Genomic DNA, 57,671 nt, shown 5'->3' on the forward strand with positions numbered 1-57,671 from the left:
ATGAGTATGTTCGTTAATCATAATGTGCCCTCAAACAAGATTTGAAGATCTGATCATGACATTGAGATTTAGTTCAAAAAAATCCCCGCTAATTTCTTAGCAGGGATTTGTGTATAAGAGACAGCTAACAAGCGGCATTTTTTATTTTAATAAACTTACCCGCGAGGAATAAAACCAAGCGCATCGTATACCGATTTCAATGTTTTCTCAGCACGTACACTTGCTTTTTCAGCACCTGACTTCATTATGCCATCAAGTAGGTTTTGATCTTCTCTGATCTCTTTAAAGCGTGCTTGAATTGGCTCAATCATATTTACAACTGCATCTGCTGTATCTTTCTTTAAATGGCCATACATTTTATCTTCATACTCAGGAACTAGGTCTTCAATTGAGCGCTTAGTTGCAACACTCAATAAAGTAAGCAAGTTTGATACGCCAGGCTTTTCTGTGCGATCAAAATAAATACGTGCTTGTTCATCTGAATCAGTTACTGCTTTTTTAAGCTTTTTCACAATTTGCTTAGGCTCATCTAATAACATGATGTAACCATTTGGGTTTTCGTCAGACTTAGACATTTTTTTAAGTGGATCTTGCAAGCTCATTACGCGTGCACCAAACTCAGGGATGTACGGCTCTGGTAATTTAAATACGTCGCCATATAAATTATTAAAGCGTGTGGCTATATCGCGAGTCAGCTCTAAGTGTTGCTTTTGATCATCCCCTACTGGTACTTGATCAGCTTGGTATAATAAAATATCTGCAGCTTGCAATACCGGATATGAAAATAAGCCCACGTTTACGTTATTTGCGTGCTTAGATGACTTGTCTTTAAACTGAGTCATTCGATTAAGCTCACCCATTTGCGCGTAACAATTTAATACCCACGCTAATTGTGCATGCTCAGGTACTTGCGATTGTACAAATAACGCAGATTTTTCAGGATCAATGCCACATGCCGCATAAAGAGCAATACCATCTAACACTCGAGAGCGCAGTAATTCAGGCTCTTGGCGAACCGTAATAGCGTGTAAGTCTACTAACATAAAGAAACTTTCGTGGTCTTCCTGTAACTTTAGCCACTGGTTAATAGCGCCAACATAGTTGCCTATTGTCATACCACCGGTTGGCTGAATGCCGCTTAAAACTACTGGTTTACTCATGATTTTCCTTTATTTTGCTTAATGAATAATATTTAACGCTGCGTTAGAACAGGTATTATATCTAAGAAGTTATCGCATAGGTACTGCGGATTATAATCCTCAAGATTTTCACCTTGGTTATAGCCATAACTAAGTGCAATTACGTCTATATTAGCGGCTTTAGCTGCAAGTATATCGCTTTTAGAATCACCTATCATTATTGCTTTATTAGGCTCCGCATTTAGTTTTTTGCAGGCAAATAGCAATGGTTCTGGCGATGGTTTTTTTGCCATGTCGTCACCGCATACAACCACATCAAAATGACTCGTTAGTGCCAATTTTTCGAGTAGTTTCTCTGTAAAAATTCGAGACTTATTAGTGATTAATGCTTTAGGCATACCGCGAAGTGCTGCAAGCCCTGTTTCTACATGTTGGTACAAAACACTATACTCACCAACTTGCTGTTCATAATACTTATAGAACTGTAATATTGCTTTGCCACTAAGTGACTCATCTAAATTTTCACTCACTTGCATATCGCCACTCAAAGCGCGTTTTACAAGGACTTCAACCCCATTACCAATCCAACTTTCAACCAAGCGTTGACTAACAATAGGAAAAGCAAAATCGCTCAAGGTTAAATTAATAGCGATATACAAGTCGTAAACGCTATCAACCAAAGTACCATCTAAATCAAATAAGGCGACATCGTACTTCATTACTTAACACTTCCAAGCTGCTCACGCATTTGATCAATCACTACTTTGTAATCAGGTTGATTAAAAATAGCTGAGCCTGCAACAAACATATCAGCACCCGCTCGAGCCGCTGCTGCAATATTATCGACTTTAATACCACCATCAACCTCTAAGCGAATATCTCGGCCTGATTCAATAATACGCTGTTTTGCTTGGCGTAATTTTTCAATCGTATGAGGGATAAAGCTTTGCCCGCCAAACCCAGGATTTACCGACATTAGTAAAATAGTATCTAGCTTATCAATAACATGGTCTAAATAACTTAGGCTTGTTGCTGGGTTAAACACTAAGCCTGCTTTACAGCCGTGATCTTTAATTAACTGTATTGTACGATCGACGTGCTCACTGGCTTCAGGATGAAAAGTAATAATAGAAGCACCAGCCTCAGCAAATAAAGGTATTATGCTATCTACAGGCTTAACCATTAAATGTACGTCGATTGGTGCTGTAATACCGTAATCTCTTAGTGCTTTACACACCATAGGACCAATTGTGAGATTAGGTACATAGTGATTATCCATTACATCAAAGTGAACCACATCAGCACCCGCTTCGAGAACTTTATCAACATCTTCGCCTAGCTTTGCAAAATCAGCAGACAAAATAGAAGGGGCTATTAAATATTTTTGCTCTGGGTTAAACATGATTAACTCCATCAATAAATAGTGTATTGCGTTAATGTAACTTAATTGAAGATGTTACCCAAGTAATATGGTGTAATAGCCCCCATTTTAGGTAACTTTAAGTTTGATATTTAACCAATATTTGCTATGATTAAAAAAGTAACAAATTATTGGATTTCATCATGCGTGCTTTTAAAATTGGGATATTAATTGCGTCGGCATTACTGCTTATCGGGGCGTTTAGCTTTGGTTCAAGCTCTGAGCAAGAATTAAGCTCAGTGAGTAATTGTCATAATACACAAGTGGTAAGTGCTCAAAACACTTTAACTGCGTGTATTAAAGCTGAAGAAGAGTCATCATGGTTTTCGTGGTTAACTGGCGATAGCCGTAGTGCTCAGTTTCATTACCTTGATTTACTGGAACTACTTACTAGTTCTGAAGATTCTAAAAACGCTCCTTCTTTAAAACCTTTATTTTAAATAATGCTACAATTTTTTAGCGCGTTGCAAAGTGTGCTAGCTGCATTTTTTGGTGTTCAGTCTGAAAATAAACGCCAAGTCGATTTTAAACAACACTCCCCTTTATCCATCATTTTAATTGCGATTGTACTATTTGTTGCTTTTGTTATCGCAATTTACGCAGTGGTTGCTTGGGTGCTAAATACATAGCCATCAACTCGTCAACTTTATTTCTAGAGCCACCTTTGGGGCTAATAGTGCGCTTTACTTGAATTTGTTCAAGCGATGCTTGGCTATAAATTTTACGCGTCCACACGGTATCGTGGTTTGAAATAAGCACAGGCGTGTTATTTTCAAATGCGGCTTGTTCTGCCAAATTAGCTAAGTTAGCCTGATCATCTAAATTAAAACCCCCTTTAGCGTATGACGTAAAAGAAGCGGTTTTACTTAATGGCACATAAGGTGGGTCGCAATAAATAACAGCATTGTTAGGCACTAACTTAAAAACGTCATCGTAATCTAAACAAGTGAACGTTGCTTTTTGTGCTTTTTCAGCAAAAAAATACATTTCTTTTTCAGGAAAGTAAGGCTTTTTATACTTACCAAAAGGCACATTAAAAATGCCTTTTAAATTATACCTACACAGTCCGTTGTAACCATGGCGGTTCATGTATAAAAACAAGATTGAACGTTCGTATACATCACGGCTTTGATTAAACTGCACACGATATTCGTAATACGCATCTGCGTGATTATTCAAATCAACAAATAGCTTTTTAGCGTCACTAATAAGCTCATCTGGAGAGCTTTTAAGCTCTTTATATAAGTTAATTAAGTCTGCATTGATATCGTTGAGGATATAGTGCTTAAAGTCACTATTTAAAAACACAGAGCCTGCACCAACAAAAGGTTCAACCAAAGTATCAGCATGCTTGCTAGCTTGGTTTAATCGCGCATTAATGTTTTCAACTAGGCTGTATTTTCCGCCGGCCCATTTAAGGAAGGCTCTACTTTTTTGCTGCATTGGCTCTTTACTTCAATCTGGTGTTGCGCGATTTTACACTAAAGCAGTGTGTTTTACTGATCAACGACTGCTATTTCTTGCTTTATTTTACTAATTTTTTTATAGAAAGGTTTATTTTTTCTAACCCCAGGGGGTAAAGTATCCATTGCTGATTTTGCCTCGTTTATACTCTCAAAGCTGCCAAATGTAACAACCCACCATATTTGATTATTTCGCTTCGTTTGGTAAGTGTGTGCTTGCTGCTGTAGATTGAATTGAGCAATGAAATTATCGCGAACTTCCTGCTGAGTTACCGCTAATAATTGAATAACACTATTTGTATCTGCTTGCTGCATGTACCAAATATTATCTTGGCTGATCTGAGTTTGCTCTGCTGTATTTACTTTCTCTACTTTTAGAGCTTTAGATACAACGTCACCTGCTTCACTGCTTTTGTTTTTAACGCTATTATCAATAGCATTATCTAATACCTTAACGGTATTTGCAGGTTCGGTAAGACTTTGCATGATAGCAGGCACATCATTAATGTGTACGCTCTCAGGCTCAATATCTGGCTCAACTCCTTCAGGGTCATTTAAGGTAACTACTGAGTCATTTTGCTTTATAACCGGCTCACTTACTTCCTCTACAGATATTGCTGTATTTAGGACTTGTGTTTCTTCCTGCTGATAATATTGTTGCCACCACTGCGTCATATCAGACTTATAAAGCAGACCAATAATTAAAAGCATAATTAACAACATCAAAATCAATAAGTGCAATCGCCAAGATACTTTATCTTTAACGATAATATCGGCTATGTGCTCACTAGGTTGCCAAGCAAGCAATAAACTGGGGTTACCATGAGCCTCGGCTAAAAAAGTACTAAAGACAGGGTCTTCATCATAAGGTAAATCAGTAAAGTACCACTGCAATAACATCTTGCTTTCTCGAAGCGTCAGTGGCTCCAAGTAAATTTCGACAGCATCATTTAAAGCAAGTTTAGACTGTGATGCAATTATGATATACAACGTATTAGGGCTATTTTTAGAAAGCAGCTCAAGCTCAATTAGTATCTCTTCAGATAATTGCCTACCGCCATCAAGCACCCATAAACAAGGTCCGCACTGCTGTTGCTCAAGCAGCTGGTAATAGTTTTCAGGTAAACTTAAATTATGATCAACTAAAGGGGAATTAAAGCTTTGCTCTAATAAATCGCTCATTAGCTGAGCGTCAGTCATTTGTGCACTTACTTGCACAAACGCTTTATTAAAGTCATTGTATTTATCTGTAATGAAAGTTTCGAGCATATAACTTTTACCTAGCCCCGATGTGCCAAGTAAAACTATTAAATTTTGTCCGTACTCAAATTGCAGTGCGATTCTATCCACCAAAGCCGCACGGCTTGGTAAAATTTGTGACTGCATTTACTGCTCGATTAAGTCTCTAACTTGGTCATCAGAGACATCATCAACTAATGCACACTGGCCAAATTGGGTAGGTAGAATAAAGCGTATAGTGCCTCTTTTATTCTTTTTGTCTTTACGCATATGCGTTAGGAACTGCTCGCTAGTCATTTGCTTCGGAATTTCTGTTGGTAAATTATATAGCTCAAGCAACTTAATAATTCGATCAACTTCACTTGCGCTTAAATCTTGGCGTGTCTTGGCAAGTTTAGCTGCTAATACCATGCCTGTTGCAACAGCTTCGCCATGTAACCAAACGCCGTAGCCCATTTCTGCCTCAATTGCATGGGCAAATGTATGACCTAAGTTTAATAAAGCACGTAAACCATGCTCTTTTTCATCTTGCGCAACTATAAGTGCTTTTATTTCACAACATCTAAAAATAATATGCTGTAAGCATGTTTCATCTAGTTGCTGCAAATTAGCTACGTTTCGCTCTAAGTATGCAAATAATTCGGTATCGTAAATCAGACCATACTTAATTACTTCAGCCATACCTGCTGCAAACTCTCTTGCTGGTAGGGTGTGTAATGTTTGTGTATCAATAAAAACCGCTTGAGGCTGATAAAATGCCCCTATCATATTTTTACCTAAAGGATGATTTACTGCCGTTTTACCACCTACCGATGAGTCAACCTGTGAAAGCACTGTCGTTGGTATTTGAATAAACGGTACGCCGCGCTGATAACACGCCGCTACAAAACCAGTTAGATCACCTATAACACCGCCACCTAACGCAATTAAGCACGTATCTCGGCCACAGTTATTTTGGAGTAAAAATGCTGATATTTTTTCAAACCATTCAAGTGATTTATATTGTTCACCGTCAGGAATAATAAAAGATAGCGGATTTTGATCTGCTAATGAGTCAAGTAACCCTTGTAAATATAAAGGCGCTATTGTGTCATTAGTAATGATGATAGGCCGACAATCACCAATGTGGTGAACCAGGCGGCCATTATCTTGAAGTGCAGATTGCCCAATATAAATAGGATAACTTCGCTCGTCCAAATTAACTGTTAATTTAAGCATGCTTAGTTATTTCCTTATTATTGGTTTTTAAAAATCTAATTTCTCGATGATTTGGTTAGCAACAACTTTAGCGCTTTGCTCATCGGTACGTACAACAAAATCGGCAACTTCTTTGTATAGGGGCTCGCGTTCTTCAGCTAAGCGCTCTAGTACGTTACGAGGTGCTTCTTCAGTTTGCAGTAATGGGCGACGCTTGTCGCGTTGCGTGCGTGCAACTTGCTTTTCTATAGGTGTCTCTAGGTATACAACGATACCTCGAGCCGAAAGCTTGTTTCGAACTTCTTTGCTCATTACTGAACCACCACCGGTAGCAAGTACAATACCTTGCATCTCGGTTAAATCGCCAATAACAGACTCTTCTCGAAGTCTAAAGCCTTCTTCACCTTCAAGATCGAATACCCATGCAATATCTGCACCTGTGCGGCGTTCGATTTCTTGATCAGAATCAACAAATTCAAGGTGTAATTGGTCAGCGATGTGACGACCAATCGTGCTTTTGCCAGCCCCCATGGGGCCAACTAGAAATATATTACGTTTCTCAGCCATATCTTTTAGTACAAACAAACTCTAAAATTTGAAATAAAACCCCGCCTAACGACCTGGCCCCAAAATTAAGGAGGGGATTATCTCAGTAATTGCAGGGGTATTTCAAGTCAATTAGAATAAAAAGCCATATAACGAGCAATTAATCTAAATAATCACCCGTTGGTTAACATAAAACCACTGTATTTTAATCAATTTGTATTTTCGGTGTCACGAAAATAAGTAATTCACGCTTTTCATTAAACTCACTTGTGGTTTTAAATAGTCTTCCTACGTAAGGAATGTCACCTAAAATTGGCACTTTACTCGTAGTATTAATGATTTGCTGTTGGAAAATACCACCGAGTACTACGGTTTGGCCATTCTCGACTAACACTTGTGTTTGAATTTCTTGAGTATCAATAGACACCGCTTCACCAGTACCTGTTTGTACAGTATCACCACGTGTATCTTGAGTAATAATTAAATCTAGAATTACTTTATTATCAGGTGTGATATGAGGTGTAACTTCTAAGCTCAGTACCGCTTTTTTAAAGCTTACGGTAGTAGCACCGCTTGAAGCTGACTCAGTATAAGGAATTTCAGTACCTTGCTCTATTCGGGCTTTTTGCTGATTAGCCGCTATTATACGTGGACTAGCAATAATCTCGCCTTTATTCTCTTCCTCAAGCGCACTTAGTTCTAAATCAATCAGCGTACCGTTAGCCAGTTTTGCTATGTGTAAGCCAATGCTAGCCGCAGGGTTAGTGATAGGTAAATTTACATTTAATCGGTCTGAAATACTTGGTGCATTTGAAGTAGATGTCGCATTATAAATACCCTCTGCGCCTTCAAGAGAGCCTGAAATACCAACACTACTGCCTTGGTCACTAAAGCCCCAACGTACGCCTAAGTCTTCGGTAACGTTATCGCGTACCGTTACCATTCGAGATTCTATTACAACCTGCTGCACTGGAATATCGAGCGTTTCAATCATGCGACGAATATTTTCTATACTCTTAACAGTATCTTTTACTAACAAAGTATTTGTACGTTGATCAACAGATACACTACCACGGGCAGTTATAATACTGTTTGTATCTGTTTTTAATAAGTCAGCAAAATTTTCGGCTTTAGCATAGTTTAATCGGATGTATTCACTATATAGAGGCTCTAAGTCTTCAACTTGCTGTTTAGCTTTTAAATCTTTGGCTTCACGTGCTGCAAGTTCTTCTGCAGGCGCTACCATTAATATAGAGCCATCCATGCGCTTATCTAGCCCTTTAATACGTAGTACTACGTCAAGCGCTTGATCCCACGGTACACCATCTAGGCGCAGCGTTATATTGCCCGTTACTGAATCACTGGTTACTAAGTTAAAGTCGTTGTAACCCGCGATAATTTGCAGTGCTGCACGCACAGAGATATCTTGAAAATTTAAGGTCATAGGGCGACCTTGATACTCAACCCCACCATCTAAGTACGCATTTTGCGTTTCATCTTTTTCTACTGTCAACGTTAAAATATTATCTATTTGCTGATACGTAAATGTGAACTGAGCATTAGGTTCGATAACAACACGACTTAAACCATCTTCTTTAAAAGTCTCGATATTACTGACAACAGTTCCAAAATCTAATACATCTAATTCATAAAGTAGATCGTCTAAAATATCGGTGTGATGAAAGTCAGCGTAAATTTTCCCGCCACTTTCATGGACTTCAATTGCAGCTTGAGTGTCTTGTAAAAATACAAGTACTTTTGCTTCACCCTTCTCACCACGTCTAAAATCAATTGACTGGATACGGTTAATGTAATTTCCACTTACATCACCTGAATCCATCACTACATCTTCATTTTCAGTTTCTGTAAGAGGGTTATCAGAGACACGTATCGATACTAAATTGTTATGAACTTCAGTCTCATAAATTTTTAATCTATCTAAGTTTACCGTTACCTTTAAACCACTGTTAGTTAAAACATTAGTAACACTGCTAATTCCAGCTTGATTAACTTCAACATCATTTAAACCAACCTCTAACTCTGCAGTATCAAAAAACATTTCGATTCGGGCTGGGCTATTAAACACTTGAACTTTTGGTTCAAAGGTTAACTCTTCATCAAAAACAAGCTGTAATTCAGTTTCGCCTTTAAGCAATGGATTATAACGAACATCATAAAGCAATGGCCCAGCTATGGCTGAGTTTACAGTGACTAAAGCAACAGCAGCCAGTAATGTCCGTGAAATACTATGAAGCCAAAGTACATCCTTATGCATCCTATTTTTACCTTTTTTATTATTAATTTGCGCCATCTGTTGCCGCCTCTAACATTTCTAATTTCGTCAGGCGCTCTTTCCAACAGCCAGACCCATCAGGGATTAATTCCACTAATTCTATATAGTCGTTGCTTACTCTTTTTACTTTGCCATCATAACTTCCAAGATAATTCCCTACCGTTACGCGGTGCAAAGTGTCATCTGTTGCTGTAATTAATGCCCATATTTGTCCACTAGAGCCAATTGTGCCTTTCATTGCTAAATTATCTAGCGGGTATTTCTCTAACGGTTCGCGGCGACGCTCTTGATCTGGGTGCAAACAGTTTTTTACTTGCGTTAGTTTATTTTGAATAATCTCAGGTTGAGGCGCTACAAACGGGCTGCGTAGCTGACCAGCACTGTACTCAAATATTTCAAACTTTGTCAGTTCAGGAATCGTCTCAACCTTTGGTGTGGTGCTTGCTTTTACCTGATCAATAAATTCTTTTTGCTCAGAAGTGTCATCATTACAACCAGCTAAAACAAATGCTATAGCTAAAGGTACTAAGCGAAGGAGTTTCATTTTTTAACCCCTTCTTCATAACGATATGTTTTTGCAACAACACTGAATGTTAACTGTTTATCGCCCGATGATAAAATAGAAAAGTCATGTAAGCTTACAATTCGGGGTAACTGTGCCACTTTACCTACAAACTCACCAAACTCATGGTAGCTACCTATTACTTCGATTTTAATAGGCAGCTCGGTATAAAATTCTTTTTCAACTTCTGGCAGCCAACCTATTTTTAAAAAAGTCAGACCACTCGTTGTCCCAACATATGATAAATCATCAAGTAAACCAGGAGTTTCGTTTGAAGTGGGTAGACGCTTTAATAGCTGTGAAAACTTATCTTCCATTTCAATCATTTGTTGTCGATAAACATCTATTCTACTAGCTACTGCGTACTTAGTACGATAAGTAGTGCGTAACTCGACCTCTTTCGCAACTGCACCATGGTAACTGTCAATTTCATCAGAAACTAATAGGCTATAACTAAAAAACAATACAAGGCCCGCAACAAATGTGCAGCAAATTGCTTTAACGACAATTGGCCAATCGCCAATATTATCGAGCTCTATTTCATTCCAATCAATTTCACTCAGTGCTTTAAAATCAAGGCTCATCGCTAACCTCACCAATTTTATCAAATGGTTTTACATAAAATTCCATATTAAAATCACTAAGTAAACGCGAAGATTGATCGCCTGCAACAATGCCCTGCATTGAAGGATTCTCTAGTAAATATGAGCTTTGTACTTGGCGGAGCATTGTTGATAGACGATTATTAGATTCACTACGTCCTAAAACATGTATTTGGCCGCCTTTGCGCTCCAGTTTTGTTAAATAAACACCACCTGGCACTATTTTGGCAACTTCATCCATTATTTGCGTACCCAAATTACGGCTGCTTTGCAATTCTTCAATGAGCCTCATACGCTGTTGTAAATTTTCCTTTCTTTTATCTAAGCTTCGTATTTCACTTATTTTTTTATCTAGCATGCTAATTTCTGAGCTTAAATAATTATTCTTTAAGTTTTGACCGTCTTTTAAAGCGCTATAAAAAGAGCTTAATAAATACATACTTGCAAAACAAAGTATAACGACACCAACAAGTATAGTTACAAATTTCTTTTTCGATTCTTCGCGTTGTGATTCACGCCAAGGCAGTAGATTTATATGTGGCATGTTGAAAAACTCCTTAATGCCAACCCTGTTGCAATTGCAAACTGCGTTTTGTGACGCTGCATTATATTACGATCTACCTTTGGGGAAATTTCCATATTTACAAAAGGCTCTGCAACAACTGAGTGGATACCGAGTTCTTCAATAAGCAATCGGTCGATACCTTTTATCATCGATGTACCGCCCGTTAATACAATATAATCTATTTGCTCTTTACCGCTGGTTGTTAAAAACATTTGCACAGCTCTGCGAACTTGTTGAAGTAACGAAGTTTGAAAAGGGGCTAATACTTCAAAGGTATAGTTTGGCGGTAAATCACCTGATGTTTTGCCTATTTCGGCTTCATCAAAGCCTTTATTATAATAAGCAACAATACTATTTGTATATTGATCGCCACCAAAAACTTGGTCACGGGTATAAATGGTTTCCCCAGCTTGCACAACACTCACAAGCATTAAAACTGCGCCAATATCGACCACAGCCACACACTTATTAAATGCATCGCTAGGTAATTGTTGATAGTAAACGTCCATAGCACGGCTCAATGCGTAGCTTTCTACATCTACTATTTTGGCTTCTAAATTTGCGGCTTCTAAAGCGCCCACCCGTGCTTCAACACTCTCAGTACGAGCAGCCGAAAGCAAAACATTCATTTTGCTAGGATCGGCCTCATTCGTCGAAAGCTTCTCAAAATCGAGGCTCACTTCATCAAGTGGGTAAGGGATTAAACTATCAGCTTCAATTTCAATTTGCGATTCAAGTTCAGCATCTGTTAACGATACATCCATGAAGATCACTTTTGTAATAACTGTTTGGCCAGAAACAGCCACTGCAGCAGATTTTAACGACTTCGGTAATTTTTTTCTTAATTTTGTAATAACGTTACCAATCGCTTCAATATCTTGGATTGTGCGCTCACTCATCGCACCTTTTGGCATCGGCTCAATTGCAAGTGCTTCTAGTCGAAATCCAGTTTCAATTTCACGTAAAAGCACCGCTTTAATAGAGTGCGATCCAATATCAATTCCTACCATCATCGGGGACGGTTTTTGAAATAGTTGACTTAGCATGTTTCAACTTGGCCTTTGTTTTAATAATAAACAAGTTATAATTTTTATCTGAAAAAATATTATTCATTTTTTAATCAATATATACTAGCAGTCAAAACTCGCAATTGGGAGTCCATTTAGGGAAATATAAGTGATTTTATTAAAACGAACTTTACAATTTTTTATCATTTGTGTGTTAATTGGTCTGATCACTTTGGTCAGTCTTTATTACTACGTTAAACCTGATATCCCCAGTGTGCAAGTTTTAAAAGACGTGCAATTACAAACTCCTATGCAAGTATTCACAAAAGATGGGCTTTTAATCAATCAATTTGGTGAAAAGCGTCGTATTCCAGTGACTATTGATGAAATTCCTCAAACACTCATTAATGCATTTTTAGCGACAGAAGATAATCGATTTTACGATCATATAGGCATAGATCCTATAGGTATTGTACGTTCGGCTATTGTTCTTATATCTACCGGCGAGAAAAAACAAGGCGCAAGTACTATTACTATGCAGCTTGCTCGTAATTTCTTTTTAACTCGCGAAAAAGCATATATTCGTAAAGTTAAAGAAATATTTATAGCGCTACATATTGAAGGTGTATTAACAAAAGACGAAATTTTAGAGCTTTACCTTAATAAAATAGAATTAGGTAATCGCGCTTTTGGTATTGGTGCTGCAGCACAAGTTTATTACGGTAAGGAGTTAAAAGATTTAACACTTGCACAAATGGCGATGATTGCAGGTTTACCGAAGGCCCCTTCAGCTTTAAACCCAATTCGTAACCCAACGCGTGCAAAAGCACGCCGAAATGTTGTTTTAGGGCGTTTATTAACTGAAAATTATATTACTCAAGAAGAATATAACGAAGCAACGAGCCAACCTATCACCGCTTATTTTCATGGTGCTGAAATAAATTTATACGCCCCGTATATTTCTGAAATGGTGCGCGCTGAAATGGTCTCGCGTTATGGAATAGATAAAGCTTACAACTCAGGTTTTAAAATTTTCACCTCGGTAGAGTCTAAAGTTCAAAAAGCAGCGCAAAACGCACTTGTAAATAACTTACATAATTACGATATGCGCCATGGTTTTAGAGGACCAACAGATGTTTTATGGGACCCTGAAACACAACCTGCTTTAACTGAGCAACAAATACTCAATAAATTACAAAGCGTAAATGAGTTGGGTACTTTGAAAGCAGCAGCCGTGCTTAGTGTTAATGATAAAACAGCGTCGGTATTACTTAAAAGTGGCGAGCGCACAACTCTTACTTGGGATAACTTAAAATGGGCGCGTAAATATATTACTCGTTACCGCCAAAGTTTTGCTCCAAAAGCAGCTACAGATATTTTAACGCCAGGAATGCAAATATGGGTGCGTAAAAATGAAGATGACAGCTACTTACTAAGCCAAATACCAGAAGCATCAAGTGCTATTGTGTCACTCGACCCACAAGATGGCAGAATTAAAGCTATTGTAGGTGGTTACAGCTTTGAGCAAAGTCAATATAACCGAGCGGTACAAGCAAAGCGTCAAGTAGGTTCTAATATAAAACCTTTTATATATTCAGCAGCACTTGAAAAAGGTTACACGCTTGCGTCTATATTAAACGATGCTCCTATAAACCAATGGGATAAAAGCCAAGGCGTAGCATGGCGTCCCAAAAACAGTCCTGCTGTATATAATGGTCCGATAAGAATTCGCCGTGCTTTAGCACAATCTAAAAACGTTATTTCGGTGCGCTTACTACGCGGCGTTGGATTACAACGTACAGCTGATCATTTATTAAAGTTTGGCTTTAAAGATTCAGACATTAATCGCAGTGAATCACTAGCACTGGGTAGTGCTTCCATTACTCCACTTGAACTTGCTCGTGGCATGAGCGCATTTGCCAATGGTGGCCACTTAATTGAACCTTACTTTATTTCAGAAATTCAAGATGCTTACGGTAATGTATTGTTCAAAGCAAACCCTGCCCTTTCCTGTGACCAAGAGTCTTTACCAACACATAATGAATTCTCACTTCATAATAGTAGTGATGAAGTGAAGCCAACAAAAAAATGTGCACCGAGAATTATTTCTAAGCAGAATGCTTTTTTAATTGCTGATGCAATGCACAGTGGTATTTGGGGCGGCGGTAGTTGGGCCCATAAAACGGGTTGGAGTGGTACAGGTTGGCGCGCACAAGCTTTAGAACGTCGTGATCTTTCGGGTAAAACAGGCACAACTAACGATTCTGTAGACACCTGGTTTAGTGGCTTTAACAGTAAAGTAATGACTTCTGTGTGGGTGGGCTTTGATAACCCAGGTAACGCTCTTGGCCGTTCTACGTACAATAACAACTTAGATAGCAGCCAAATATCTGGTGCTGAATCGGGGGCTAAAACAGCGCAGCCTGCATGGATTGAATTTATGAAAGCCGCACTTGAGGGAACACCTGAAGCGCCAATTGAGCCACCTGAGGGGCTTGTTTCGATTCGTATTGATTTAGCCACTGGTTTGCTAAGCCACAAAAATGACTACACCAGCCGCTTTGAATACTTCGAAAAAGGCACTGCACCGACAAAGTATGTGCTATCTCAGCCAAACGATATATTTGAAGAAGACACAAAAACCGAAGAAGAGCTATTTTAATAATACCTCTGTAATACAAAAAAACGGCAGCTTATTTAAGCTGCCGTTTTAATTTAAATAATGGCTTATTTTAAGTTTTGAACAAGCCAATATAAGTCAGAGTGTACACCCGCAGCGGTTACTTCTTTCCCAGCCCCAGGCCCCTGAATCACAAGCGCGTTATCACTATACCATTTGCTATTAATTACAAAAATATTATCGCCAGGTGTAAGGTTTGCTAACACATCTCCATTGGTCACATACGTAATTCCTACTTTAGCGATAACTTCAGTTTTTGTTATATCTAATAGGCCTGTGTATCTCAGTACTGAGTTATTAGCTTTTGCTGTATCAGCATGCTCTTCAATGAACGCATCTAGCTGGGCTTTATTGCTTAGAAAGTCTTCCCAGCTTCCTAGCGCAAGATCGCCGGGCATTAATGCCGATAAGCTAATATCATCAAGCTCAAGCTCTATACCTAACTCTCGGGCTAAAATAAGTAACTTACGCTGCATATCTCGTCCAGATAAATCCTCGCGAGGGTCAGGCTCTGTGAACCCCATTTTCTGAGCTTCTAATACCAACTCAGAAAAAGCAGTGGTACCATCATACTTACTACATAACCACGAAAGCGTACCCGAGAACACGCCTTCAATACGCGTAATTTTATCACCACTATTTTGCAAATCAGCCAAAGCAAAATTGATAGGCAAGCCTGCACCTACACTTGTATTATATCGCCAATGTAAATTACGTTCGCCAAGGTTACTACGAAGTGCTTTATACCAAGAAGTCGGTGCTGTACCTGCATATTTGTTAGCACTAATTAAATGACAATCTCGGTCTACAAAATCTGTATATAAAAAGCTAAACTGCTCACTTGCAGTAATATCAATTAAAACTTTATGTTCGTAGTCAAGCTCGCTTATCGCATTAAGTAAATCCGCAGTTTCATAGCTATTCGCCTCATGCTGCCATTGAGTTTTCCATTGCGATATATTTATGCCACTTGCATTAAATAACATATGTTTAGAGCGAACCAGCGCTACCAATTTAATACTAAAGTCGCCTGATAAACGCTCAAATTGTGCCGATAACTGCTCAATAAAAGCATCGCCTACATTGCCAAGGCCCGCAACTATAACGGCTATTTCTTGGCCTTTATTGATTAGCTTATCGTGTAAGACGCTTTGTATATCGCTATCTATAAATTGGTCTGTTAGTAATAAAACATAACCATTATCTTGATGCACAAAACGCGGTTTTATAGTCTGCTCAGCTAATACCTCTAAAGCTTGCAGTTTTAGTACGCTAACGTCTTGCTCAGGGGCAACAATTGCACAGCCATTTAAATTTGACTCACTAATATTAGCTCTACCAGCAAAGTAATTAATAACTTGATATGTTTGTGCAGCCGGTACTACTAAATACACTTCACCATTATGGTTAAAATGATGAAGGCTATGCTGAATAAGCTGACTAACGCTTGCGACCTCACCTTCACTTAATCCTTCAACCATTAACAAATCAACATTTTGCAGCGTGGTTATAAAGCGCTTTTTCTTTGCTGAACCTTCTTTTACTATATCTGTTGGGCTTGCTTGCACATCAAAACTACTACGAACAGCTAGCTTAATATCGCTGTTTTTAAGTGGCGATAGTGTTTTTGCATGTAATACAGGGTTACCCAAACGAGCTAATAAATTAGCTTGTCCGCGACAAATTTTGCCGTACTTAATCGCCTTTTTTACCTTTCGAGGATCAGTGCTAAACACACCCTGTGTATCGGTCCAAATACATACCTGCTTAGCATCACAGTAATTTGCAAGTAGTGTTGCACTATAATCGCTACCGTTGCGTCCAAGTGTTACGGTCTCACCTTTCGTATCAGCGGCAATAAACCCAGTAACAACATTTATCTTATTAGGTAAAATTGACTGTCGACATTGCTGCGCATTTTGCGCATGCATTAATTCACCATCGTTTAAGGTAAAAAGACTACGGGCATCTTGAGCACACGCCTCAATATTTAGCTGCTGTAAATAAGTAGCGAGTAAACGTGCTGACCACAGTTCTCCGTGCGCAAGTAACGCAGCCTCTTTTAGCTGCTCAGCTTGAGCAAGTTCTGCAATATTACTAAGCTCGGTATTTAGTGTTCTAAGTGCGCAGCGCTTTAAATCAGCTTGTAATAACTGCTCAATTAAATCGCTTTGATGGTTATTTAACTGCAGTAAAATATCAGCGACAGCTTGCGTGTCTTGCAGCTGATAACTTTGCCACAACGACACAAGTGTATCTGTAGTTTTACCTGCAGCAGACACCACAACACAGTCGCCCGGCTGAGTATGCCCAATAATTATTTTAGCTACGCTTTGATAGCGCTCACTAGAGCTTAAGCTTGAACCACCAAATTTATGTACACAATTGACCATATTTATACCAATTCGCTTAATTAAGTTGTCTATTTTGAGGTAAGAAAACCGTATCGATAACAAGGCAAAAATTTCGTTATTTAGTTGTTCTATATTAGGAATTTTTAACGATGTTATCGTGCGGTTTAATCCCTCAAATTGATTAGGTATTATTGCGGATTGGTATTAATTACCAAAGCGCTGGACGGGCTGCACTTAATTTAACGTTTCCACCAGAAGTGCCAGCACCTTTGCCTACACGGCCAACATTTTTATTTTGCCCTGGTTTTACAAGTTCAAATACTCGTTCAAAGTCAGCTATTAAATCGTGTATATCTTCAATCCCAACCGAAATACGAATAAGCGTATCGCCCACACCCGCTTCTAAACGTGCCTTTGCCTCCATGCCTGCGTGCGTCATAGTTGCGGGGTGACAAATTAAACTCTCTACGCCACCTAGTGACTCAGCTAAACTAAACGTTTTAAGACTAGTTAAAAATGCTGCAGCGTCGTTTATATCGCCTTTAATATCAAAACTAACCATGCCACCAAAGCCAAGTTGTTGTGCTTTAGCAAGCTCATGTTGAGGATGTGACTCAAGTCCTGGATAGTAAACTTGGCTTACAAAATTGGAGCTTTCAAGGTACTTAGCTATTGCTAGCGCATTTTCTTGGTGCTGCCTTAAGCGCACATTTAAAGTACGTAGACCACGAAGCGTTAAATAACTATCAAAAGGGGCGCCCGTAATACCAATATTATTTGCCCACCAAGCAAGCTCATCACCAAGCGCTTGTGTTGCAGCAATAACAGCGCCGCCCACTACATCTGAGTGCCCGTTAATATATTTAGTAGTTGAATGCACCACAATATCTACACCAAACTTAATAGGGTTTTGTAAGGCAGGAGACAAAAACGTGTTATCTGCGGCAACCAATGCACCGCATTGCTTAGCAACATCGGTAACCGCTTTAATATCGGTTAAACGAAGTACTGGGTTACTTGGAGTCTCTATCCAAATAAGCTTAGGTTTAATTACTAAAATTTGTTGAAGGCTTTCTTCTTTTGTTAAATCTAATACTTCAAGCTTCAATAGTCCGCGTTTTTGTAACGATGTAAATAAACGATAGCTACCACCATAACAATCATGTGGAATTACTAACGTGTCGTCACTGTTAAGTAGCTGAGTAGCTAAATGCACGGCTGCCATACCAGTGGCCGTAATTATGCCGCGAGCGCCGCCTTCAAGCTTAGCAAGCGTCTCTGCTAAAATATCACGATTAGGGTTACCACTGCGGCCATAATCATACTCACGCTTGGTATCAAAGTCGGCAAACGAATAAGTCGTTGATAAATAAATTGGCGGCACCACTGCACCATGATGTTTATCAGCATCAACGCCGTTACGTACAGCAATGGTCGCTTTGTTTTTTTCGCTCATATTCGTCACCTGATTAATTTGGATGTTTAGACGTCTAAAAGAGTAAGTTATCCGTTTTAATAAGTCAAAGTATTTTAAAGCTCTAGATGGCTAAAGTTAGGAAAGGCGTTCGCTAGTACCACATTTTAGCTCACAAAAGTGAGCTTATTTTTACATCCCAAATAGGCTTATTAAGATAGATCGGTATCTATTATTTGACTATCTTTTTTAAATCGATAGAATTTCACGCATATTTACACGCTTTTTATACCGTGTGAGAAATTAATAATCTGAGGCAACGATACATCTTATGGCTAAATGGAATGGTGAGTATATTCACCCATACGCAGAACACGGGAAAAAATCAGAGCAAGTTAAAAAGATCACCGTTTCGATCCCGCTAAATGTATTAAAAGTTTTAACGGATGAGCGTACGCGTCGTCAAATCAACAACCTTCGCCATGCAACAAATAGTGAATTGCTATGTGAGGCGTTTTTGCATGCATTTACTGGCCAACCTTTACCAAATGACGATGACCTACGTAAAGACAACGCAGAAAAAGTACCAGAAGAAGTTAAAAAGATAATGCAAGAAATGGGTTTAGAAGTGCCTATTTTAAACGAAGAATAAATCGTTACCTTTTTAATCAAAAAACCTCAGCATTGCTGAGGTTTTTTTGTTTAAGCGTTATATATTACGCCATATAATTTTCAGGCAAGTCAATTTGCGCAACACCCGACTCTACCGCAGCAAGTGCTACAGCTTTAGCTATACGCGGTAGTAAACGCGGATCCATTGGTTTTGGAATAATGTACTGCGCACCAAACTCTAGCTTATCTACGCCTGCCGCTTTTAAAACTTCTGCAGGTACAGGCTCTTTGGCAATACTACGAATAGCCTCAACTGCAGCAATTTTCATTTCATCGTTAATCGCGCTTGCACGTACATCAAGTGCACCACGGAAAATAAACGGGAAACATAAAACATTGTTAACCTGGTTAGGGTAATCAGAGCGCCCTGTTGCCATAATTAAATCGTTGCGTGCGCCGTGAGCAAGTGCAGGATCGATCTCTGGATCTGGGTTTGAACATGCAAACACGACCGGTTTTTCTGCCATTAGTTTTAAATCTTCGGCAGCTAACAAGTTAGGACCCGAAACACCAACAAACACATCAGCATCTGCAATTACATCTTGCAATGTGCGTTTATCGGTATTGTTAGCAAAAAGCTGTTTATATTCATTTAAATCATCGCGACGAGTATGAATAACACCTTTGCGGTCAAGCATATAAATGTGTTCACGCAGTGCACCACACTTAATTAACAGTTCCATACACGCAACTGCAGCAGCGCCTGCACCTAAACATACAATTATTGCATCTTCAATTGATTTACCTTGTACTTCTAGTGCATTTAACATGCCGGCAGCCGTAACAATGGCGGTACCGTGTTGATCGTCATGAAAAACAGGAATGCTACAACGCTCTATTAATGCTTTTTCAATTTCAAAACACTCTGGTGCTTTAATATCTTCAAGGTTAATACCACCGAATGTGTCAGCAATATTGGCAACCGTGTTAATAAAGTCTTCTGTTGTTTTGTGCTTTACTTCAATATCAATAGAATCAAGCCCTGCAAAACGCTTAAACAATAACGCCTTGCCTTCCATTACTGGTTTAGACGCTAGAGGACCTAAATTACCCAAGCCCAAAATTGCAGTACCATTAGTGATAACCGCAACCATGTTACCTTTACCGGTATATTTATATGCATTTGCAGGATCTGCGGCAATTTCACGTACAGGCTCAGCGACACCTGGGCTATAAGCTAGGGCTAAGTCTTGAACTGTTTCAGCTGGTTTTGTTAGCTCAATGCTAATTTTACCAGGTACGGGATGTGAGTGATAATGTAGTGCTTGTTCACGAAAGTCAGACATAACGCGATGGTATCCTGCAATTTAAGTTAAAGTGAGAGGTGGAGTCTTGGGGTACGATACCCTTATTATTTTTAAATTCCAAGCAATATCAGGTCTATCCTGTTATATGCTATATCCTTTAATTTTAAGAGGTTTTTCAGTAACTTTGCAGGATTATATAAACATTTGATAAATAAAAATTCACCAAAAAAGTAAGTTTTGAGGTGTGTTTATGTCTATTAAAATATTAAAAAAATGTATGTTTAACACATCATCATAAACTTAAAATAACAGCCTACTACACTACTTTAAAAACAGATAAGCCCACGTTAGCTACTTTTATCAACCTAGTTAAAATTTGTACTATTTAAAATATAGAGAATATCTATCCATTTGTCTGTAAAGGTTTATGCATATTCAGAATAAGAATAGGAAATAGTTATGCAAGGTGTGATGTAGCTCGAGCAAGCTAAATAAGATAAGAAGTAGTAAATTTTAGACACAAAAAAAGCACCCTAAGGTACTTTTTTTAACTAAACAGCAATAATTACTTCTTGCTGCTAAGTGCACCGAAGCGCTTGTTGAAGCGATCAACACGGCCGCCAGTGTCTAAAATCTTTTGCTTACCAGTGTAAAACGGGTGACACGCAGAACATACGTCTAAGTGAATGTCTTTACAAAGAGTTGAGCTAGTTTCGAATTTGTTTCCGCATGAACATGTTGCAGAAATTACTTCGTACTTAGGGTGAATACCTTCTTTCATAGGAACCTCTAGTTAAGGCCGCATCGCTCTCCAAACCCGAAGTCTGGCACCATACGTCGTTAAAACAAATTTGTTGGTGGCGGATTTTATCCAACAACCTTCCCCTGCACAAGTATTTATTTATCTTTTCGCTAAAAAAGTGAACAATCTCTTTATCAAGTACTATTGCTAGTAGGTTTTTAGCGGTATTTTTAGTACATTACAGCATTAATTTTACGGGTTGAGTTGTTATGAGTTTTGTTGAAGTTGCTATTAAAGTCCCGCTTCCACGCACCTTTGATTATAAAATAGAAGAGCAGCTCAGTGGCTTATCAACCCCAATACTTCCGGGCATGCGGGTTTTAGTGCCTTTTGGTAATCAAAAAAAAGTGGCTGTTGTTCTGGGCATTAAAAACAGTACCGACGTCCCTTTAAATAAAATTAAGAATATTATAGAGGTAATAGACGACACCCCTATTTTAAGTGCCCAACATTTAGAACTCCTTAGCTTTACTGCCCGCTATTATTGCTACCCCTTAGGCGAAACTATTCATATAGCGCTACCGAGTGTACTTCGCCAAGGTGAATCGCCAGATAAAACCAGTATTAATATGGTTGCCCTGACAGAAAAAGGTGCAAAAGTACCGTCATTAAAAGCTAAAACACAGCTCAATTTATTAAAGCAGTTATCGCAATCGGGGAAATCATCGTTAACCGAATTAAAAGCTCTTGGCTTTAGTAAAAAAACAATCGATAGCCTAATAGATAAAGAACTCATAACACAAACTATTGAGCACGATAACCAATGGCAAAGTGTTGCTCCAACTGTCGGTAGTAAACCAGTACTTAATAAAGAACAAGCTGTTGCCTGTACGGCAATAAATCAAAGTAGTGGATTTAGCAGCTTTTTATTAGAAGGCGTAACTGGCAGTGGTAAAACAGAAGTGTATTTACAGTGCCTAGAAGAAGTACTCAAACGTGGCGAGCAAGCATTAGTATTAGTGCCAGAAATAGGCTTAACGCCACAAACTGTAAACCGTTTTCGTCGCCGCTTTCCTGATACACCCATTATGCTTTGGCATTCAGCCCTTACCGACAACGAGCGATTGCAAACATGGCGTTTTTGCGAAAAAGGCAGTTGTGCAATAGTTATAGGCACACGTTCGAGTATTTTTCTGCCATTTTTAAAACTCGGTATGATAGTTGTCGATGAAGAGCACGATTCATCATTTAAGCAACAAGATACCCTTCGTTACCATGCTCGTGATTTGGCCGCATACAGAGCTTTTCAGCATAAAATACCACTTATATTAGGCAGTGCTACACCCGCACTTGAAACACTTCACAAAGCAATTAATAACAAATATCAGCTACTAAGTTTAACCGAGCGCGCGCAAACTGCGACAGATAACCAATTTAAGTTACTCGATATGAAAGGCCAACCCGACCAAGCAGGTATTGCACATGCAAGCCTTGCAACTATGCGCCAACACTTAAATCGCGGTAAACAGGTTATGGTTTTTTTAAATCGCCGAGGTTTTTCACCCACTCTTATTTGCCATGAATGTGGCTGGCTAAGTGAATGTAAACGCTGCAGTACCAGCGCCACATTTCATAAAGCGATTGGGCAAATGATTTGTCATCACTGTGGCGATCAATACCCTGTTCCTCACCAATGTCCTGATTGTGGAAGTACGCAAATATTTCCAAATGGCAAAGGTACAGAGCAAATTGAAGAGTTTTTATCGACCGAGTTTCCAGATACACCCGTCACTCGCATAGACCGCGATTCAACTCGCCGTAAAGGCAGCCTTGAAAAAGCACTAGATGAAATAAACCTAGGCGGTGCACGCATTTTAGTAGGCACACAAATGCTTGCCAAAGGCCATCACTTTGCAGATGTAAGCCTTGTTATAATTTTAGACGTAGATAGCGGTTTATACTCATGCGACTTTAGGGCAACAGAGCATTTAGCACAGTTAGTTACTCAAGTCGCGGGGCGAGCTGGGCGTTCAGGGGAGCCTGGGCAAGTATTATTACAAACACACTTTCCAGAACACCCGCTTTTACAAGACTTAGTTAATAATGGTTACCAAGACTTTGCTCGCTTTGCACTGAGTGAACGCGATGATGCAGACTTACCACCCATTACAAATATGGCTATTGTCCGTGCACAAGGACACAGCATTAAGCTAGTCGTCGATTTTTTGACGGATTTGGTTCCTGTGAATGGGGTATCTGGTATACAATTGCTCGGTCCGATCCCTGCTCCACTTGAAAAAGTCGCAGGTATGTATCGTTTTCAATTACATATTCAAGCGCAAGATCGTCGCATATTACATCAGTACCTTGCGCAAATGGTTGATTATTTAAGTTCAAGTAAACTTGCACAAAAAGTACGCTGGAGCTTAGACGTAGACCCTATAGACATGATTTAGGTTAAGGCCAAAATAACACCATGGCACAGCACGATTATATTAACAAAAAGCCTGCAGGCAGAAACAGTAAAAAAAACGCACCCGCTAAAAAACCATTTCCTATTCTTTTAGCTGTCATAGCCATCTTACTCGTCGGTGGTTTTGCTTATACATTATGGTTTATTAAAAGTAATGCAGATCCAAAACTTGTCGAAAAACAAGCAAACCCCACTGCGCCCGCAAAAGTAGAAGTGGTTATTCCACGCACACCAGAGTTTATTAAAGAAATTAGAAACCACGAGATTCAAGTTGAAGTGAAAGAACTTGAGCAAAAAGGCCCTTACGTTATGCAGTGTGGTTCGTTTAAAACCCACGCACAAGCGGAATCGCTAAAAGCAAAAATAGCATTTGCAGGCCTCATTTCTGAAATAAAACAGGCTGAAGGCAGCAATGGTACTTGGTATAAAGTGCGCTTAGGCCCATATAAAACCAAACGCCAAGCCGAAAGTGATAAAAACAAACTTAAACGTGTAAAAATAGTCGGCTGCGGAATTTGGGGCTGGACTTGAAAATAAACCATTCACCCATATAACCTCTTCATAATCGTTTTTTACGAGTTGCCTCTGCAGCTCGATGATGAGGAATAACATGACTACTATCGTAAGTGTACGCCGTGGCGACAAGGTTGTAATTGGCGGCGATGGCCAAGTGTCTCTTGGTAATACCGTAATGAAGGGCAACGCCCGTAAAGTTCGACGTCTTTATAATGGCAAAGTAATCGCTGGTTTTGCCGGCGGTACTGCTGATGCCTTCACTCTTTTCGAACGCTTTGAAAGCAAATTAGAAATGCACCAAGGAAACCTGACTAAAGCCGCAGTAGAAATGGCTAAAGATTGGCGCAGCGACCGTGCACTTCGAAAACTCGAAGCGCTGCTCGCTGTTGCAGACGAAACAGCCTCTTTAATTATTACCGGTAATGGCGATGTGGTTCAACCTGAAAACGACCTAATTGCAATTGGCAGTGGTGGTAACTTTGCACAATCAGCTGCAACCGCCCTTTTAGAAAATACAGATTTAAGCGCTCGTGAAATAGTAGAGAAAAGCTTAACTATTGCAGGCAACATCTGCGTATTTACTAATAACTTCCAAACAATCGAAGAATTATAATAGGAACTATCATGTCTGATATGACCCCAAGAGAAATTGTTCACGAGCTAGATCAGCACATTATAGGTCAGGCTAAAGCAAAAAAAGCAGTGGCTATCGCACTTCGTAACCGCTGGCGCCGCATGCAACTCAAAGAAGATTTACGCAGCGAAGTAACACCAAAAAACATTTTAATGATTGGTCCAACCGGTGTAGGTAAAACAGAAATTGCCCGCCGATTAGCAAAACTTGCTAACGCACCCTTTATTAAAGTAGAAGCGACTAAGTTCACTGAAGTTGGCTATGTTGGTAAAGAAGTTGAGACTATCATCCGCGATTTAGTCGATGTATCAATTAAAATGACTCGCGAACAGCAGACTAAGAAATTTAAACATCGCGCCGAAGAAGCAGCAGAAGAGCGCATTTTAGATGCCCTTTTACCACCAGCGAAAGATCAATACGGCGAAACGCAGCGTGATGATAACTCATCAACTCGCCAAACGTTCCGTAAAAAGCTACGTGAAGGTCAGCTAGATGATAAAGAAATTGAAATCGATTTAGCACAAGCACAACCAAACGTAGAAATTATGGCGCCTCCTGGTATGGAAGATATGACCAACCAGCTACAAAGCATGTTTCAAAACATGGGCGGCGATAAGCGCACTAAGCGTAAACTAAAAATCAAAGAAGCCTTCAAACTATTAACGGAAGAAGAAGCCGCTAAATTAGTAAATCCTGAAGAGCTAAAAGAGCAAGCTATTTTTGCAGTAGAGCAAAACGGTATTGTGTTTATTGATGAAATAGACAAAATTTGTAAGCGCGGCGATTCTTCAGGTCCAGATGTGAGCCGAGAAGGTGTTCAGCGCGACTTACTACCGCTAATTGAAGGTTCAACTGTAAATACTAAGCACGGAATGGTTAAAACAGACCATATGCTGTTTATTGCCTCTGGTGCGTTTCAGATGGCAAAGCCATCAGATATGATCCCAGAGCTACAGGGCCGCTTACCGATTCGAGTAGAACTTGAAGCACTTACTGCAGATGACTTTAAACGCATCCTTACAGAGCCTCATGCATCGCTTACCGAGCAACAACGAGAGCTGCTTAAAACTGAGCAGGTATCGATTGAGTTTAGCGACGATGCAATTGAGCGTATTGCCAAAGCAGCTTGGCAAGTTAACGAGAAAACCGAAAACATCGGTGCTCGTCGTCTACACACTGTAATGGAAAGATTGATGGAAGAAATTTCATACGATGCTTCTGAAAAAGCAGGCTCGTCATTAGTAATCGACGCCGCTTATGTTGAAAAACACTTAGGTGCACTTGTTGAAGATGAAGACTTAAGCCGCTTTATTCTATAAAACGAATATAAACGTTATACTAAAAGCCTCCAAATTGGGGGCTTTTTAATGGGATATATTAAATGAAACACGTAACAAAAGTGCATTACCACAGTGTGAGTAAAAATCTAGATGTTTACTTTGATGATGACAGTAAAGCTGTATTTAGCTGTGAGTTTTTACGTGTACACTCCCCTTCAGCTGAAGTGCAGGGCCATGGCTCTGGCCCAATGAAGCTAGTACTTAATAAGCAAGCTGTAGGAATAAAAAGTATTGTACCTGTTGGGCATTACGCACTTCGTCTAGATTTTGACGATGGCCATAACAGCGGACTATTTAGCTGGCGCTACTTTGAAAAACTACAACAGCAACAAGATATATTGTGGAGTGAATATTTAGCGCGGGTAACTGAACACGAAAAAAGTAAAGATAGCGTGCCTATAAAATTTGTTCCTTAAACTTTATAGGCCCGTTCTATTAAGCGTTATTAAACCTTAAATTTATCAATTGCAGTGAACAGAACGCGAGCCTGCTCAGAGACCTCTTCACTTGTTTGCGCATTGTTAGCGGCATGTTCAGTTGCGTCTTGTGCAATATCGCGAATTCTTACTACATTTTTATTAACCTCTGATGCCACTTGGCTTTGCTCATCAATAGCAACCGCTATTTGAGAGCTCATTTCCATTATTGTTTGTACATCTTCAGTAATTGCGCCTAATAGCTCACCTGCTTTAATTGCTTGCGAGGCACTTTCATCACCTTGAGAGCGACATTTGTGCATAATACTCACCACTTCTTGAGTACGCTGCTGTAAGGTACTTATAATACCTTCAATCTCACTTGTAGACTCTTGAGTACGCTTTGCTAATGAACGAACCTCATCTGCAACAACAGCAAAACCACGACCATACTCACCAGCACGGGCCGCTTCTATTGCCGCATTAAGTGCAAGTAAATTTGTTTGATCTGCAATCCCTCGAATTACATCAAGCACTGAACCAATTGTTTCACCATCTTTTTCAAGTTGCGACACTACATTTGATGCATTCCCCAGCGAATCAGATAGGGCCCTAATGTGCTTAACGGTAGAATCTACTTCACTACGCCCTTGTTGTGCACTTAAATTTGTTGACTCTGCTTTTTTCGCAGCCGCCTCAGTATTCTGTGAAATATCCTGAATCGTCGCCTGCATTTCGGTGGCTGCCGTTGCAACCATGTCGGCTTCATGTAGTTGCTCTTGCATACCAGAGCTTGTTGCTGCGGTACTTTGTGATAAATGCTCTGTTGCTACATTAAGCGTGTTTAAAGCACCATTAACTTCGTTAATTAAGTTCTTAAAATCGCCTATTAAGCTATTAAAGTCGACCGTCATGGTGGTAATTTCGTCTTTACCAGTTTGCTCTATCATCACGCTCAAATCATTATTACGACGAATATCGTTAATGGTGTGATAAACCCGCTCAATAGGTACAATAATGGAGTGGCTTGTAAAATAAACGAGTGCTAATACAATCACACCTGCAATCACAAATACCAAAATAGCTAAAAATTGAGCCTGCTCTACACTTTGCTCTACTTGTAACTTAGTGTCTTTAACGATTTTAGAAACAATGGCGTCGCTTTTATCTACACTGTCACGCATTACTCCAAGTGCGCCTGACTCAAGATCTAGCCCTAGCTTAGTTTGCGCCTGCACAAGTGTTTGAAATTCGCTTTGGTATATATCAATCAAAGGATTAATTTGTGCTTTATAGTCGCTTGGCAGCTGTGCTGCAGCTACCTGCTGCTTAAATGTATTAATTCCCTCATTAAAACGCCCTAGGTACTTAATATCAAATCTCAGCATGAAATCTTTTTCTGAGCGTCTTAGTTGCAGCATTGACGACAGCAGCTGGTAATTTTGCTGCTCTTTTAATAGTTGCTCAACTTCATGAACCGAGCTTCTAAGCTTGCCATATAACCCGTCGGTCGGGGTTAAACCAATCTCTTTTTGAAGCTTAACAACAGTTTCAAAATCATTATTATAGCTATTTATTAGTTGCTCAAAGCGCTGGACCTGCTCCTGTGCGATACTTTGGTTAGCCATTAACTGTTGTAACTTTTTTACTTTATCACTTAACTGCTCAAAATCCGTTTCAAATGCAGTTAACGCGTCTTCTTGTTTATAAAACAAAAAGTTTTTTTCATGTTTACGCAATGCTAATGCATGTACGTTGAGCTCTTCTGCTAATTGAATAGTCTTGTTTAAGCTCAAGGTTGTACGTGATTCAAAAATAATCACGCATAAAAGGACCACCATTGCTAAACCAACAACGACTGCGTTTAGTTGTAAACGTCGTTTAATTGTTAAGTTTTGTAAAAAATTCATCGCTAACGCCTTTTTTAAATATGCATTTGTATTATAGCTAATAGATCAACAGCGACTAATTAATTTAACTTTTTATTATTGGTAATTCTAAACAGTTTAAATGTGATGGCTATAAGGCGACACTATCCCACAAACCTTTATGTAACGATTGTGTGTTATTCCATTGTTGTTTAACCAACCAATCAATTAAAGGCGCGGGATCGCTGGGGTAATTTATTTGCTTGTTTTGCGGCGCGCTATTCCAATCATCAAGGGCTTGTGGGTTTAAATAGTTCATAACATGCGCCATGCCCATGGCAAATAAAGTTTGTGCATTTGCTGCTTGCTCAAACTGACCATCTAAAGGCTTTAATAGTAACTTTTTACCTAACTTAAGCGCTTCACTGGCAAGCTCAAATCCCGCATTACCAATAACGCCACTTGTGTTTGCTAAGTCGTTTAAAAAGCCAGAACGTGAAGGGGCTCGTAAATGTATATGTCCAAAAGACTGATTGCTGGCATTTGGGTGATAGCAATAAAATTCTTTTTCGGGAAAGTCTTTTAAATAATCAACAACGCTATCTAAGTTTTCGAAAGGTAAATATACCAATACCTTGTTCATTACTGCTACAGGGTTGTCGTGATTATGATGAGCAATAAAAGGCGGTATTATATTATTTGCAAATGGTTGCCAGTGCACGCCTAAGTAGGTAGTCGCGGGTGCATAATGCTTGATAAGTGATTTTCTCAGTACGCCACGACCAAACATAGGTACGTTATCTGACAAAAATGCTGCTTGGTGACTAATGCCAATAACGGGTATACCTGCCCGTTTTGCAGCCCATGCTGTAACAGGCTCAAAGTCGTTAAGTACAAAATCGTACTGTTTTATCTCAAGCGATTTTATATCACTCACCAACTTACAAATTCGCATGTTTTTAAGTGTTTTTAAATTTTTAACTTGCCCATTTTCAGTGCTAAACGACAAACCACGATACGCTTTATAATCTGAGAATTCGTGCATATCAAAGTAATCTTTATTTGCGCGCCCTGAAAACACATAATCAACATCAATACCGAGCTTATTAAAGCAGCTTGCCATAACCCGAGCGCGCGTTATATGACCATTACCGGTACCTTGTACTCCATACAATATTTTCATGCAGGCACCACGAGTGCTAACGCAAATAAACCACAAAAACTACCAATCGTTGCGCCTATTATAATATCAGCAGGAAAGTGCACACCCAATACCACACGAGACATAGCAACGCCGGTAGCCCAACTAAATAGTAGTAATGCATATTCTGGGAAAAAATGGCTTAATATAATTGCCACTAAAAAAGCAGCGGCACTGTGACCCGATGGTAAACTAAATTTATCGCTTGGTACTATATAGGCATTTGTTACTAAGCAGTCGCATGGACGGATCCGAGCAAATCTATTTTTAGCTAGTAGGTAAATAGGTCTTTCTATAGCAAAACCAATTAATATAGTGACAGGCAATAATTGGTGCTGCTCATTATTACTAAGCCACCACACTGCTAAGCATATTAATATATAAAGCCCACCATCACCGCTTTTAGACAAACCAAAGGCCATTGTTTTAAACCACCTCGGTGAATTGCAATTAAACAAAGTTAAAAATAATTGCTCATCTATCTGAGTTACCTTTTTAAGCATATTATTATTCATCACCATCCCTCATCGCATAACATATGAACACCGATTTAGCTTATGTGTTGTAAATAACAATTGAGTGACGCTTTTAATACACTATTATTGCGATTAATGATTTAGCGCTTGTTTTGCCTAAATTTACTGCGATTAAGTCGTTGTTATTGCTTATAAGGAGGGTATACTGAGATATAAATTAATGTACCTTTTGAGGATAAAATAATGGATTACAGCACTTCTGATTTATGCGACCACTTTGCTGACGTGGTTGACGTGCTAGAGCCTATGTTCATCAACTTTGGTGGTCGACACAGCTTTGGTGGCCGCATTAAAACGGTTAAATGTTTTGAAAATAATGAACTCATCCGCGAATTACTTTCTCAAGATGGTACAGACCTAGTACTTCTTATTGATGGTGGCGGCTCAACTCGTCGCGCACTAATCGACATTGAACTGGCTGAGCTAGCACTTGAAAACAACTGGAATGGTATTGTTGTTTACGGCGCAGTACGCCACGTTGATGAGCTTGAAGAGCTTGATTTAGGCATTCAAGCAATTGCTTCAATCCCTGTTGCAGCCGACAGCGAAGGTGCTGGTGAAGATGCTATAGGCGTTAACTTTGCTGGGGTATCATTTTTTGATGACGACTTTATTTATGCTGATAGCACAGGCATTGTTTTATCTGCAGAAGAATTAGAGTTGGAAGTTGTAGAAGTATAACGTGACTTCCCATTTAAAAGTATATGATGAAAGCGCGGTTAGAACACTTTGCTCTACCCGCGCAAATGAGAAAAAAGCATGGCAATCAATGGCCTTGCTCGACACCCAAGTAAACCTGCAACAAGCACTTGTTGACGCTGCTCAATTTGGTATCCGCTATGTACTTCTGGGTATTTGCGAAGATATCGGCCCAAAAGCAAACTTAGGAAATGGCGGTGCAAACGAAGCATGGCCGGCTTTTTTAAAACGCTTTTTAAACCAACCTCACAATCAATTTATTGCCACTCAAAAAGTGCTTTTATTGGGTGAAGTTAATACTGATGATTTAATGGCGCAAAGCAACCAGCTTAATAATCAGCAAGGCCAGCAGTTAACTCAATTACGAGATTTATGCCAACAGCTTGATGAACGCGTAGAGTCGGTATTGAGCCTTATTTTTAAAGCGGGGCTTGAGCCAATCGTTATTGGCGGAGGTCATAACAATTGCTTGGGAATTATCCGTGCCCTGAGTAAGTCAAAAAATACACCTATTAATGCTATCAACTTTGACCCTCATGCCGACTTTAGAGAATGTGAAGGTCGCCATAGCGGCAATGGCTTTCGCTACGCTTATAACGAGCAACATCTAAGTAATTACCACGTTATTGGCTTACATGAGATAAAAAACAATCAAGCAATTATAGATGCAATGAGTGAAGCTAACTTTACGTTTGATAGCTATCAATCAATACAAGTTAAGCGAAAAACTACACTCACGCAGGCAATTGAAAACGCATTAAGTAATTTTAACGATTTACCACTGGGTATTGAAGTTGATTTAGATAGTATTACTTACATGCCGGTGAGTGCGTACACATGTTGCGGATTTAGTGTGAATGACACTGAGCACTTTGTGCATTTAGCAGCAAACCATCGCGACTCTAAGTACTTACATTTATGTGAAGCAGCGCCTAGCCAGCACCCTAACGGAGTTGAGGCCGGTGCTGCCCATGTAGGACAAGTGATCAGTGCACTTGTGAATAGCTATCTACAAGCCAAAGAAAACACTTAGCGCTGTTGAACTAATCGCCACTCTTTTAGCCAGCTCATTAAACCAATACTACTTAGCGGGTGACCAAAGTAATAACCTTGGGCAGCATAACCTTTTAAGCTTTTTACAAACTTAAGTTGCTCAAGTGTTTCTACCCCTTCAAAAATCACTTTTGTTTTTTGTTGGTTATGCATTTCAACCATTCCGCTAACTAAACTGCGTATATTATTTTGATTACTAAAGTCAGAAGTGAGTGAAGGTGAAACCTTAATATACTCTACCGCTAAGCTTGGTAACTTAGAAAGCAGTACCGGGTTATCACCAAGTCCATCAACACATACTTTTAAGCCTATGTTATTAAGCCTTGCGATCATGCCTCTGCCTTTATCATCTAGTCCCGCAAAAATATGCAAAGGGCATTCAACAATTAAATCGCCAGCTTCCAAGTGATGCTCACTTAAAACAACATCAACAAATTCAATAAACTCTTCGTTAAGCATTTCAGGACCAAATACGTTAATGCTAAGCGGTATAGAAATACCTTCTATTCTAAGCGCCATTGCAAGCTCAGCAGCTCTCTCTATTACAAATTTAGCGAGTGGATAACCAAGCCCTGCAATTCTAATGTCGTCGATAAACCTGTTAGCGGATAAAATCCCTTGCTTAGGGTGCTGCCAACGCAGTAGTAATTCTAAAAACTCAATTTGACCGTTTTCGTTACAAATAATAGGCTGAAAATAAAGCTCTAACTCGCTCGAAAAATCAATATTTGCTAATTCCTTTAGTCGCGCTTGTTGCTCTCGCAATTCAATCATCATTTGTTGATGATAAGGCACAACCTTGCGATCTGGGTGGCTATCGAGTGCCAGATATGCGTACGATATTAAATTATCAAAGTTGTTATCTTGCTCATTACAATCAACATAACTCGCTCTCGCTTTTACTTCTACAGTGCAGTTAGCAACATTAAATGGCTTAAGCGTTGCACCCAGTATTTGGTCAATAACTAATTCATGTAAGTGTTTTTGATTCGCGAAACTACAAATAAATGCAAAGTTAAGACCCCCTAAGTGGGCTAGCTTTTCTTGTCCAGTTAAAGTCACTATTTCGTCACTTGAAAGTAGCTCTTTTATTCGATTAGCCGATTGCGCTAACAGTATATCGCCAAAGTCGCGTCCAATATGCTGGTTAACTTGCTCAAAGCCTTCAAGGCGAATAACGATTAACGCTGCGCTTATTTGTTTGTTGTCGCACCATGTATAGTAACCTTGGCGTAACTGTTTTCTATCTGCAAAAACTGAAAGCGGAGACTCTTCAATAAATGCATCACCTTCAGGTTCTGGCTCTATAACGACTTCTATTTCAGCACTTTCATCATTTAAAAAGCCAACAATAGCTAATAATAATATTGCTAACACAACCCAAAATAGCGGAACTTCCAATAATAAATGAGCTGAAAATAGAACAACAAATAAAAGACCAGCCATTGAGCTGGTAATTATCATGCTCCAATTATTTCGCTCAAATGCTTGCCATAAGTGAAAACAAAACCCAAAGGCTAGTAAAATAGCAAGCCAAGCCGCACCGCTGCTTAAAATAGCTAAACCAACAGCAGCTGTGCATAAATAACTAAATTTAATACTGGTATTTTTAACAGCAAATAAAGTGGCGATCATCGCCATTAATAGTGCACCACTAAAAAATATTGGGAAATTACTGTCGGTTAGTATGTTCAAATTAACGGCATCCGTATTCGCTAAAAAAGTTTAAACCAAGTTATATGTGGGTAAAAATAATACAAACTAATTAATTCTACCCAAAATCCATAAATTTAACAGTTTATTTACGCCAAATTGGTAACTTAATTGTGATGGATGACTTATTTGCCAATGCGCAATATCAGCTCTTGCGCCAACCTTTAAAATACCACGGTCGTCTAACCCTAGTGCTTTAGCTGCATTTCGAGTAACACCAGCTAATGCTTGCTCAGGTGTTAATCTAAACAATGTGCATGCCATGTTCATCATCAAGTGCACTGAGCATAGCGGTGAAGTACCTGGGTTAAAATCACTCGCAATAGCTATCGGTACTTTATATTGATTAAGTATCTCAATAGGTGGGAATTTAGTTTCTCTTAAAAAATAAAATGCACCTGGCAATAACACCGCTACCGTCCCAGCGTCTGCCATGGCTTTTACACCCTCTTCATCTAGATGCTCAATATGATCCGCCGAAAGGCCATTAAACTGCGCCACCAGCTTAGCACCCTGTTGATTAGATAGCTGCTCAGCATGGCATTTTACTGGGAGGTTATGCTTTTTAGCCGCCTGGAAAACACGTTTGGTTTGCGAATAACTAAACCCAACATTTTCACAAAATACATCGACTGCATCAGCAAGATTATTAGCCACTACCTGATCAAGCATGTCAGTACACACTAAATCAATATATTCATCAGCACGGCCTTTGTATTCAGGCGGTAGAGCATGCGCCCCTAAAAAAGTAGTTTTAATATCAATAGGGTGATGTTCACCTAATAAACGAGCGACTTCTAATATTTTTATCTCGTTTTCAGTATCTAGCCCATAACCAGACTTTATTTCAACGGTGGTTACACCTTCTTTTAACAACGTATTTAAGCGATCTTTTGCATCTACAAACAATTGTTCACGGTCGGCTGCTCTTGTGGCTTTAACCGTACTTGCTATGCCACCGCCTTGTGCTGCGATTTGCTCATAACTTACACCCTGCAAGCGCTGTTCAAACTCTTGCGATCTTGAACCTGCAAATACTAAGTGCGTATGACAGTCTATTAGGCCCGGCGTTAACCATTGTCCCTTTACACTCAATGTCGGCGTTGCAAACACATCAAAACTAGGCAATGTTGATTGCTCTCCAATCCACGCAATTTTACCATTTTTAATGGCTATAGCAGCATTTTCAATTGCGCCATAAGGGGCATTTATATTGCTATCCATAGTGGCAATATTGGCATCAGTTAAAAGTAAGTCGATTTCTTCTAACTCATAATTTTGTGTTGTGCTTTGCATTTTTTAGCCCTTTTTACGCCCAGAGTGATGAAAATATAGTCTAACAACCCATCTTGTATATACAAGATAATTGTGTCATCTTATTTATATAGTTTATTTTTAATGTAACCATAAATTTAATGACGACACCTAAATTTGCGCAAATAAAACAATTCATTGTTGATAAAATACGCAGCGGTACGTGGCAAGAAAACCAACGTGTTCCCTCTGAAAACGAACTAAGTAGTCAATTTAGTGTAAGCAGGATGACAGCCCGCAGAGCACTAAGCGAATTAACCGAGGCAGGTATTTTAACCCGCAGCCAAGGGTTAGGTACATTTGTAGCTACATTTAAATCGCAGTCATCGTTACTTGAAATAAAAAATATTGCTGATGAAGTAAAAGAGCGTAACGGCAACTACACCTGTAGTGTACTCATACTCGAATCAATAAATGCAGTAGCACCTATTGCCATTGCACTTGGTGTTGAGGTTGACAGTGTTGTATATCGAAGTGTACTTGTGCATAACGAAAATGACAGCCCTTTGCAGCTAGAAGAGCGTTTTGTAAATCCTGCCCTTGCGACTGGCTACTTACAACAAGACTTCAGCACTCTTACACCACATGAATATCTATCTAGTGTTGCCCCACTTACCCAAGCAAGGCATACAGTAGAGGCCATTATGCCAAACAGCGAAATGTGCCAATGGTTAAATTTATATAATGAAGAGCCATGCTTACAAGTGATCCGACGCACCTGGTCTGTTAAAGGCATTGTAAGCTTTGCGCGCCTTGTATCACCTGGCAGTAAATATCGCTTAGGCGGCCACTTAACATTTAAAAAATAACAAACAATAGCGCTTACTGCGCTTTTTTTATAACAAATCACCTTGTATATACAACAGGAGCAAAACATGAACAACCGACTCGACACAAGTCGCGTAATACGTGCACCTCATGGAGATAAAATAAGTGCTAAAAGCTGGCAAACAGAAGCTGCTAAGCGCATGCTAATGAATAACTTAGACCCTGAAGTTGCAGAGCATCCTCATGCACTTGTTGTATATGGTGGTATTGGCCGAGCAGCTCGTGATTGGCCAAGTTATGACAAAATTATAGAAACCCTCGATAGGCTCGAAAGCGACGAAACCCTGCTTGTACAATCAGGAAAACCCGTTGGTGTATTTAAAACCCACTGTAATGCTCCTCGCGTGCTTATTGCTAACTCAAATCTTGTTCCACACTGGGCAAATTGGGAGCACTTTAACGAGCTCGATAAAAAAGGCTTGATGATGTACGGGCAAATGACGGCGGGTTCTTGGATCTATATTGGCTCGCAAGGCATAGTACAAGGGACTTACGAAACCTTTGTAGCTATGGCAAAGCAACATTTTGCAGGTAGCGCTAGTGGTAAATGGGTATTAACAGGTGGTCTTGGTGGTATGGGCGGTGCGCAACCACTTGCAGCTACAATGGCTGGGTTTAGTGCACTGGTTGTTGAATGTGATGAAAGCCGTATCGATTTTCGTATAAAAACAGGCTACGTTGATGTAAAAGCAACAAGTCTTGAACACGCACTGCAATTAGTAACCAATGCATGTGTTAAAGGTAAAGCCCTCTCAGTGGGTTTACTAGGTAACGCTGCCGATGTATTTAGTACACTGGTTAAAACAGGCATTACCCCTGATGTAGTCACAGATCAAACATCAGCTCACGATCCATTAAATGGTTACTTACCACAAGGCTGGACAATGGAGTACGCAGCAAAAATGCGTGAGCAAGATCCAAAAGCCGTAGTAAAAGCCGCTAAACAATCAATGGCAGTCCAAGTTAAAGCTATGCTGGCACTACAAAAAGCCGGTGCCGCCACTACTGATTACGGTAATAATATTCGTCAAATGGCGTTTGATGAGGGTGTTACCAACGCGTTTGATTTTCCTGGATTTGTGCCTGCCTATATTCGCCCTTTATTTTGTGAAGGTATTGGACCATTTAGATGGGTAGCATTATCAGGCGACCCTGAAGATATATATAAAACCGACGCTAAAGTAAAAGAGCTTATTCCTGATGATGCACATTTACATAACTGGCTTGATATGGCGCGGGAACGCATACAATTCCAAGGTTTACCTGCACGCATTTGCTGGGTTGGCCTAAAAGATAGAGCACGCCTTGCACTGGCCTTTAATGAAATGGTTAAAAATGGCGAACTTAAAGCCCCTATAGTTATTGGTCGCGATCACCTCGACTCTGGCTCAGTTGCCAGCCCTAACCGCGAAACAGAGAGCATGAAAGATGGCTCAGATGCAGTATCAGATTGGCCATTACTCAACGCACTGCTTAATACCGCAAGTGGCGCTACTTGGGTGTCGCTTCATCATGGTGGCGGTGTAGGAATGGGATTTAGTCAGCACTCTGGTGTAGTTATTGTTGCCGATGGTACTGATGAAGCTAAAGAGCGTATTGCTCGCGTACTGTGGAACGACCCTGCAACAGGTGTAATGCGCCATGCTGATGCCGGATACGACATAGCAAAAAACTGCGCTAAAGAACAAAATTTAGACCTACCTATGTTAAACGAGGAATGATCATGTTCGAACTTACTCTCACACCCGGATCACTTGATTTAAACACACTAAGAAAAATTAATAATTCACCGGTAAAGCTGAGCCTTGCAAAGCATGCCGAGTCGCAAATAGCAGCCAGCGCGCAAACCGTTCAAAATGTTATTAATGAACACCGCACTGTATATGGAATTAACACCGGCTTTGGATTATTAGCCAATACTAAAATTGCCGACGACCAACTTGAATTATTACAGCGCTCCATTGTGCTTTCACACGCTGCGGGTATTGGCGAATACATGGATGACAGCACAGTAAGGTTAATGATCACCTTAAAAGTAAACTCGCTTTCACGTGGCTATTCGGGCATTCGCCTGCAAGTGATCCAATTTTTTATGCAGCTGCTTAGTAGCGAAGTATATCCATGCGTGCCTAAAAAAGGCTCCGTGGGGGCATCGGGAGATTTAGCCCCTCTTGCGCATATGTGTCTACCTTTATTAGCTGAAGGTCAAATGCGACATAAAGGAGAAATAATTAGCGCAGCACAAGGGTTAAAAATAGCGGGACTTGAACCCCTTACCCTTGCAGCCAAAGAAGGCTTAGCATTATTAAATGGCACACAAGCGTCGACTGCGTTTGCACTACAAGGCCTATTTAGAAGCGAGAACCTATATGCACAAAGCTGCGTTATCGGCTCGATAAGTATAGAAGCCGCAATGGGCAGTCGCGCGCCATTTGATGCACGTATTCATGAAATTCGCGGACAGCGCGGACAAATAGACACCGCTCAAGTATTTAGAGAGCTACTCGATACGCACTCTCAGATTAGTAACTCCCACGTCAATTGTGAAAAAGTACAAGATCCATACTGCCTTCGCTGCCAGCCTCAAGTGCTAGGTGCTTGCCTAACTCAGATACGCCAAGCTGCAGAAGTGTTACTATGCGAGTCAAACGGTGTAACCGATAATCCGCTAGTTTTTGCCGATGTAGGCGACATTATATCGGGAGGAAACTTTCATGCAGAGCCCGTTGCAATGGCCGCTGACAACTTAGCAATCGCAATTGCAGAAATTGGCGCATTAGCAGAAAGGCGAATTGCATTACTTATCGATTCAAACCTATCCAAATTACCGCCATTTTTAGTTGAAAACGGCGGGGTAAATTCTGGATTTATGATTGCCCAAGTTACCGCAGCAGCGCTTGCATCAGAAAACAAATCATTAGCGCATCCGGCTTCGGTTGATAGCTTGCCTACATCTGCAAATCAAGAAGATCATGTTTCTATGGCAACCTTTGCAGCAAGGCGCTTAGATGAAATGGCCAATAATACCCAAGGTGTTTTGGCAATAGAATGGTTAGCATCGGTTCAAGGGCTAGAATTTAGAAAGCCGCTTGAACCATCAGATAAAGTGCAAAGCGCTAAAGCATTGTTACGCGAGCATGTAAGTTATTATGATAAAGACCGCTACTTTGCTCCCGATATCGAAGCTGCTAATACATTACTAAGTGAAGGTAAGCTATGCGACTTTATAGAGAGCAGTCCCCTGCCTTCAGCATATTAAATACCGTGCTGATAGCTAAACCCTAAGGCTTCAATGGCTGAGCCTAATATTTTTCGCTCAGCCGAATCAGTTCCTGTAAACGTTGGCATTTCACCACCATGTTGCTGACACTTCATAGCGTAGTATTCAGCTTTTGTGGGGTGCGCAGGATTAACCACATTATAAATATTTTGCCCTACTTGCCAGTGCTCTATCACCGCAAAAATAGCATTAATTACATCTTGTTGATGCGCCATATTTACCACTTGCTCACTTGATGTATTGAGCTCTTTACCTGCCACAAAACGCCCCGGTTCTCTATTAGGCCCTAGTAAGCCAGCTAAACGAAGTATTTTGCCATCTTGTTCAAGCACTTGCTCTTCAGCTTCGTAAAGCTTTATTTGGCGCTCGTTTGTGCATGAAATATCGCTACTTTCGCTATATACACCAGGCTCTTGATCGTACACCCCGGTTGATGAGCACAATAAAAAGCCCTTTGCGTTTAGCTCCTTTGAAAGCTTAAGCGCTGCGGTGAGTGTTTCAGGATAATTACTTTCACTGTGTCTGCTACGTGGTGGAATAGCACATACCCAATAAGCATCTTGTAAATCAACTTGATGCCTTAATTGTCCATCTTCAAGTGTAAACTGACGCTCAAAGTCAAACTCGTGTATATCTGTTCTATGCGTTCCTTGTACTTGCCAGTCAGCTTTTTGTGCACTTAGGCATAAAGCATGTCCTAACCAGCCTGCTCCTAATACTACTAATTTATTACTTTTATTTGTCATTTTTGTATAAGCCTTTATTTTAAACGCATAATTAGTTCTTTCTATCTAACTTTATAGAGATTTTAAGTAAGATATGATTAGATATAATTTCATAAATAATAAAAATATGTGTACTCATGCTAAATAATTTATCATTACGGAAGAAAATATTATTATTGATTGGTGGAACAATTACCGTTTTACTAATTATCGCCTCAACATTTTTTGTTAAACACATTGCCAATCTCTCTAGAGAAAACATAGAAAACGAAGCACAAAGTTATCTACAGACCGAGCAACTTTCAATGCAAAGTTACTTCGCGATGTACGGTAAAATGGTATCAACCTTTGTTAATAACCCACATTTAATCAACTTTTTTGAAAATTGGGATACACGGGATCAAGCACTCGAAAGCGCGCCAGGTTACAACGAAGTAAACCAAGACTTTGTGCGTTTAAGCTCAAATGACGAAAACATTTTATCGGCCTTTTTTGCCTCAGCAACCACCGGTGAATACTTTAAAGAAAACGAGCGTACAAGTCACTACAACGACCAGCCTTATTACGCTTACAAGCGTGGGTGGTGGCAAGAAGCCATGCAAGTTAACAAGCTTTACGTAGGTCCAATCTCTGTTGATTTAACCACAGGCGTAGCATCCGCAGTAGTACAACAACCTGTTTATAACGCTCAGCGAAAACTCATTGGTATGGGCGGTGTTGATTTACAATTAAACAAAATTAACGACATGGTCGAAAATATTCGCTTTAACGGCCAAGGTTATGGATTTTTACTCGATGGTAATCAAAAAGTAGTTCATTTTTCAAAGGCCACTGGGCATAAACTTTCAATTACAGATGAAGGTGCAAACGGTAAAGAAGGGCTCGATGCGCTTGAGCAACAATTTACAAATACAGCAGGCTTTAAAGAGTTAAATACACAAATGCGAAATAACCTTGAAGGCAGCCAAATGGTTACTTTTAAAGGTGAGCAGTTTTATGTGGTTTACCATCGTTTGCAGCTAGAGCAGCCTTATATAGATTGGTATGTAGGTCTACTTATCCCAACTACTATGATTGAAGAGCCCGTAAATGCTGCAGTAACCGCTACAACAACAGCGGTAATTATTATCTTAATCATTATATTGGCCATGATTTTATGGGCTACCCACATGATTTCAAAACCCATTACAACGCTTACGCACATTATGCGTGATATAGCATCGGGCGAAGGCGATCTTACTCAAAAAATTGATATTAATAGTCAAGATGAAGTGGGACAGCTGGCCAACCATATGAACACTTTTATTGATAAGTTGCACGCCATGATGCTTGATACCGCAGCGCAAGCAGAACAACTAAGTAATGCAGCGGCCCAGCTAAGAAGTGTTTCTGAGAAAACAAATTCTGAAATTCAGCAAGAGAAGCAGCAAGTTGATAGCGTGAGCGCAGCGGTAACTGAAATGGCGACTACTGTGCTTGAAATATCACGTAACGCACAACACACAAATAACGCAGCTGAAGAAGTACAAGCAATTACAGCTGAAGGAGCTAGCCGTTCTACACAGGCGCAAACAGTAATGACTGAACTGGCATTACATATTGGCGAAGCATCTAAAGTGGTTGCGGGTCTTGAGCAAGAAAGTAATAACATTGGTGCATTAGTCGATGTAATTAATTCCATTGCTGATCAAACCAACTTACTTGCACTTAATGCGGCCATAGAGGCTGCTCGTGCCGGTGAACACGGTAGAGGCTTTGCCGTTGTTGCTGATGAAGTACGTTCACTAGCAAGTCGCACACAAGAATCAACAGACGATATTCGAAATATGATTTCGCGCTTGCAGCAAATAGCTCAACAAGCCTCAGTAATGATGCAACAAGGACAAGATCAAACCGAGGGCTCAGTGCTTCAAACTAAAGAAGTGCTTAGCTCACTTCACAATATTGCGCAGTCGGTTACTAAAGTACAAGACCAAAGTCATCAAATAGCCACATCTACCGAGGAGCAAACTGTTGTTGCTGAAGATATTAATACGAGCCTTTCGGCAATTAATAACTTAGTGAACAGTACCGCTGACCATGCGCACACCCTCGCTGACGAAGCTCGTGACTTAAGTGATTTAGCTGCGGCGCTTAACAAAACGGTTAATCAATTTAAATTATAAAACATGTATTTAATAGTTGTGTTTAAGCGTAAAACTTAAGCGCAACTATAACCCTTGTTTTTAATTTATTTAGCACCATATCTTTACAGTTCGCTGCTATTTTTACTGTAATTGAGTAATACAAAGTGATTTTTACGAACCAGATCAAATTTTTCGATTTTATACACCGATCTTTTTATTGAGATAGTTTGTTGTTTGGCAGAGTCTGGTATAGTAGCGCACGTAATAAACAGTGCTTTTTGAACGGTTTAATACAAAATTGCTAATTAATATGTTCTAAGTGTTACTTAAAAGCACATATTAATTACCAATTGTTAAAAATGGGTTAGCCGATACTCGGCTGACAAAGAATACATTGTAACGGTTTTATCATGATATCTAATTTATTTACCAAGCTTTTTGGTAGTCGCAATGACCGCACTATTAAAAACTTAAGAAAGACGGTCGCGCTAATCAATGCGCTAGAAACGCAACTTGAAGCGCTTTCTGATGAAGATTTAAGAGCTAAAACAGCTGAGTTTAGAGAACGTTACGATAACGGACAAAGCCTTGACGACATTCTACCAGAGGCTTTTGCTGTGGTACGTGAAGCGTCAAAGCGTGTAAATGGCATGCGTCATTTCGACGTGCAGTTATTAGGTGGTATGGTTTTACATCAAGGTCGCATTGCAGAAATGCGTACCGGTGAAGGTAAAACACTTACAGCTACTCTACCAGCTTATCTAAACGGCTTAACAGGCAAAGGTGTTCACGTAATTACCGTGAATGACTACCTTGCTAAACGTGATGCTGAAACCAACCGTGCGTTATTTGAATTTTTAGGCCTTACAGTAGGCTGTAACGTACCAGGTATGATGCCGCAGCAAAAGAAGCTCGCTTATACTGCCGACATTACATACGGTACTAATAACGAATTTGGTTTTGACTACCTTCGTGACAACATGGCTTTTAGCATTGATGAACGAGTTCAACGTCCATTATTTTATGCTGTAGTCGATGAAGTGGATTCAATCTTAATTGATGAAGCACGTACCCCGCTTATTATTTCAGGTCCAGCTGAGGATAGCTCTGAGCTATACACTGAAATAAACACCATCGTCCCTTTACTTGAGCTTCAAGAAAAAGAAGACGAAGAAGGCATTGAAGGTGACGGCGATTACACTATCGATGAAAAATCTAAGCAAGTTCATTTAACAGAACGTGGTCAAATTAAAGTAGAAGAGCTACTTACTGAGCGCGGCTTAATTGAAGAAGGCGATTCGCTTTATTCAGCAGCAAGCATTACGCTACTAAGCCATGTTTATGCCGCCCTTCGTGCTCATAAGCTATACCAAAAAGATGTTGATTACGTTGTAAAAGAAAACGAAGTAATTATTATCGATGAGCATACGGGTCGTTCAATGGAAGGTCGTCGTTGGTCAGAAGGTTTACACCAAGCTGTTGAAGCAAAAGAAGGTGTAAAAATTCAAAACGAGAACCAAACACTTGCCTCTATTACGTTCCAAAACTACTTCCGTTTATACGAAACGTTAGCAGGTATGACTGGTACAGCCGATACTGAAGCATTTGAGTTTCAGTCAATTTATGGCCTAGATACTGTTGTTATGCCAACTAATAAGCCGATGATTCGTGATGATCGCGCCGATTTAGTTTACCTAACGCAAGAAGAAAAATACGAAGCTATTTTAATTGATATTAAAGACTGCCAAGACCGTGGACAACCGGTGCTTGTTGGTACTATTTCAATTGAAAGCTCTGAGTATTTATCGCAGTTTTTACGCAAAGAAAAAATTAAGCACAACGTACTTAATGCTAAATTTCATGCGCAAGAAGCTGACATCGTTTCAGATGCTGGCCTACCAGGAACAGTAACAATTGCAACTAACATGGCCGGTCGTGGTACCGATATCGTGTTAGGTGGTAACTGGAACAGTGAAGTTGAAAAACTTGAGAACCCAACTGCTGAGCAAATTGCTGAAATTAAAGCAGCTTGGAAAATTCGCCATGATGCAGTAATTGATGCCGGCGGTTTACATATCATAGGTACTGAACGTCACGAATCTCGTCGTATAGACAACCAATTACGTGGTCGTTCTGGTCGTCAAGGTGATGCTGGTTCAAGCCGTTTTTACTTATCGATGGACGATGCGCTAATGCGTATATTTGCCGGTGAGCGTATGACTAACATGATGCGTAAACTCGGCATGCAACGCGGTGAAGCAATTGAACATCCATGGGTTAACCGTGCGATTGAAAATGCACAGCGTAAAGTAGAGGCACGTAACTTCGACGTTCGTAAGCAACTACTTGAGTACGATGATGTAGCAAACGATCAACGTCGTGTTGTTTACTCTCAGCGTAACGAACTACTTGAAGAAGGCGATATTTCAGAAACTATTACTGCAATTCGTGGTGACGTACTTAGCAATACAATTGATCAGTATATTGCACCGCAAAGCCTTGCTGAAATGTGGGATATTCCTGGCCTTGAAGAGCGTTTAAAACAAGACTTCTTAATTGAGTTACCTATTACTCAGTGGTTAGCAGATGACAATAAACTATACGAAGAAAAGCTTCGTGAGCGTATTGAGCAGGCGGTTGAGCATTCATACAAGCAAAAAGAAGAGCAAGTTGGCGATTCTGTTTTACGTCAATTCGAAAAAGCGATTATGCTACAGAGTCTTGATCAGCATTGGAAAGATCACCTTGCTGCAATGGATCATTTACGCCAAGGTATTCATTTACGTGGTTACGCGCAAAAGAATCCTAAGCAAGAGTACAAGCGTGAATCGTTTGAGCTGTTCTCCGAAATGCTTGAAAACTTGAAAGTAGATGTTGTAAGCATTCTAAGTAAAGTACAAGTACGCGCAGAAGAAGATGTTGAAAAAGTAGAAGAGCAACACCGTAAAAGTGAAAATGCTCCTCGCGAATACCAACATGAAGAAGCTGAGCACGTAGGTGGCGAAGCGCCAGAAACAGCGACAGTAATGGCTCGTACAGAACCAAAAGTAGGTCGTAATGACCCTTGTCCTTGTAAATCAGGTCAAAAATTCAAACAGTGTTGCGGTAAATTAAAGTAACCCAATATTGTCAGTAGCTTATTAAAAAGCGGCGCTAGCGTCGCTTTTTTTTATGGAGTTTTAAAGTAATGACTATAGAAATTGTACATGTAGCTGTTGGTGTTATTAAGAAAAATAACGCTATATTCATTTGTAAACGTGCAGATGAACAACATCAAGGCGGTTTATGGGAATTTCCTGGTGGTAAAGTTGAAGCTGGAGAAAGTGTGTTTGTTGCACTTAAACGCGAGCTTATTGAAGAAGTTGGACTAACCATTCACAGCTCTAGCCAATTGATGGTGATTGAACATGACTACGGCGATAAATGCGTTAAATTAGATGTACACGTAGTAAGTAACTTTAGCGGTGAAGCACATGGCGCTGAAGGGCAACCTAGCGAATGGGTAGCAATTACTGAATTAGAAAATTATGATTTTCCTGAAGCGAATGCTGAAATTATCGAAAAAATAGTTGCCCGATACGCATAAAAAAAGGGCATAAGTGAGCACAATGAATATCTCAATACAAAATAAGCTAAGCGAACTGTTAGCACTGCCCCCTGAGTTAACTCAAGTTAGTGCGATTGGTAGCGGTCATATAAATAGTACATGGCTACTTACAAGTATTGATAAACAGTTTATTGTGCAAAAACTAAATACTGAGGTATTTAAAAACCCTGCTCAGTTAGTGAGTAATGCAAAACTAATTGAGCAGCATTTAAATGCTAAACAACTGCAAAATAATTACCCGCTTGAAATAATCAAACATATAACTACACAAAACGACGAACACTTAATAAAAATTGATAATGCGTATTATCGCGTCCTTAACTATATTAGCGATAGCTACAGCGAAGACGTTGTTAAAAATACCCAGCAGAGCGAGCAAGCGGCTTACGCCTTTGGCGTATTTGCTCATGCATTACAAGATTTTGATGCGCAACAGCTAAACACTGTAATCCCTGATTTTCATAACTTAGCGATGCGCTTTGAGCAATTAAATACCGCAATCACTAACAACGTAGTTAATAGAGTAAAGCACTGCGCTGACGAAATAGAATATTGCTTAACGCAGCAGCATTTAATTACTGAGCTTAGTCAGGTAGCTAAACACATACCCCTTAGAGTGTGTCATAACGATACAAAAATAAATAATATGCTGTTTTGTAATACAACTCACAAAGCAAAAGCAGTTATTGATTTAGACACCTGCATGGCAGGATTTTGGCTTTATGACTTTGGCGACATGGTACGTACATTTTGCTCCCCCGAAGCCGAGGATTCAACAAACTTACACAACGTTGTTATTCGAAAAGATATATTTTCAGCCATTGTTAAAGGCTATGTAACGCCATTAAAAAGTAGCATGAGTATACTAGAGCAAGAAAGCTTATTATTAGGCGCTAAAATAATGCCGCTCATGTTAAGTGTGCGCTTTTTAACTGATTACTTAAATAACGATGTGTACTTTAAAGTATCTCATGCAGAGCATAATTTAGAGCGAGCACAAAACCAACTCGCGCTTTATAAAAGCATACTGAGTAACGAAGAATGGATGCACGCGTGCTTAGTCGATAAACAAATTCAAGATACAAAAAAACCAGTAAGCTAAAAACTTACTGGTTTTTTGTTATTTATAGCAATGCAATTACCAGATTTTTACGCGATCTTCTGGTTTGATATACATTTTATCACCTTCTTTTACGTCAAACGCTTCGTAAAACTCAGGCATGTTCGACAAGATACCGATTACACGGTAGTGGCTTGGTGAATGAGGGTCTGTTAATAAACGATTACGTAACTCTTCATCGCGGTAGTTACGACGCCAGATTTGCGACCAACCCATAAAGAAGCGTTGATCGCCTGTGTAACCATCTATCACGGGTGCTTTTTTATCACCTAAAGATAGCATATACGCTTTATGCGCAACGGTTAAACCACCTAAGTCACCAATGTTTTCGCCAAGCGTTAGCTCACCATTAACACTTGCATCTTCAAATGGTTTATATTCGTTATACTGTGCAACTAAAGCCGCTGTACGCTCTTCAAATTGCTTAAGGTCAGTCTCACTCCACCAGTTACGTAAGTTACCGTCACCGTCGTATTTAGCACCTTGGTCGTCAAAACCGTGGCCAAGCTCATGCCCAATTACCGCGCCAATTGCGCCGTAGTTTACAGCATCATCCGCTTCTAAATTAAAGAATGGTGGTTGTAATATAGCGGCTGGAAATACAATTTCATTGTTTACTGGGTTGTAATACGCATTTACCGTTTGCGGAGTCATGTGCCACTCAGAGCGATCAACAGGTTTACCCAATTTAGCAATCATATCTGCGTATGCCCATTCGCTATAACGAATGTAATTACCTACTAGCTCGTCTGAGTTAATCTCTAGCTCTGAGTAATCTTTCCACGTGTCTGGGTAACCAATCTTAGGCGTAAATTTGTCTAATTTTTCTTTCGCTGCAAGCTTTGTTTCAGGGCTCATCCACTCAAGATTTTCGATAGCAACGCCATAACCTTTAATTACGTTATCAACTAACTCTTCCATGCGTGCTTTAGCTTCTGGCGGGAAGTTATCTTTAACGTATACCTTACCTAAAATTTCACCAAGTACACTGTTAGATGCATCAACCGCTTGCTTCCAAAGAGGTGCTTGTTCTTCTACGCCACGAAGTGTTGTGCTGTAAAAGTCAAAGTTAAGGTTAACTAAATCTTCGCTAAGTAGCTCTGCATAACCACTTACAAAATGAAATTTTAAGTAGTTTTTCCACGTCGCTAAATCAGTATCTTTATAAATAGTAGCAAGTGCTTCTAAGTAGCTTGGTTGACGTACAATAATATCACTTGCACTCACACCTGCATCTTTAAAGAATGCAGCTAAATCAAGCTCCCCCATCAACTTGCTTGCGTCTGCTACTGTCATCTTGTTATAAGATTTAGTTGCATCACGGCTTTGCACACGGCTCCACTGAGCATCAGCTAGTGTTTTTTCAAATGCAAGTACGCTCTTGGCAGCTTCTGCTGCTTTTTTAACGCCTGATTTTGCTAAAACATCTGTGATGTATTGCTCGTAAGAAGCACGAATTTTAGTGAATTTTTCGTCATCATTTAAGTAATAATCACGATCTGGTAAACCAAGACCCGACTGAGATAAATACAATGCATACTCGCTCGAGTTTTTAGCATCGTTATTTACAAACCAACCAAACGGTAAAGTACCGCCTTGTTTTTGAATTTTAGCCATTAAACCCACTAAGTCAGCTTTAGATTTAACGCTATCAATCGTATCTAATGACGGTTGTAATGGCGTAATACCTAGCTCATTACGCGCAGATTGATTCATGTAGCTTTTATAAAATGCGCCAATTTTATACTCATCACTGCCTTTTTTAGCGGCCTTATTCGCGGCTGCGTTTTCAAGGGCAATTTTCATCGCTTTTTGTGACTCATCATATAGCTGCGAAAAAGAACCGTAGTTAGACTTATCACCTGGTATTTCAGTTTTTGCTAACCACTGTCCATTTACATGATAATAAAAATCGTCTTGTGCGCGTACTGAACTATCCATATTCGCTAGTTCAATACCAAGCTCTAGTGGCTTTTCAGCGGGTGCTGTTACTACAGGAGTGTCGGTTACTTTAGCTTCTTGTTGTTTTTCACCACAACCTACTAGACCAAGTGCAAGCGCTATGCTCGCAGCGGCCATTGTTACTTTATTCATAATGATTCCGTTTGTTAGTTAGAATTAAATCATACCAATCTGCTTATGTATGGGGTCTATTTAACGTTAAGAAAATTACGCTAGAACTAGGCAAAAGTTTTTGTATCTAGTTGTTCTAAATAAAAAATTTTTAACGACGTTATAGTGCAATTTAATTCGTTAAATTGATCAAAGATTTATGCAGGTTGGTATCACATACCAACTCCATTAAATTCTTGAATATAGCAGGAGTAAAAATAGCACTGCCTGTACGCTTTTACTTAATGGAATGGGTATCAAGGGAGCTTTAAATAATAAAGCACACCACGCAGTATCATAAACCTCATTAGACCAACAATAAAATGGAATATGTAACAAAGTATTTTGAATGCGGTGAGCTGCAAAAATAGCCCTACCAATAACAATATAGCGGGTGGCTAAGGCTAACTTTTATTCTTCCCGTGGAGCGCTAAACGCTCTAGTTTTTCTTTTAATGAAGGGGGGGCAGAAGCCGCTATCGCATTTAAGTAATTAGCGGTTTGCTCACTCATTTTACGTGAGTTGGTAACTGTAGGGCTGCCCGATTTATTAGCGGTACTTAATCGCTGAGTTGCTTGAGGGTTTGCAGTTATTTTTATTTGCCCGAGCTCTGCCATTCCAGCTGCTCTAAAGTGTGAAAGCATATCCATTTTTAAATAATTAAGCCTAAGCGCGATAGGCGCAGACACAGCCTCTATCATTAGCGTGCCGTCTCGGTAATTACTAACTCGGCATTTATCACCCAATTTAGGGCCTAAAAAATCTTTTAATAAGGTTTGCTGTGTATCAAGTGCTTGGCTTTTGCCTGCATAAGCCGATAAACGATTATTTAACCCCGCCATAATATCGGTTAGCGGTTTTGGTGCATATCTATCTTTAGCCATTTTACACCTCGTAAAAACTCACTTAGACCCAGAGATAATACTCTGGGTCTAAGTATACACTGCGTATTAATACTACGCGCCGGCTATTTGCATTTGCTCTATTAGTACTGAGCCAGTTTGAATACCACCACGGCGTTCTATATCACCACCAATGGCGGAAATACCTTTAAACATGTCTTTTAAATTACCAGCAATAGTAATTTCACTTACCGGATATTGAATTTCACCATTCTCAACCCAAAAACCTGCAGCACCACGAGAGTAGTCACCCGTTACGGTATTTACGCCCTGCCCCATTAGCTCTGTAACTAATAAGCCAGTACCCATGGTTTTTAATAGTGCAGTTAAATCGTTATGAGTTTGCTCAACGAGCCAGTTATGTATACCGCCAGCATGCCCTGTTGGCATCATGTTCATTTTACGCGCAGCATAACTTGCTAATAAATAAGTTTGTAACTCGCCGCCTTGAATTATTTCTCTATCGAATGTTTTAACACCTTCGCTATCAAACGGTGACGATGCCAACCCTTTTAAAATATGTGGGCGCTCAGCAATATTCACACAATTACTAAATACCTGAGTGCCTAAGCTATCAAGTAAAAAACTTGATTTACGATAAAGCGCGCCACCACCAATTGCCGACACCAAGTGACCAAACAATGAATTTGCAATATCTGCTCTAAAAATAACAGGCACTTTCATTGTGCCTAACTTTTGGCTGTTTAATTTAGCTAAGGTTTCAGCTGCCGCTTCAAGACCCACTGCCGCAGCATCATTTAAACCAGCCTGATCGCGAGCAACTGTATAAGCAGAGTCGCGCTGCATGTGTTCGCCATCTTTACCTATTACCATAGTACTAATACTATGACGAGTGCGCGGAAAACCTGCAATTAAACCGTGGCTGTTACCATAAACACGTAATCCCTGATGCGATGAAAAACTCGCACCATCAGAGTTAACAATACGCTCGTCCGCATTTAATGCAGCTTGCTCAGCAGCATGACAAAGCTCAATGCCTTCCTCAGGACTTACATCCCAAGGATGATATAAATCTAAATCTTTAGGATTAAATTCAAGTAACTCTTTATCAGCAACGCCGTTAAATGGATCATCAGATGTAAATTTGGCTATATCAATCGCTTTTTCGACTACCGTGCGCAATGTTTTTGGATTTAAGTCAGCAGTTGACGCCGAGCCTTTATTATTACCAACATATACACTAATGCCTAAGCCGCCGTCTTGGTTGAACTCAATGGTTTCTACTTCACCCATTCGTGTACTAACCGATAAACCAGACGTGCTAGACATCGCAGCTTCTGCAGCTGTAGCGCCTAATTTTTTAGCATGTTCGAGTACTTCTGCTACCGCATCTTTAACTTGCGATATTTGAGAATAAATTGGATCGTTTTGTTGGCTTTTCATAAATTAAGTCCTGAGCCTTAGAGGCATAATGCACGCATTTCTTATATTTAAATGCTAACACACTCAATGCATCACATCAGCTAATATTCCTAAGTATCATATTCATGTATAATGGCAAAAGTTATTTTTATTTAAGAGCACCCCATGGCAAAGAAAAAAGGCAAGCCTGCTGAAATTGAAGAAGAAATTGAATATGTATCAAGAACGGAGCTTAAACGCGAAGCGCAAGAGTTTCATCAGTTAGGTACTGAAATTGCCAAAATGGGTAAAAAACAGCGCGAACGCCTGCCATTAAATGACGATTTAAAAGAAGCGATGGTTGTTGCAGATAAAATAAGTAACAAAAGCGACGCGTATCGCCGCCACTTAAATTACATCGCTAAAACACTGCGTACTGTAGAAAACATTGATGATATTAAAGCGATTATCGATGTGATGCTTAATAAAAATAACCAAGCTGAAGTATTGGTCAAAAAAATTGAGCAATTACGTTCAGATTTAATTGAGCAAGGTGATGACCTTATCAATGAGACTATTGAGCAGTTTCCATCTCTTGATCGTCAACAAATGCGCCAATTGGTTCGAAATGCGGCAAAAGAAGCGAAAGCTGAAAAGCCGGGTAAAGGTTATAAAGAATTATTTCAATACCTTAAAGATGCTCATACTATTACGTATTAATTAGGTCGTATTAAGTTATATTTTATTAAAAAAGGTGCTTCGGCACCTTTTTTGTTATAGATCAAACCGCCTTCCTGAGTACTTTTTTATAATCCCCAATAAATAAATACTTAGGTGTGCGTGATGATTAAACTTCCACAATGGGATGAAACCCTAATAAACAAATATAATGTGTCTGGTCCGCGTTATACCTCTTATCCCACGGCTTTATCACTGCGTGACGGATATCAGCAACAAGACCTACTAAGCGCTATAGAATCGTCAACAAGTCGCTCTCTTTCTTTATATATTCACATCCCGTTTTGTAGTCAGCTTTGCTACTACTGTGGCTGTAATAAAATAATTACCCGTCATCAATCTAAGGCAGATACGTATCTCGACTTTTTAGCAAAAGAAATTACTGCCCAAGCGCCTTTATTTAAAAGCTACACGGTTGAGCAATTGCATTTAGGTGGCGGTACTCCCACCTTTTTAACCGCAAAACAAATGACCCGTTTAATTAAACTTTTAGAACAACACTTTAATTTTACACGCACAACAGAGCGCGGTATTGAAATAGACCCACGCTCACTTGCCGATAATATGCTTGTTGATTTAAGAATGCTTGGCTTTAACCGTGTCTCATTTGGGATTCAAGACTTTAACGACGACGTGCAACTTGCTGTTAATCGCCCGCAAAATGCAGATACCGTTAAGCAATTAATTACACAAGCTCGCGAGCTAGGATTTCAATCTATTAATGCAGATATGATTTACGGGCTACCTCTGCAAACGCCAGAGAGCTTTAAGAAAACTATAGAGCAACTTATTGAGTTAAGCCCTGACAGAGTATCAGTGTTTAACTACGCGCATTTACCAGAGCGCTTTGCTGCACAGCGTAAGATTAAAGATGCAGATTTACCCAGTGCTCGTAATAAGCTCACCATGTTTAAAAATACGCTGGAGCAGATGACGCAAGCAGGCTATCAATTTATTGGTATGGACCATTTTGCAAAAACTGATAATGAACTAGCTGTTGCGCAAAATGAAGGCAAGTTACATCGTAACTTTCAAGGTTATACAACCCATGGAAATTGTGATTTATTAGGTTTAGGCGTGTCATCAATTTCACAAATTGGCACCGCCATTTTACAAAATCAAAAAGAATTAAAACATTATTACCACAACGTAGAAACACAAAGCGGTAGTGCTCTTAATAAAGGAATGCACTTAACACATGATGATGTAATTCGTGCTGATGCAATTAAACAGCTCATTTGCCAATTTGAATTAGATATACAAGACTTTAGTGAAAAACACGCGCTTATATTTAATGACTACTTTGAGGATGCATTAGTAGCGCTGGCGCCACTTATAAAAGATGAACTAGTCACTATAATTGATAATAAAATTAGCGTAACACCACGCGGGAACTTATTCATTCGTATTATTTGTATGTGCTTCGATGCTCACTTACAAAAACAAATTAACGCAACGCGCTTTTCAAGGGTGATTTAGCCTGAACTCTGGATAATAAATACATCGGCACAAAAAAAGCAGACCTAGGTCTGCTTTTTGTATTTAAGTTGTAGCTTTAATTAAAAACGACTTTATCGCTACCTGGAGCGGCTTTAAACTCGATAATAATTTTAGCGCAATCCGCTTTAACTTCATCTTTAAGTGTTTTTTCAGCTTGCCAGCGAGCCTTATCTAGCTTAAAAATCTCTTTTTTAGAGTATTTTTTACGTGCATCGTGCGTCGGCATTTCTTTAACTACCTGATACATTTTATAAATACCAGGATACTGCGTCGTTAAATCACGCTCGCTTTCAAAGGCATACTGAGACATAAGTACCCAAATACGTAAACAGCCTTCAGAAAACTCACACTGCTCTTCATTCATTGCACGTGCGATTAAATGAATACTATCGGCTAGTTTTGCGTTTCGCTTTAAACGCGACTTTTCAAGCTTTTGCTTTTGTTCAGCCTGCGTTTTAGCAATTAACTTTTTTTGCGCATTTAACTTATACAGCAACTGACCCGCATAAAATGCCAAACCAGCTATGATAGCAGCGCCTAAAAGTAAGGCTAAAATTACCGAGGTACTCATTATTTATCCTTACTATTTGTCGTCTTCATCTAACCATTCGTTGGCTAAATCATCAGATAAGTATTGATCGAAATCAGAATTGCCTTGGCTTTCAAGGTCATCTTCAAACTCGTCTTCGTCCTCATCTTCAATACCAAGAATTTCACATAACGCCTGATGACGGGCAATGCGACTATTAAAGTACTTAGCATCTTTACCTGTTAGCATTTCACCTTTTTCATGACGCTCTACTAATTTAAGTAAACGTTCATCATTCTCAAGTGCTTCTAGCTCTTGTTCAGGTGTAAATTCAGGCTCGATTACTTTTTTCAGCTCAATAGTTGGCTTTAAGTTGCGTTTCATTTCAACTTTAGGCTCTGGCGCGGTTGCGATTAACGGCACAGGCTTTTTACTGCCTACACGCTTATCTTTAGGCGCGTGATTACTATTTTGGCTTTCGCTATCTAGTAAATCTGGCGCATTACGAGAACCGGGCTTTGCGCCTTTGGTTTTTTTAACTCGCTGCTCTTTTAATGCGCGCATTTCTTTAAGCTTATCTTGGCTTAAACGAACAGGTCCGTTTGCTGGGCTTTTGCGTGACTTTTTAGTTCTACTCATATCTTGATCATCTCACTTAAGAGGTTTTGAGCGAAGCGCAAATTAATGGGCATCGCAGTGCTGGCCTAGCCAGAAGAATTCAGTTTGCGCTATAGAGGTTGGGTTTCTCATTTAAAAGCGCCTTAGCTAATTAATCGCTAATTTTAAACGGTGGGTATTGTAACAGGACAAATAAAAAGGCGGTAGAGAAAACATCTCTACCGCCTGCTAATCTGAGCGCCATTATCTGGACACTTCTCCCTTCGACTTTTTTTAGTCTTTATTATTTTTATTATTATCAGTCCGTATTGTTATTATTTTTACGTTCCTTGTTACATTCCATTTTGTTTTTGTTATTAAACTTCCATGAGTATTTTATTATTTTCGGTCATCGTGACACTTTTTTATTATTTCCTTTAGTAGCACCAATCTTGTGCTATGTAGTCATGCCGCGCCACTTTCCTTATAGCTTGTTTCCGTTTTGTTATTGTTCTTTTGCGACAGTGGTTAATTTACTCGTTAATGATTTTGTTACAACTGGTTTATATAACTTTTATTATACTTATTACATTTTAAAACAAAATAAACAATAAAATACAATAGGTTAATGATGAACAAGAAATAAAAAGAAGACTTCTCTCACACTAACGCATGGTCAATGTCTTACATTTAAACGGGTGATATCGTTAATTTTGCACACAAAAAAAGCAGCCTGGGCTGCTTTTTGTAAAACATTGTAGTGTATTTATTATTAATTGCTAAATAAATACGACTTTAGTGTAAACCACCTAAGTACTGAGAAAGTACTTCAATATCTTTATCTGTTAATTTCTTCGCTATATCGCCCATCATGCCATTTAAGTCATTGTGACGAGTTCCATCACGGAATTTTTCAAGTTGAGACTTGATATATCCAGGATGCTGAAAAGAAATTTTTGGAAACTTAGCAAGTGATGAACCGTTACCACGTGGACCATGACATGCTGCACATGATGGAATCCCACGCTCCGCATCGCCTGCTTTAAAGAGCATTTCGCCAACTTCAACAACATCTTTAGGTGTAGCACCTTCAGTCATGTTGATTGAAGAAAAATAAGCAGCTAGATCTTTCATGTCTTGCTCGCTAAGTGGCATAGCCATAGCGCTCATTACTGGATCCATACGCCCTTCTTTGCCGCCTGACGTCATACCTAATTTTAAATCCTGAAGTTGCTTAAGGATATAATCTGGATGTTGACCTGCAATTTTAGGGTAAATATTAACCGGCGCATTACCGTCTGGGCCGTGACAAGCCGCACACGTTGCTGATTTTTCTTTACCTGCGTTTACATCGCCATCAAATGCTGTTGCGTTGCTTGCTGACAACGCACCAAGCAATATTGTTAAAGATAGTGCTATTTTTTTCATGGTGAATTCTCTGTTTCCGACCCTGTATCATCTACAATCGTGATGTTGTAATACATATATTCTACACGATAATAAATTCTCTGGCACGTTTTCTACACATATTAAGCTTATAATTTACAGGGTTTTGACTTAGATTAAGCTTTAACATGTTTTAAATGTACCATAGGTGCTGTTTTTAGGTGGTTAAATACGCTTTTTAATACATCCTTTATAGTATAAAATACGCGCCCTGAGTGAATTTGGTTTACTCAATGTTATTTTTTTAAGTTTTAGGAGAGCCTGTGCTCAAATCTCGTATCAAATATAATACTGCGTCTTTCGTAACAAGCGCTCCCGACATTACTAAATTACCTGCTGATACGGGAATTGAAGTTGCGTTTGCCGGTCGCTCCAATGCAGGTAAGTCGAGTGCATTAAATGCATTAACCGATCAGAAGCTAGCACGTACAAGTAAAACACCTGGACGTACTCAGCTAATCAATACATTCGATTTAGCGGATGTTGACGATATGCGCCTTATCGATTTACCAGGCTATGGCTTTGCTAAAGTACCAATCGAAATGAAAAAGAAATGGCAAAAGTCGTTAGGTGAATATCTGCAAAAGCGTCAAAGCTTAAAAGGTATTGTTATTTTAATGGATATTCGTCATCCATTAAAAGATTTAGACCGTGATTTAATTAACTGGGCAATTGGTAGTGAGATTCCAGTATTGGCACTATTAACTAAAGCCGACAAACTAAAGCAAGGCCCTCGTAAATCACAAGTACTGCAAGTTCGCCGTGAATTAAGCACGCTTGATGGGGATATTACAGTTCATGCGTTTTCATCATTAAAGGGCACCGGTTTACCAGAAGTAGCTAAAAAGCTAGATGAATGGTTTTTAGGTCCTGTTATTGCTGTACCACCTACCGATGAAACAATCACAGACGAAACCAACCCAGAGGCTTAAACGCTGGCGTTACGATAAATAAAACTGCTTTCCTGCAGATTTAATAAAATAGCCGAGCTTATCAGACTCGGCTTTTTCAGCCCACTGATAAAATACACTGCGTGAAACTCGCGCACTACAACCATATGGTAGCTTTAAATAAGGCACCTTTGAACCATTGTAGTCTTTTATATGCAAGGGCTGCTGAGCGCTCACTAACCACTGCCTAGCTAAATTATCAATACAACACAACACTTGCCCTTGCGCTGTATTTTCAAAGCGCCAATCAACAATAATAAACGGCGCATCTTCAACCGTTATTGTTATTTTTTCGACAGGGGTTTTTAAATAAAATTGCTCACCTTCTTTACACAATACAGAAGCAAACAGCTTCACCATGGCTGGGCGTGTTATTTCGCTGCCATCGTAAAACCATTTCCCTTCATTATTAATAACAATTGGCAGCTCCCCACAATGGTTAGGCTGCCAACTATCAAAAGGTTTGCTTGGCTCGCTTAATCGCTTGCTAAGCTCACTTAAAGAAATCACTGTTTTTTAAGTGTTATTGCAAATGTAACAGGCACAGCTGTTGCAATTGAAGGCAAGCCCGCTAACTCTTGCAGCTTTTTAACGCCTTCGGTTACACCAAAATCATCACTATTAATAATAATAGGTGTTAATGATGATACCGTTAAATCACCACTTTGCGTGCTGTTAACGAGTACATCAATTGCCAATGGTTTTTTATTACCATGAAAATCAAGCTCAGCTGTAATACCCTTCAATACATATTGACCAGGCTTTTTGATATTACTTAGCTCTTTAGTTAAATTTGCAGTTAAAACAGCATTGGGGAATTTAGCCGCTTCGAATAAAAATGTAGCCAAACGCTCATTACGAATAGGGATTAGAGTTTCGGCTGATGTTAAATCAACATTAACGCTAAACTCACCTTTATCAGAAAGCATACCTTCAAGGTTAGT

At 39.6% G+C, this 57,671-nt stretch carries 51 protein-coding genes (1 of these 51 running past the window's edge); 21 read left to right on the top strand and 30 right to left on the bottom strand.

What is annotated here, in order from left to right; all coding sequences use genetic code 11:
- Positions 1 to 155: 155 nt before the first annotated feature.
- The 3 genes from trpS to rpe are packed head-to-tail and all read right to left on the bottom strand — an operon-like array spanning position 156 to position 2,541.
- Positions 156 to 1,160, bottom strand: coding sequence for a tryptophan--tRNA ligase (gene trpS, locus H5088_RS15085; RefSeq protein ID WP_002958388.1), 1,005 nt, complete (start codon positions 1,158 to 1,160; stop codon positions 156 to 158).
- Positions 1,161 to 1,192: 32 nt separating this feature from the next.
- Positions 1,193 to 1,858 (bottom strand): phosphoglycolate phosphatase, encoded by a 666-nt coding sequence (locus H5088_RS15090; RefSeq protein WP_182738468.1) that lies wholly within the window; start codon positions 1,856 to 1,858, stop codon positions 1,193 to 1,195.
- A complete protein-coding gene (gene rpe, locus H5088_RS15095; protein WP_182753514.1) occupies positions 1,858 to 2,541 on the bottom strand; it encodes a ribulose-phosphate 3-epimerase in 684 nt (227 codons plus the stop codon). The genes H5088_RS15090 and rpe overlap by 1 nt, the downstream gene beginning before the upstream one ends.
- Positions 2,542 to 2,702: 161 nt before the next feature.
- Between rpe and H5088_RS15100 the strand changes: the two genes are divergently transcribed.
- Together H5088_RS15100 and H5088_RS15105 are read left to right on the top strand one after the other, a co-directional pair.
- On the top strand, positions 2,703 to 2,999 hold the full coding sequence (locus tag H5088_RS15100) for a hypothetical protein (RefSeq protein WP_002958385.1): 297 nt from the start codon (positions 2,703 to 2,705) through the stop codon (positions 2,997 to 2,999).
- A 3-nt stretch (positions 3,000 to 3,002) separates the two neighbouring features.
- Positions 3,003 to 3,188: a DUF2970 domain-containing protein gene (locus H5088_RS15105; RefSeq protein ID WP_002958384.1), complete on the top strand. Its 186-nt coding sequence runs from the start codon at positions 3,003 to 3,005 to the stop codon at positions 3,186 to 3,188.
- On the opposite strand, the gene H5088_RS15110 is transcribed toward H5088_RS15105, so the two are convergent.
- The 9 genes from H5088_RS15110 to H5088_RS15150 all read right to left on the bottom strand — a co-directional run bounded on the left by H5088_RS15110 (position 3,145) and on the right by H5088_RS15150 (position 12,072).
- Positions 3,145 to 4,002, bottom strand: coding sequence for a Dam family site-specific DNA-(adenine-N6)-methyltransferase (locus H5088_RS15110; protein ID WP_002958383.1), 858 nt, complete (start codon positions 4,000 to 4,002; stop codon positions 3,145 to 3,147). The genes H5088_RS15105 and H5088_RS15110 overlap by 44 nt on opposite strands.
- 53 nt (positions 4,003 to 4,055) lie before the next feature.
- On the bottom strand, positions 4,056 to 5,408 hold the full coding sequence (locus H5088_RS15115; RefSeq protein WP_182753516.1) for an SPOR domain-containing protein: 1,353 nt from the start codon (positions 5,406 to 5,408) through the stop codon (positions 4,056 to 4,058).
- The gene (aroB, locus tag H5088_RS15120; RefSeq protein ID WP_182753518.1) at positions 5,409 to 6,479 is read right to left on the bottom strand and encodes a 3-dehydroquinate synthase; all 1,071 of its coding nucleotides are present in this window, start codon (positions 6,477 to 6,479) and stop codon (positions 5,409 to 5,411) included. It lies immediately after the preceding gene.
- Between the two features lie 27 nt (positions 6,480 to 6,506).
- Complete coding sequence (gene aroK / locus H5088_RS15125) at positions 6,507 to 7,025, bottom strand: shikimate kinase AroK (protein WP_004589350.1); 519 nt, start codon at positions 7,023 to 7,025, stop codon at positions 6,507 to 6,509.
- Positions 7,026 to 7,209: 184 nt separating this feature from the next.
- Positions 7,210 to 9,315 carry a type IV pilus secretin PilQ gene (locus H5088_RS15130; RefSeq protein WP_182753520.1) on the bottom strand — a complete coding sequence of 702 codons (2,106 nt, stop codon included), beginning with the start codon at positions 9,313 to 9,315 and terminating at the stop codon, positions 7,210 to 7,212.
- Complete coding sequence (locus H5088_RS15135) at positions 9,302 to 9,841, bottom strand: pilus assembly protein PilP (protein ID WP_182753522.1); 540 nt, start codon at positions 9,839 to 9,841, stop codon at positions 9,302 to 9,304. Before H5088_RS15135 ends, H5088_RS15130 begins: the two co-directional genes overlap by 14 nt.
- Entirely contained in the window at positions 9,838 to 10,443 is a 606-nt protein-coding gene (locus tag H5088_RS15140) for a type 4a pilus biogenesis protein PilO (RefSeq protein ID WP_182753524.1), read from the bottom strand. The genes H5088_RS15135 and H5088_RS15140 overlap by 4 nt, the downstream gene beginning before the upstream one ends.
- On the bottom strand, positions 10,433 to 11,005 hold the full coding sequence (locus tag H5088_RS15145) for a PilN domain-containing protein (RefSeq protein WP_182753526.1): 573 nt from the start codon (positions 11,003 to 11,005) through the stop codon (positions 10,433 to 10,435). Before H5088_RS15145 ends, H5088_RS15140 begins: the two co-directional genes overlap by 11 nt.
- Positions 10,993 to 12,072 carry a pilus assembly protein PilM gene (locus H5088_RS15150; RefSeq protein WP_024596029.1) on the bottom strand — a complete coding sequence of 360 codons (1,080 nt, stop codon included), beginning with the start codon at positions 12,070 to 12,072 and terminating at the stop codon, positions 10,993 to 10,995. Before H5088_RS15150 ends, H5088_RS15145 begins: the two co-directional genes overlap by 13 nt.
- Positions 12,073 to 12,202: 130 nt before the next feature.
- Here H5088_RS15150 and H5088_RS15155 point away from each other — a divergent pair, with 130 nt between their 5' ends.
- Entirely contained in the window at positions 12,203 to 14,695 is a 2,493-nt protein-coding gene (locus H5088_RS15155) for a penicillin-binding protein 1A (RefSeq protein ID WP_182753528.1), read from the top strand.
- Positions 14,696 to 14,760: 65 nt separating this feature from the next.
- Here H5088_RS15155 and metL read toward each other — a convergent pair whose 3' ends face one another.
- The gene (metL, locus tag H5088_RS15160) at positions 14,761 to 17,106 is read right to left on the bottom strand and encodes a bifunctional aspartate kinase/homoserine dehydrogenase II (RefSeq protein WP_182753530.1); all 2,346 of its coding nucleotides are present in this window, start codon (positions 17,104 to 17,106) and stop codon (positions 14,761 to 14,763) included.
- A 169-nt stretch (positions 17,107 to 17,275) separates the two neighbouring features.
- Positions 17,276 to 18,523 (bottom strand): cystathionine gamma-synthase, encoded by a 1,248-nt coding sequence (gene metB / locus H5088_RS15165; protein ID WP_182753532.1) that lies wholly within the window; start codon positions 18,521 to 18,523, stop codon positions 17,276 to 17,278.
- 289 nt (positions 18,524 to 18,812) lie between these two features.
- Here metB and metJ point away from each other — a divergent pair, with 289 nt between their 5' ends.
- Entirely contained in the window at positions 18,813 to 19,133 is a 321-nt protein-coding gene (gene metJ, locus H5088_RS15170; protein ID WP_002958371.1) for a met regulon transcriptional regulator MetJ, read from the top strand.
- A gap of 64 nt (positions 19,134 to 19,197) precedes the next feature.
- Here the strand turns inward: metJ and H5088_RS15175 are convergent, their stop codons facing one another.
- Both H5088_RS15175 and rpmE read right to left on the bottom strand, forming a co-directional pair.
- Positions 19,198 to 20,439, bottom strand: coding sequence for a malic enzyme-like NAD(P)-binding protein (locus H5088_RS15175; RefSeq protein ID WP_002958370.1), 1,242 nt, complete (start codon positions 20,437 to 20,439; stop codon positions 19,198 to 19,200).
- Positions 20,440 to 20,965: 526 nt separating this feature from the next.
- Positions 20,966 to 21,181, bottom strand: coding sequence for a 50S ribosomal protein L31 (gene rpmE / locus H5088_RS15180; protein ID WP_002958369.1), 216 nt, complete (start codon positions 21,179 to 21,181; stop codon positions 20,966 to 20,968).
- A 230-nt stretch (positions 21,182 to 21,411) separates the two neighbouring features.
- On the opposite strand from rpmE, the gene priA reads away from it, so the two are divergent.
- The 5 genes from priA (at position 21,412) to H5088_RS15205 (ending at position 26,521) form a co-directional block, all read left to right on the top strand.
- A complete protein-coding gene (priA, locus tag H5088_RS15185) occupies positions 21,412 to 23,598 on the top strand; it encodes a primosomal protein N' (protein ID WP_154903921.1) in 2,187 nt (728 codons plus the stop codon).
- A gap of 20 nt (positions 23,599 to 23,618) precedes the next feature.
- Positions 23,619 to 24,146, top strand: a complete 528-nt coding sequence (locus H5088_RS15190; protein ID WP_024596311.1) for an SPOR domain-containing protein — start codon at positions 23,619 to 23,621, stop codon at positions 24,144 to 24,146.
- Between the two features lie 79 nt (positions 24,147 to 24,225).
- Positions 24,226 to 24,744: an ATP-dependent protease subunit HslV gene (hslV, locus tag H5088_RS15195; protein WP_002958366.1), complete on the top strand. Its 519-nt coding sequence runs from the start codon at positions 24,226 to 24,228 to the stop codon at positions 24,742 to 24,744.
- Positions 24,745 to 24,755: 11 nt separating this feature from the next.
- The gene (gene hslU / locus H5088_RS15200) at positions 24,756 to 26,084 is read left to right on the top strand and encodes an HslU--HslV peptidase ATPase subunit (protein WP_024596310.1); all 1,329 of its coding nucleotides are present in this window, start codon (positions 24,756 to 24,758) and stop codon (positions 26,082 to 26,084) included.
- Between the two features lie 62 nt (positions 26,085 to 26,146).
- Entirely contained in the window at positions 26,147 to 26,521 is a 375-nt protein-coding gene (locus H5088_RS15205) for a gamma-butyrobetaine hydroxylase-like domain-containing protein (protein WP_182733615.1), read from the top strand.
- 29 nt (positions 26,522 to 26,550) lie between these two features.
- Here the strand turns inward: H5088_RS15205 and H5088_RS15210 are convergent, their stop codons facing one another.
- From H5088_RS15210 to H5088_RS15220, 3 genes are all read right to left on the bottom strand, one after another.
- Positions 26,551 to 28,431 carry a methyl-accepting chemotaxis protein gene (locus tag H5088_RS15210; RefSeq protein WP_182753534.1) on the bottom strand — a complete coding sequence of 627 codons (1,881 nt, stop codon included), beginning with the start codon at positions 28,429 to 28,431 and terminating at the stop codon, positions 26,551 to 26,553.
- A 109-nt stretch (positions 28,432 to 28,540) separates the two neighbouring features.
- A complete protein-coding gene (locus H5088_RS15215) occupies positions 28,541 to 29,572 on the bottom strand; it encodes an MJ1255/VC2487 family glycosyltransferase (protein ID WP_002958362.1) in 1,032 nt (343 codons plus the stop codon).
- A complete protein-coding gene (locus H5088_RS15220) occupies positions 29,569 to 30,108 on the bottom strand; it encodes a phosphatase PAP2 family protein (protein WP_024596307.1) in 540 nt (179 codons plus the stop codon). Before H5088_RS15220 ends, H5088_RS15215 begins: the two co-directional genes overlap by 4 nt.
- 201 nt (positions 30,109 to 30,309) lie before the next feature.
- On the opposite strand from H5088_RS15220, the gene rraA reads away from it, so the two are divergent.
- The gene (gene rraA, locus H5088_RS15225) at positions 30,310 to 30,807 is read left to right on the top strand and encodes a ribonuclease E activity regulator RraA (RefSeq protein ID WP_002959955.1); all 498 of its coding nucleotides are present in this window, start codon (positions 30,310 to 30,312) and stop codon (positions 30,805 to 30,807) included.
- Between the two features lies 1 nt (position 30,808).
- Entirely contained in the window at positions 30,809 to 31,858 is a 1,050-nt protein-coding gene (locus tag H5088_RS15230; protein WP_165723716.1) for a formimidoylglutamase, read from the top strand.
- On the opposite strand, the gene H5088_RS15235 is transcribed toward H5088_RS15230, so the two are convergent.
- Positions 31,855 to 33,519 carry an EAL domain-containing protein gene (locus H5088_RS15235; RefSeq protein ID WP_182753576.1) on the bottom strand — a complete coding sequence of 555 codons (1,665 nt, stop codon included), beginning with the start codon at positions 33,517 to 33,519 and terminating at the stop codon, positions 31,855 to 31,857. The genes H5088_RS15230 and H5088_RS15235 overlap by 4 nt on opposite strands.
- A 120-nt stretch (positions 33,520 to 33,639) precedes the next feature.
- Positions 33,640 to 34,887: an imidazolonepropionase gene (gene hutI, locus H5088_RS15240; RefSeq protein ID WP_182753536.1), complete on the bottom strand. Its 1,248-nt coding sequence runs from the start codon at positions 34,885 to 34,887 to the stop codon at positions 33,640 to 33,642.
- Positions 34,888 to 35,006: 119 nt separating this feature from the next.
- Between hutI and hutC the strand changes: the two genes are divergently transcribed.
- The 3 genes from hutC (at position 35,007) to hutH (ending at position 38,992) form a co-directional block, all read left to right on the top strand.
- Entirely contained in the window at positions 35,007 to 35,714 is a 708-nt protein-coding gene (gene hutC / locus H5088_RS15245; RefSeq protein ID WP_024596303.1) for a histidine utilization repressor, read from the top strand.
- Between the two features lie 66 nt (positions 35,715 to 35,780).
- Positions 35,781 to 37,454 carry a urocanate hydratase gene (hutU, locus tag H5088_RS15250; RefSeq protein WP_182753538.1) on the top strand — a complete coding sequence of 558 codons (1,674 nt, stop codon included), beginning with the start codon at positions 35,781 to 35,783 and terminating at the stop codon, positions 37,452 to 37,454.
- 2 nt (positions 37,455 to 37,456) lie between these two features.
- Positions 37,457 to 38,992, top strand: a complete 1,536-nt coding sequence (gene hutH, locus H5088_RS15255; protein WP_182197460.1) for a histidine ammonia-lyase — start codon at positions 37,457 to 37,459, stop codon at positions 38,990 to 38,992.
- Here hutH and H5088_RS15260 read toward each other — a convergent pair.
- Positions 38,989 to 39,759, bottom strand: a complete 771-nt coding sequence (locus H5088_RS15260; RefSeq protein WP_182753541.1) for an NADP-binding protein — start codon at positions 39,757 to 39,759, stop codon at positions 38,989 to 38,991. The two genes, hutH and H5088_RS15260, sit on opposite strands and share 4 nt — an antisense overlap.
- A gap of 116 nt (positions 39,760 to 39,875) precedes the next feature.
- Here H5088_RS15260 and H5088_RS15265 point away from each other — a divergent pair, with 116 nt between their 5' ends.
- The 4 genes from H5088_RS15265 to H5088_RS15280 all read left to right on the top strand — a co-directional run bounded on the left by H5088_RS15265 (position 39,876) and on the right by H5088_RS15280 (position 46,573).
- Entirely contained in the window at positions 39,876 to 41,903 is a 2,028-nt protein-coding gene (locus H5088_RS15265; RefSeq protein ID WP_182753543.1) for a methyl-accepting chemotaxis protein, read from the top strand.
- Positions 41,904 to 42,274: 371 nt separating this feature from the next.
- On the top strand, positions 42,275 to 44,983 hold the full coding sequence (secA, locus tag H5088_RS15270; protein WP_182738447.1) for a preprotein translocase subunit SecA: 2,709 nt from the start codon (positions 42,275 to 42,277) through the stop codon (positions 44,981 to 44,983).
- A 68-nt stretch (positions 44,984 to 45,051) separates the two neighbouring features.
- On the top strand, positions 45,052 to 45,450 hold the full coding sequence (mutT, locus tag H5088_RS15275; RefSeq protein WP_007377262.1) for an 8-oxo-dGTP diphosphatase MutT: 399 nt from the start codon (positions 45,052 to 45,054) through the stop codon (positions 45,448 to 45,450).
- A gap of 22 nt (positions 45,451 to 45,472) precedes the next feature.
- Complete coding sequence (locus tag H5088_RS15280; RefSeq protein ID WP_182753546.1) at positions 45,473 to 46,573, top strand: phosphotransferase enzyme family protein; 1,101 nt, start codon at positions 45,473 to 45,475, stop codon at positions 46,571 to 46,573.
- 36 nt (positions 46,574 to 46,609) lie between these two features.
- On the opposite strand, the gene H5088_RS15285 is transcribed toward H5088_RS15280, so the two are convergent.
- The 3 genes from H5088_RS15285 to pmbA form a co-directional block, all read right to left on the bottom strand.
- A complete protein-coding gene (locus tag H5088_RS15285; protein ID WP_182738443.1) occupies positions 46,610 to 48,685 on the bottom strand; it encodes a M13 family metallopeptidase in 2,076 nt (691 codons plus the stop codon).
- A gap of 422 nt (positions 48,686 to 49,107) precedes the next feature.
- Positions 49,108 to 49,587, bottom strand: a complete 480-nt coding sequence (locus tag H5088_RS15290; protein ID WP_002959934.1) for a DUF721 domain-containing protein — start codon at positions 49,585 to 49,587, stop codon at positions 49,108 to 49,110.
- Between the two features lie 72 nt (positions 49,588 to 49,659).
- Complete coding sequence (pmbA, locus tag H5088_RS15295; RefSeq protein ID WP_165723708.1) at positions 49,660 to 51,009, bottom strand: metalloprotease PmbA; 1,350 nt, start codon at positions 51,007 to 51,009, stop codon at positions 49,660 to 49,662.
- Positions 51,010 to 51,153: 144 nt separating this feature from the next.
- On the opposite strand from pmbA, the gene yjgA reads away from it, so the two are divergent.
- Positions 51,154 to 51,687, top strand: coding sequence for a ribosome biogenesis factor YjgA (gene yjgA, locus H5088_RS15300; RefSeq protein ID WP_002959930.1), 534 nt, complete (start codon positions 51,154 to 51,156; stop codon positions 51,685 to 51,687).
- A gap of 123 nt (positions 51,688 to 51,810) precedes the next feature.
- Positions 51,811 to 53,184: an oxygen-independent coproporphyrinogen III oxidase gene (hemN, locus tag H5088_RS15305; protein WP_182753548.1), complete on the top strand. Its 1,374-nt coding sequence runs from the start codon at positions 51,811 to 51,813 to the stop codon at positions 53,182 to 53,184.
- Positions 53,185 to 53,260: 76 nt separating this feature from the next.
- On the opposite strand, the gene H5088_RS15310 is transcribed toward hemN, so the two are convergent.
- From H5088_RS15310 to H5088_RS15320, 3 genes are all read right to left on the bottom strand, one after another.
- Entirely contained in the window at positions 53,261 to 53,776 is a 516-nt protein-coding gene (locus H5088_RS15310; protein ID WP_002959926.1) for a DUF2489 domain-containing protein, read from the bottom strand.
- 12 nt (positions 53,777 to 53,788) lie between these two features.
- A complete protein-coding gene (gene yihI / locus H5088_RS15315) occupies positions 53,789 to 54,373 on the bottom strand; it encodes a Der GTPase-activating protein YihI (RefSeq protein WP_002959924.1) in 585 nt (194 codons plus the stop codon).
- Positions 54,374 to 55,126: 753 nt separating this feature from the next.
- Positions 55,127 to 55,759: a cytochrome c gene (locus H5088_RS15320; protein ID WP_182682808.1), complete on the bottom strand. Its 633-nt coding sequence runs from the start codon at positions 55,757 to 55,759 to the stop codon at positions 55,127 to 55,129.
- Positions 55,760 to 56,040: 281 nt separating this feature from the next.
- Between H5088_RS15320 and yihA the strand changes: the two genes are divergently transcribed.
- Positions 56,041 to 56,709: a ribosome biogenesis GTP-binding protein YihA/YsxC gene (yihA, locus tag H5088_RS15325; RefSeq protein WP_007377272.1), complete on the top strand. Its 669-nt coding sequence runs from the start codon at positions 56,041 to 56,043 to the stop codon at positions 56,707 to 56,709.
- A 9-nt stretch (positions 56,710 to 56,718) separates the two neighbouring features.
- Here yihA and H5088_RS15330 read toward each other — a convergent pair whose 3' ends face one another.
- Positions 56,719 to 57,237, bottom strand: a complete 519-nt coding sequence (locus H5088_RS15330) for a DUF1285 domain-containing protein (protein WP_182696383.1) — start codon at positions 57,235 to 57,237, stop codon at positions 56,719 to 56,721.
- A protein-coding gene (locus tag H5088_RS15335) for a YceI family protein (RefSeq protein WP_182694000.1) crosses the window boundary here: on the bottom strand, positions 57,234 to 57,671 show its 3' portion. Its footprint extends 150 nt past the window's final position; 438 of the gene's 588 nt are visible here — the last part of the coding sequence; its start codon lies off the right edge, out of view — the gene reads right to left on this strand; it ends in the stop codon at positions 57,234 to 57,236. The genes H5088_RS15330 and H5088_RS15335 overlap by 4 nt, the downstream gene beginning before the upstream one ends.

The sequence above is a fragment of the Pseudoalteromonas sp. SR43-3 genome, from assembly GCF_014163875.1.
GTDB classification, from domain to species: Bacteria; Pseudomonadota; Gammaproteobacteria; order Enterobacterales; family Alteromonadaceae; genus Pseudoalteromonas; species Pseudoalteromonas distincta.

Bases quoted from the DNA above. Each gene is read 5' to 3' on its own strand.
- trpS (WP_002958388.1), bottom strand. From the start codon at position 1,160: ATGAGTAAACCAGTAGTTTTAAGCGGCATTCAGCCAACCGGTGGTATG.
- H5088_RS15090 (WP_182738468.1), bottom strand. From the start codon at position 1,858: ATGAAGTACGATGTCGCCTTATTTGATTTAGATGGTACTTTGGTTGAT.
- rpe (WP_182753514.1), bottom strand. From the start codon at position 2,541: ATGTTTAACCCAGAGCAAAAATATTTAATAGCCCCTTCTATTTTGTCT.
- H5088_RS15100 (WP_002958385.1), top strand. From the start codon at position 2,703: ATGCGTGCTTTTAAAATTGGGATATTAATTGCGTCGGCATTACTGCTT.
- H5088_RS15105 (WP_002958384.1), top strand. From the start codon at position 3,003: ATGCTACAATTTTTTAGCGCGTTGCAAAGTGTGCTAGCTGCATTTTTT.
- H5088_RS15110 (WP_002958383.1), bottom strand. From the start codon at position 4,002: ATGCAGCAAAAAAGTAGAGCCTTCCTTAAATGGGCCGGCGGAAAATAC.
- H5088_RS15115 (WP_182753516.1), bottom strand. From the start codon at position 5,408: ATGCAGTCACAAATTTTACCAAGCCGTGCGGCTTTGGTGGATAGAATC.
- aroB (WP_182753518.1), bottom strand. From the start codon at position 6,479: ATGCTTAAATTAACAGTTAATTTGGACGAGCGAAGTTATCCTATTTAT.
- aroK (WP_004589350.1), bottom strand. From the start codon at position 7,025: ATGGCTGAGAAACGTAATATATTTCTAGTTGGCCCCATGGGGGCTGGC.
- H5088_RS15130 (WP_182753520.1), bottom strand. From the start codon at position 9,315: ATGGCGCAAATTAATAATAAAAAAGGTAAAAATAGGATGCATAAGGAT.
- H5088_RS15135 (WP_182753522.1), bottom strand. From the start codon at position 9,841: ATGAAACTCCTTCGCTTAGTACCTTTAGCTATAGCATTTGTTTTAGCT.
- H5088_RS15140 (WP_182753524.1), bottom strand. From the start codon at position 10,443: ATGAGCCTTGATTTTAAAGCACTGAGTGAAATTGATTGGAATGAAATA.
- H5088_RS15145 (WP_182753526.1), bottom strand. From the start codon at position 11,005: ATGCCACATATAAATCTACTGCCTTGGCGTGAATCACAACGCGAAGAA.
- H5088_RS15150 (WP_024596029.1), bottom strand. From the start codon at position 12,072: ATGCTAAGTCAACTATTTCAAAAACCGTCCCCGATGATGGTAGGAATT.
- metL (WP_182753530.1), bottom strand. From the start codon at position 17,106: ATGGTCAATTGTGTACATAAATTTGGTGGTTCAAGCTTAAGCTCTAGT.
- metB (WP_182753532.1), bottom strand. From the start codon at position 18,523: ATGAGCGAAAAAAACAAAGCGACCATTGCTGTACGTAACGGCGTTGAT.
- metJ (WP_002958371.1), top strand. From the start codon at position 18,813: ATGGCTAAATGGAATGGTGAGTATATTCACCCATACGCAGAACACGGG.
- H5088_RS15175 (WP_002958370.1), bottom strand. From the start codon at position 20,439: ATGTCTGACTTTCGTGAACAAGCACTACATTATCACTCACATCCCGTA.
- rpmE (WP_002958369.1), bottom strand. From the start codon at position 21,181: ATGAAAGAAGGTATTCACCCTAAGTACGAAGTAATTTCTGCAACATGT.
- priA (WP_154903921.1), top strand. From the start codon at position 21,412: ATGAGTTTTGTTGAAGTTGCTATTAAAGTCCCGCTTCCACGCACCTTT.
- H5088_RS15190 (WP_024596311.1), top strand. From the start codon at position 23,619: ATGGCACAGCACGATTATATTAACAAAAAGCCTGCAGGCAGAAACAGT.
- hslV (WP_002958366.1), top strand. From the start codon at position 24,226: ATGACTACTATCGTAAGTGTACGCCGTGGCGACAAGGTTGTAATTGGC.
- hslU (WP_024596310.1), top strand. From the start codon at position 24,756: ATGTCTGATATGACCCCAAGAGAAATTGTTCACGAGCTAGATCAGCAC.
- H5088_RS15205 (WP_182733615.1), top strand. From the start codon at position 26,147: ATGAAACACGTAACAAAAGTGCATTACCACAGTGTGAGTAAAAATCTA.
- H5088_RS15210 (WP_182753534.1), bottom strand. From the start codon at position 28,431: ATGAATTTTTTACAAAACTTAACAATTAAACGACGTTTACAACTAAAC.
- H5088_RS15215 (WP_002958362.1), bottom strand. From the start codon at position 29,572: ATGAAAATATTGTATGGAGTACAAGGTACCGGTAATGGTCATATAACG.
- rraA (WP_002959955.1), top strand. From the start codon at position 30,310: ATGGATTACAGCACTTCTGATTTATGCGACCACTTTGCTGACGTGGTT.
- H5088_RS15235 (WP_182753576.1), bottom strand. From the start codon at position 33,519: ATGGCGATGATCGCCACTTTATTTGCTGTTAAAAATACCAGTATTAAA.
- hutI (WP_182753536.1), bottom strand. From the start codon at position 34,887: ATGCAAAGCACAACACAAAATTATGAGTTAGAAGAAATCGACTTACTT.
- hutC (WP_024596303.1), top strand. From the start codon at position 35,007: ATGACGACACCTAAATTTGCGCAAATAAAACAATTCATTGTTGATAAA.
- hutU (WP_182753538.1), top strand. From the start codon at position 35,781: ATGAACAACCGACTCGACACAAGTCGCGTAATACGTGCACCTCATGGA.
- hutH (WP_182197460.1), top strand. From the start codon at position 37,457: ATGTTCGAACTTACTCTCACACCCGGATCACTTGATTTAAACACACTA.
- H5088_RS15260 (WP_182753541.1), bottom strand. From the start codon at position 39,759: ATGACAAATAAAAGTAATAAATTAGTAGTATTAGGAGCAGGCTGGTTA.
- H5088_RS15265 (WP_182753543.1), top strand. From the start codon at position 39,876: ATGCTAAATAATTTATCATTACGGAAGAAAATATTATTATTGATTGGT.
- secA (WP_182738447.1), top strand. From the start codon at position 42,275: ATGATATCTAATTTATTTACCAAGCTTTTTGGTAGTCGCAATGACCGC.
- mutT (WP_007377262.1), top strand. From the start codon at position 45,052: ATGACTATAGAAATTGTACATGTAGCTGTTGGTGTTATTAAGAAAAAT.
- H5088_RS15280 (WP_182753546.1), top strand. From the start codon at position 45,473: ATGAATATCTCAATACAAAATAAGCTAAGCGAACTGTTAGCACTGCCC.
- H5088_RS15285 (WP_182738443.1), bottom strand. From the start codon at position 48,685: ATGAATAAAGTAACAATGGCCGCTGCGAGCATAGCGCTTGCACTTGGT.
- H5088_RS15290 (WP_002959934.1), bottom strand. From the start codon at position 49,587: ATGGCTAAAGATAGATATGCACCAAAACCGCTAACCGATATTATGGCG.
- pmbA (WP_165723708.1), bottom strand. From the start codon at position 51,009: ATGAAAAGCCAACAAAACGATCCAATTTATTCTCAAATATCGCAAGTT.
- yjgA (WP_002959930.1), top strand. From the start codon at position 51,154: ATGGCAAAGAAAAAAGGCAAGCCTGCTGAAATTGAAGAAGAAATTGAA.
- hemN (WP_182753548.1), top strand. From the start codon at position 51,811: ATGATTAAACTTCCACAATGGGATGAAACCCTAATAAACAAATATAAT.
- H5088_RS15310 (WP_002959926.1), bottom strand. From the start codon at position 53,776: ATGAGTACCTCGGTAATTTTAGCCTTACTTTTAGGCGCTGCTATCATA.
- yihI (WP_002959924.1), bottom strand. From the start codon at position 54,373: ATGAGTAGAACTAAAAAGTCACGCAAAAGCCCAGCAAACGGACCTGTT.
- H5088_RS15320 (WP_182682808.1), bottom strand. From the start codon at position 55,759: ATGAAAAAAATAGCACTATCTTTAACAATATTGCTTGGTGCGTTGTCA.